General features: G+C 38.2%; 41 protein-coding genes (1 of these 41 cut by a window edge). 30 read left to right on the top strand and 11 right to left on the bottom strand.

The window, feature by feature from the left end:
• The 3 genes from Q0983_RS12700 to Q0983_RS12690 all read left to right on the top strand — a co-directional run.
• A partial coding sequence (locus tag Q0983_RS12700) for a hypothetical protein (protein ID WP_299553779.1) occupies positions 1–514 on the top strand: 514 nt, incomplete at its 5' end.
• 21 nt (positions 515–535) lie between these two features.
• A complete protein-coding gene (locus Q0983_RS12695; protein WP_299553776.1) occupies positions 536–2,896 on the top strand; it encodes a TonB-dependent receptor in 2,361 nt (786 codons plus the stop codon).
• A gap of 17 nt (positions 2,897–2,913) precedes the next feature.
• A complete protein-coding gene (locus Q0983_RS12690) occupies positions 2,914–4,083 on the top strand; it encodes an FAD-dependent oxidoreductase (RefSeq protein WP_299553773.1) in 1,170 nt (389 codons plus the stop codon).
• A 5-nt stretch (positions 4,084–4,088) separates the two neighbouring features.
• On the opposite strand, the gene dnaE is transcribed toward Q0983_RS12690, so the two are convergent.
• On the bottom strand, positions 4,089–8,474 hold the full coding sequence (dnaE, locus tag Q0983_RS12685) for a DNA polymerase III subunit alpha (RefSeq protein ID WP_299553770.1): 4,386 nt from the start codon (positions 8,472–8,474) through the stop codon (positions 4,089–4,091).
• 160 nt (positions 8,475–8,634) lie between these two features.
• Between dnaE and Q0983_RS12680 the strand changes: the two genes are divergently transcribed.
• From Q0983_RS12680 to rimM, 11 genes are all read left to right on the top strand, one after another.
• Positions 8,635–9,702, top strand: a complete 1,068-nt coding sequence (locus Q0983_RS12680) for a lactonase family protein (RefSeq protein WP_299553767.1) — start codon at positions 8,635–8,637, stop codon at positions 9,700–9,702.
• A gap of 267 nt (positions 9,703–9,969) precedes the next feature.
• Positions 9,970–11,013, top strand: a complete 1,044-nt coding sequence (locus tag Q0983_RS12675) for a hypothetical protein (protein WP_299553764.1) — start codon at positions 9,970–9,972, stop codon at positions 11,011–11,013.
• A 140-nt stretch (positions 11,014–11,153) separates the two neighbouring features.
• The gene (locus Q0983_RS12670) at positions 11,154–11,519 is read left to right on the top strand and encodes a hypothetical protein (RefSeq protein WP_299553761.1); all 366 of its coding nucleotides are present in this window, start codon (positions 11,154–11,156) and stop codon (positions 11,517–11,519) included.
• 10 nt (positions 11,520–11,529) lie between these two features.
• On the top strand, positions 11,530–12,393 hold the full coding sequence (locus Q0983_RS12665; RefSeq protein ID WP_299553759.1) for a DUF5777 family beta-barrel protein: 864 nt from the start codon (positions 11,530–11,532) through the stop codon (positions 12,391–12,393).
• Positions 12,394–12,517: 124 nt separating this feature from the next.
• Entirely contained in the window at positions 12,518–13,498 is a 981-nt protein-coding gene (locus Q0983_RS12660; protein ID WP_299553756.1) for a 4Fe-4S dicluster domain-containing protein, read from the top strand.
• 16 nt (positions 13,499–13,514) lie between these two features.
• Entirely contained in the window at positions 13,515–14,858 is a 1,344-nt protein-coding gene (gene nrfD / locus Q0983_RS12655; RefSeq protein WP_299553753.1) for an NrfD/PsrC family molybdoenzyme membrane anchor subunit, read from the top strand.
• Positions 14,855–15,769: a hypothetical protein gene (locus tag Q0983_RS12650; RefSeq protein WP_299553750.1), complete on the top strand. Its 915-nt coding sequence runs from the start codon at positions 14,855–14,857 to the stop codon at positions 15,767–15,769. The genes nrfD and Q0983_RS12650 overlap by 4 nt, the downstream gene beginning before the upstream one ends.
• A gap of 159 nt (positions 15,770–15,928) precedes the next feature.
• Positions 15,929–16,324, top strand: a complete 396-nt coding sequence (locus Q0983_RS12645) for a cytochrome c (protein WP_299553747.1) — start codon at positions 15,929–15,931, stop codon at positions 16,322–16,324.
• A 70-nt stretch (positions 16,325–16,394) separates the two neighbouring features.
• On the top strand, positions 16,395–17,609 hold the full coding sequence (locus Q0983_RS12640) for a hypothetical protein (protein ID WP_299553744.1): 1,215 nt from the start codon (positions 16,395–16,397) through the stop codon (positions 17,607–17,609).
• A gap of 102 nt (positions 17,610–17,711) precedes the next feature.
• Positions 17,712–18,230, top strand: a complete 519-nt coding sequence (locus tag Q0983_RS12635) for a 30S ribosomal protein S16 (RefSeq protein ID WP_299553742.1) — start codon at positions 17,712–17,714, stop codon at positions 18,228–18,230.
• 200 nt (positions 18,231–18,430) lie between these two features.
• The gene (gene rimM, locus Q0983_RS12630; protein ID WP_299553739.1) at positions 18,431–18,955 is read left to right on the top strand and encodes a ribosome maturation factor RimM; all 525 of its coding nucleotides are present in this window, start codon (positions 18,431–18,433) and stop codon (positions 18,953–18,955) included.
• A gap of 24 nt (positions 18,956–18,979) precedes the next feature.
• On the opposite strand, the gene Q0983_RS12625 is transcribed toward rimM, so the two are convergent.
• Positions 18,980–19,429: a DUF2383 domain-containing protein gene (locus Q0983_RS12625; protein WP_299553736.1), complete on the bottom strand. Its 450-nt coding sequence runs from the start codon at positions 19,427–19,429 to the stop codon at positions 18,980–18,982.
• A 136-nt stretch (positions 19,430–19,565) separates the two neighbouring features.
• Between Q0983_RS12625 and Q0983_RS12620 the strand changes: the two genes are divergently transcribed.
• The gene (locus tag Q0983_RS12620) at positions 19,566–20,282 is read left to right on the top strand and encodes a methyltransferase (protein WP_299553733.1); all 717 of its coding nucleotides are present in this window, start codon (positions 19,566–19,568) and stop codon (positions 20,280–20,282) included.
• A gap of 699 nt (positions 20,283–20,981) precedes the next feature.
• On the opposite strand, the gene Q0983_RS12615 is transcribed toward Q0983_RS12620, so the two are convergent.
• Both Q0983_RS12615 and Q0983_RS12610 read right to left on the bottom strand, forming a co-directional pair.
• Entirely contained in the window at positions 20,982–22,454 is a 1,473-nt protein-coding gene (locus tag Q0983_RS12615; protein WP_299553730.1) for a DUF1501 domain-containing protein, read from the bottom strand.
• A 5-nt stretch (positions 22,455–22,459) separates the two neighbouring features.
• Complete coding sequence (locus tag Q0983_RS12610; protein ID WP_299553728.1) at positions 22,460–25,147, bottom strand: PSD1 and planctomycete cytochrome C domain-containing protein; 2,688 nt, start codon at positions 25,145–25,147, stop codon at positions 22,460–22,462.
• Positions 25,148–25,343: 196 nt separating this feature from the next.
• Between Q0983_RS12610 and Q0983_RS12605 the strand changes: the two genes are divergently transcribed.
• The 15 genes from Q0983_RS12605 (at position 25,344) to Q0983_RS12535 (ending at position 42,321) form a co-directional block, all read left to right on the top strand.
• Positions 25,344–26,522: an acyl-CoA dehydrogenase family protein gene (locus tag Q0983_RS12605; RefSeq protein ID WP_299553725.1), complete on the top strand. Its 1,179-nt coding sequence runs from the start codon at positions 25,344–25,346 to the stop codon at positions 26,520–26,522.
• A gap of 148 nt (positions 26,523–26,670) precedes the next feature.
• Positions 26,671–30,171 (top strand): hypothetical protein, encoded by a 3,501-nt coding sequence (locus tag Q0983_RS12600; RefSeq protein WP_299553722.1) that lies wholly within the window; start codon positions 26,671–26,673, stop codon positions 30,169–30,171.
• 164 nt (positions 30,172–30,335) lie between these two features.
• Positions 30,336–30,707 carry a hypothetical protein gene (locus tag Q0983_RS12595; protein WP_299553719.1) on the top strand — a complete coding sequence of 124 codons (372 nt, stop codon included), beginning with the start codon at positions 30,336–30,338 and terminating at the stop codon, positions 30,705–30,707.
• Between the two features lie 178 nt (positions 30,708–30,885).
• The gene (locus tag Q0983_RS12590) at positions 30,886–31,944 is read left to right on the top strand and encodes a transporter (RefSeq protein WP_299553716.1); all 1,059 of its coding nucleotides are present in this window, start codon (positions 30,886–30,888) and stop codon (positions 31,942–31,944) included.
• A 172-nt stretch (positions 31,945–32,116) separates the two neighbouring features.
• Positions 32,117–32,689, top strand: coding sequence for a Crp/Fnr family transcriptional regulator (locus tag Q0983_RS12585; protein ID WP_299553713.1), 573 nt, complete (start codon positions 32,117–32,119; stop codon positions 32,687–32,689).
• A 90-nt stretch (positions 32,690–32,779) separates the two neighbouring features.
• Positions 32,780–33,268, top strand: coding sequence for a heme-binding protein (locus Q0983_RS12580; RefSeq protein ID WP_299553710.1), 489 nt, complete (start codon positions 32,780–32,782; stop codon positions 33,266–33,268).
• Positions 33,269–33,301: 33 nt separating this feature from the next.
• Positions 33,302–34,822: a Dabb family protein gene (locus Q0983_RS12575; protein ID WP_299553707.1), complete on the top strand. Its 1,521-nt coding sequence runs from the start codon at positions 33,302–33,304 to the stop codon at positions 34,820–34,822.
• Between the two features lie 99 nt (positions 34,823–34,921).
• Positions 34,922–35,641 carry a 3-ketoacyl-ACP reductase gene (locus Q0983_RS12570; RefSeq protein ID WP_299553705.1) on the top strand — a complete coding sequence of 240 codons (720 nt, stop codon included), beginning with the start codon at positions 34,922–34,924 and terminating at the stop codon, positions 35,639–35,641.
• A 99-nt stretch (positions 35,642–35,740) separates the two neighbouring features.
• Positions 35,741–36,487 (top strand): SGNH/GDSL hydrolase family protein, encoded by a 747-nt coding sequence (locus Q0983_RS12565; RefSeq protein WP_299553702.1) that lies wholly within the window; start codon positions 35,741–35,743, stop codon positions 36,485–36,487.
• A gap of 35 nt (positions 36,488–36,522) precedes the next feature.
• A complete protein-coding gene (locus Q0983_RS12560; RefSeq protein WP_299553699.1) occupies positions 36,523–37,422 on the top strand; it encodes a metallophosphoesterase family protein in 900 nt (299 codons plus the stop codon).
• 29 nt (positions 37,423–37,451) lie between these two features.
• Entirely contained in the window at positions 37,452–38,246 is a 795-nt protein-coding gene (locus tag Q0983_RS12555; RefSeq protein WP_299553696.1) for a DUF1853 family protein, read from the top strand.
• A gap of 106 nt (positions 38,247–38,352) precedes the next feature.
• Positions 38,353–38,670, top strand: a complete 318-nt coding sequence (locus Q0983_RS12550; RefSeq protein WP_299553693.1) for a hypothetical protein — start codon at positions 38,353–38,355, stop codon at positions 38,668–38,670.
• A 100-nt stretch (positions 38,671–38,770) separates the two neighbouring features.
• Positions 38,771–39,472 carry an ABC transporter ATP-binding protein gene (locus Q0983_RS12545; protein WP_299553690.1) on the top strand — a complete coding sequence of 234 codons (702 nt, stop codon included), beginning with the start codon at positions 38,771–38,773 and terminating at the stop codon, positions 39,470–39,472.
• 10 nt (positions 39,473–39,482) lie between these two features.
• A complete protein-coding gene (locus Q0983_RS12540) occupies positions 39,483–40,889 on the top strand; it encodes a DUF3526 domain-containing protein (protein WP_299553687.1) in 1,407 nt (468 codons plus the stop codon).
• Position 40,890: 1 nt separating this feature from the next.
• Positions 40,891–42,321 carry an ABC transporter permease subunit gene (locus tag Q0983_RS12535; RefSeq protein ID WP_299553684.1) on the top strand — a complete coding sequence of 477 codons (1,431 nt, stop codon included), beginning with the start codon at positions 40,891–40,893 and terminating at the stop codon, positions 42,319–42,321.
• Between the two features lie 177 nt (positions 42,322–42,498).
• Here Q0983_RS12535 and Q0983_RS12530 read toward each other — a convergent pair whose 3' ends face one another.
• The 7 genes from Q0983_RS12530 to nuoL all read right to left on the bottom strand — a co-directional run.
• Entirely contained in the window at positions 42,499–43,008 is a 510-nt protein-coding gene (locus Q0983_RS12530) for a ferritin (RefSeq protein ID WP_299553681.1), read from the bottom strand.
• A gap of 90 nt (positions 43,009–43,098) precedes the next feature.
• Complete coding sequence (locus Q0983_RS12525; RefSeq protein WP_299553678.1) at positions 43,099–43,401, bottom strand: hypothetical protein; 303 nt, start codon at positions 43,399–43,401, stop codon at positions 43,099–43,101.
• 200 nt (positions 43,402–43,601) lie between these two features.
• Positions 43,602–43,931: a 2Fe-2S iron-sulfur cluster-binding protein gene (locus tag Q0983_RS12520; protein ID WP_299553674.1), complete on the bottom strand. Its 330-nt coding sequence runs from the start codon at positions 43,929–43,931 to the stop codon at positions 43,602–43,604.
• Positions 43,932–44,135: 204 nt separating this feature from the next.
• Positions 44,136–44,480, bottom strand: coding sequence for a hypothetical protein (locus Q0983_RS12515; protein ID WP_299553671.1), 345 nt, complete (start codon positions 44,478–44,480; stop codon positions 44,136–44,138).
• 6 nt (positions 44,481–44,486) lie between these two features.
• Positions 44,487–45,890, bottom strand: coding sequence for an NADH-quinone oxidoreductase subunit N (locus Q0983_RS12510; protein ID WP_299553668.1), 1,404 nt, complete (start codon positions 45,888–45,890; stop codon positions 44,487–44,489).
• Positions 45,891–45,932: 42 nt separating this feature from the next.
• Positions 45,933–47,420 carry an NADH-quinone oxidoreductase subunit M gene (locus Q0983_RS12505; protein WP_299553665.1) on the bottom strand — a complete coding sequence of 496 codons (1,488 nt, stop codon included), beginning with the start codon at positions 47,418–47,420 and terminating at the stop codon, positions 45,933–45,935.
• 6 nt (positions 47,421–47,426) lie between these two features.
• Positions 47,427–48,936, bottom strand: partial view of an NADH-quinone oxidoreductase subunit L gene (gene nuoL / locus Q0983_RS12500; RefSeq protein WP_299553662.1) — the 3' portion only. The gene runs 410 nt beyond the window's last position; the window shows 1,510 of its 1,920 coding nt (coding positions 411–1,920); the start codon falls outside the window, past its right edge; it ends in the stop codon at positions 47,427–47,429.

The raw sequence follows: 48,936 nt of genomic DNA, 5'->3' as shown, positions 1-48,936 counted from the left end.
TATAAAGGCAAGTTCTTTGTTAGCCGGACCTTATGATTATTTCACATTTGTTTCGGATATTCTAATAAACAAGGAAACAAGCTGGGATAATATGGATATTTACAACTGGAGTATTTATGCCTTGAATAAATTCACACCATCCTTAAGCCTTTCAAAGGAGACTATCTGGTCATACGCTGTTGAAAACCAAATACAAGCATTATCCATACCCTCTAATAAACCTAAAAAAATTTATCAGTCAGAAATTTTAGATCCGTTTAATCCCAGATATATAAAACTAATGCAATTAGTTGAAAACAATTCATTAATAAAGGGCTGGCAACCAACCGGACACCTGTTTTTTCATTCGGGAACGGACGATGCCATCGTACCCCACTATAATTCAACCAATGCGCACAAACAGTTTCAATTGGTTGGAGCCAATTCAAAACTTTATGAATATCTTGGAGGTGACCACTATACGCCACTTTATGAATACGTGACAACCACTTTAAACGACTTTAATAATTTATAATAAGAATCCCATTTCAAACCTATGAAGTATTTCAATAGCAACCATAAAATTATTATCATTCATTTGCTGATAAGTTTCTGGTGCTGCCCAACTTTATTCGCCCAAAATAATGTAAGTTTTAATCAGACTATCAGGGGAACCATCGTTGATGAGGACACACAGGCGCCCATTGTTGGTGCTAATGTTTTTATTAAAGATTCCAGCCCCATTTTGGGCACCATTTCCAATTTTGACGGGGACTTTAAAATTGGGAAGGTCCCTGTGGGCAGGCATACCATTGTGGTGTCTTATTTGGGATATGAAACCAAAGTACTTCCCAATCAGTTGGTAGGTTCGGGCAAGGAACTAATCCTTAACATCGGACTTGTTGAAGCTGTCACACAAATGGATGCCGTTATTATTTCCTCGGGCGGTAAAACAAAAGCAACCAATGAAATGGCCATTGTTAGTACCCAATCGTTTTCGGTGGAAGAGACCAAGCGGTTTGCGGCAGGTATTAGTGACCCAGCCCGTCTTGTGACTGCCTATGCAGCAGTTTCGGGAAATGGCGGAGACGATCAAAATGCTATTATCATACGAGGTAACTCACCACGAGGTCTTTTATGGCGATTAGAGGGTATGGAAATCCCTAATCCCAATCATTTTGCTTCCGAAGGCGCTTCGAGCGGCGGCGTAAGCATCCTTAGTGCCAACACTCTCTCAAAGTCCGATTTTTATACCGGGGCTTTCCCGGCACAATTAGGAAACGCCCTCTCGGGGGCCTTCGATTTAAAACTACGAAATGGGAACGACGAAAAAAGGGAATATACGTTTCAAGCCAGTTTATTGGGGGTAGAAGCGGCTATTGAGGGGCCTTTTAAAAAAAACTCAAACGCCTCTTACCTGGTAAATTATAGATATTCAACTTTATCCTTGTTCAATGACATTGGAATCAACATTGTAAGTGAGGAAAACGAGACCACCTACCAGGACGCTTCTTTTAAATTTATGCTGCCAACAAAAAAGACCGGCACCTTTTCTTTATATGGTATTGGTGGTTTGAGCGAAGATAAGTTTAAGCCAGAAAACAGCTCCTATTCAGAAACGCAAACCTCTAATATGGGGGTAATCGGGTTAAACCATGTTTATAATTTAACCCCTAAAAGCCTTTTAAAAAGCTCCGTTTCCTTATCGGGAACCTCCGTTGGTAATAAGGCCATTGAAACAGCTTCCAATTATCAATTTACAGAAGACAAAAAACGAAGTTTTCTTCGGATTGGTTCTGGGCTTAGATATAAGTTCAGTGCACGCCATATCCTAGAATCGGGACTTATTTATACGCACATGGGCTATAATTTTGTTGAAAGGGAAATGGATCCAGACAATAATCCGCCTTTGGATAATTTCGAGTTACTAAATGAAAAGGGGCATGCTGGAAGCTTACAGGGCTATAGTAGTTGGAAGTATCGAATAACCGATAAACTTTCTTTAGTGACCGGTTTACATGCCCTGTACTTTTCATTGAGCAAAAAACTGAATATTGAGCCCAGGTTTGCCCTAAAATGGCAATTTTCTCCAGAGGAGTCCATAGGCGTTGGATTCGGAATACACAGCCGTATTGAATCCTTAGAATTTTATCTGGGTAGATATACGGACGATACAGGTGTGATTTCGCAACCCAATAGGGCCTTGGATTTTACCAAGGCATGGCATTATGTATTAAGCTATGATAATGTTTTGAATGACAATTGGTATTTTAAAGCTGAAACGTATTTTCAACAACTCTACAATGTTCCTATTGGGACTAGTACAGACGATATTTTTTCTACGCTTCTTTTGGAGGACGACTATGTAATCCGCCCTCTGGTAAATAGCGGAACGGGAACAAATTATGGGCTAGAGTTAACCCTACAGCGGTTTTTTAACAAGGGTTTTTATCTGCTGGCAACGGGTTCTCTGTACGAAGCAAAATACAAGGCACGAGACAACCTAGAAAGAAATACGCCATTTGCTAGTAATTTTGCCACGAGCTTATTGTCGGGAAAAGAGTTTGCCATAGGCAAATCAAAACAGAACCTTTTAGGATTTAATTTTAGGGGTACATGGGGCGGAAATAGGCGGTTTATCCCTGTTGATTTGACAGCATCACAGAATGCGAATGCTGAAATCTTTGATTTAACCAGGGCCTATGAATCGCGTTTACCAGACTTTTGGAAACTAGATTTTCAAATAAGCTATCGCATCAACAAACCTGAAATCACGCATGAAATCAGAGTGGATATTTTAAATTTTACAAATCGTGAGAATATTGCATCACGAAGCTATAATGTGTTTACACAAAATATTGAATCAGACAGGCAAACCGGAATCATTCCAGCAATTGGCTATCGAATAGAATTTTAATTTTTTAATTTGAAGAGATGACGCGAAAAGAATTTGTTAAAATATGTGGTATCCTTGGTATTGGCTTACCACTGCAGTCTACAATGGGCTCCTGTAGCGATACTACCGATAGTGGTGGCGCTAACAATATAAAAAAGGTAATTATAATTGGTGCCGGACCGGCAGGTCTTACGTCCGCTTACCTCTTAAATCAACGCGGTATAGACGTTCAGGTTCTGGAGGCAAACGCCTATTACGGCGGGCGCACAAAACGGAACAAAACCTTTGCCGACTTCCCTATCCCTTTGGGTGCGGAATGGCTGCATGTGGAGCGCGGTATTTTAGATGAAATTGTGAACGATTCCAGTATCCGGGTAGAAACCAAGACCACACCCTATGACCACAGTACTGATTTTGGTCTATTTGAAGGTATGCAAGTTAGTCCGCGAGACGTTGGTTTTACCATTGATCAAAAATTTATCAATGGGTCTTGGCTAGATTTCTTTGAGCAGTATGTAGTGCCATCTATTGAAACAAAAATTGCCTATAATAAGGTGGTACAATCTGTAGATTATTCAGGTAACCAAGTGACCGTAAGTACGGCTACCGAAACCTTTCGGGCCGATAAGGTTATTGTCACCGTTCCCGTTAAAATGCTTCAGAATGGGGCCATAACCTTCACACCAGAATTACCCAGTGCTAAATTGGATGCTATAAAAAATGTGACTGTTTGGGATGGCTGCAAGGCATTTATTGCCTTTAAAGAAAAATTCTATCCTACCTTTATTGCCTATGACATTAGTCCGGCCTCGGCTGGACAGAAATTGTATTATGACGCTGCCTATGGGCAAAATACCATAGAACATATTTTGGGGTTATTTGCAGTGGGTACAGGCACACTGCCCTATGTGAATCTTTCGGATAGCCAGCTCATTGATTATATGCTAACAGAATTAGATGCCATTTTTGATGGGAAGGCCTCTGCCAATTACATAAAACATACGTTCCAAAACTGGAATAAAGAGCCGTACGCCAATGGTGCCTATGTACACGACGAAGAGAACTGGCGACTGTTCCGAAGCTTAGGCGAGTCTGTAGGCAACACCTTATACTTTGCCGGCGATGCCTATACCACAGGAGAAGACTGGAGCAGCGTTCATGCAGCGGCCCGATCTGCCAAAAGAGCGGTAAGTGAATTACTGGGATAGCGGTATCAATTCAGTTTGTAATGAATGTGCTGTTCTTCCAGTTCATTCAGTAATTCCTGGCACACTTTTACCTTTTGCTTTCTACTGGGCATATTGAGTTTTAGTTTCTCTTTTGTGTCGTAAACCACAAAATTCAAGGCCTGATTTCCGGGATGCATTCTTAGTAAATCCTGAATTTGTAGAATTTTGTCCTCTTTTAGATCGTTTATATCCAATTGCAGCGATAACTTCTTGGCGTATTGCTCCATAACATCGTGTAACAACTGAAAACTATTGAACTGCAATCGCGGATCACTTTTCTTGCCGGTATCTTTATTTACCCAGCCTTCGCGCACAAAAGTCTTTACAAACACAAAATTGTTGACCATTAAAAAGTGCCTGAATTTTAAATACTCCTCACCAAAGATCCTGAATTCATAACTATCAGTATAATCTTCAACAGTAAATAAGCCCCAACCTTTTCCCTGTTTACTGACTCTGTGCTGCACATCGGTCACAACCCCTCCAAAAACCAGTTCCCTGTTTACATAAGGTTCTAAAGTATTAAACATGCCTAAGTTAGCATTGCAGAAGGTATTCATTTCGGTTTTAAAATCATCTAACGGGTGTCCTGAAATGTAAATCCCTACGACTTCCCTTTCCTTAGCAAGTTTCTCCATGGTTCCCCATTCCTCACAAGGCGGTATATTAGGCTCTGCTATTTGAACATCACTGGATTCTCCAAACAAACTTACCTGGGCAGAATTTTCATTCTCCTTATGCTTTTGAGCATATTTAATAACCATTTCCAAAAAAGTCAGATCACTTTCCTTGTGAAAATATTGTGCCCGGTGTGTACTTTTAAAACAATCAAATCCTCCTGCCAGGGCTAAATTCTCAAAGGCTTTTTTGTTGGCTGCTCTCAGGTCTATACGTTTTGCCAGGTCAAAAATAGACTTATATGTCCCGTCCTTTTTCCGGTTCTCAACAATGGTCATAACCGCACCATGCCCTACACCTTTTATGGCTCCCATTCCAAAACGTACCGCGTTGTCTTTATTTACCGAGAATTTGTAATAACTTTCATTAACATCTGGGCCCAGTACATTTAATTTCATACGCTTACATTCTTCCATAAAGAAGGTAACCTGCTTAATATCGTTCATGTTATTAGACAGAACTGCCGCCATATATTCCGCCGGGTAATGCGCTTTTAAATAGGCCGTTTGGTAGGCTATCCAGGCATAGCAGGTAGAGTGTGATTTGTTGAACGCATAACTTGCAAAGGCTTCCCAGTCTTTCCAAACTTTTTCCAGAACTTTGGTATCGTGTCCATTGGAACTGGCCTGTTCAATAAATTTAGGCTTCATTTTTGCCAGAACCGCAATTTGTTTTTTACCCATAGCTTTACGCAGTACATCGGCTTCACCCTTGGTAAAATCCGCTAACTTTTGAGACAGCAACATCACCTGCTCCTGGTATACCGTAATACCGTAAGTTTCCTGGAGGTATTCTTCCATAGCCGGTAAATCGTACTCTATGTCTTCATCACCATGTTTACGCCTGACGAAACTTGGGATATATTCCATGGGGCCGGGACGGTACAAGGCATTCATGGCGATCAGGTCTTCAAATACTGTTGGTTTCAGATCCCGGAGGTGTTTTTGCATCCCGGGAGATTCGTATTGGAACACTCCAACGGTTTCTCCTCTCTGAAATAAGGCATAAGTTTCTTCATCATCCAACGGAAAATTTTCCGGATCTAACTGAATACCATGTTTGGCTTTTACGATCTTAACCGTGTCCTTTATAAGTGTCAGGGTTTTTAGTCCCAAGAAATCCATTTTAAGGAGGCCTGCGGATTCTACCACCGAGTTGTCAAACTGCGTGACATATAAATCGGAATCCTTAGCAGTTGATACCGGAACGAACTTGGTAATATCATCCGGGGTAATAATTACGCCACAAGCGTGTATTCCGGTATTACGAACCGATCCCTCAAGAGTTCTGGCCGTATTAACCGTTTCGGCTTCCAGGTCATCCCCTTCGGAAATGTTTAATAACTGATTGACCTTTTCTAATTCCTCAGCCCTGAATTTACCGGCCAAAGCTTTTTCGTCTAACCCGAATATCTTATTAAGTTTAGACATATTGGGTATTAACTTGGCTATTCTATCGGCATCAAATAATGGTAAATCAAGCACGCGGGCCGTATCGCGAATAGACGATTTAGCTGCCATGGTACCATAGGTAATAATTTGCGCCACCTGGTTAGCACCGTATTTTTCAATCACATAATCCATGACCCTGCTTCGGCCTTCGTCATCAAAATCGATATCAATATCGGGCATACTAATACGATCCGGATTCAAAAAACGCTCAAAAAGCAGATCGTACTTCATCGGGTCTATATTGGTAATCCACAGACAGTAGGCTACTACCGAACCGGCAGCTGAACCCCGACCGGGACCAACCGACACATCCATATTTCGGGCTTCGCGAATAAAGTCTTCAACAATTAAAAAGTATCCGGGATAACCTGTATTTTCAATAACGTTCAACTCAAAATCCAGGCGTTCCGTAATTTCCTCTGTTAAAGGTTCTCCATAACGTTTTTTAGCGCCTTCATAAGTTAAATGCCGTAAATAAGCATTTTCACCACGCTTACCACCATCGACCAGATCTTCATCATGCTTAAATTCATCCGGAATATCAAAAGCCGGTAACAAGACATCACGGGCCAGCTGAAACCCTTCAATTTTATCAACCAATTCCTGAATATTCAAGATGGCTTCCGGAACATCCCGAAACAACTGTTTCATTTCTTCAGAAGACTTAAAATAGTATTCCTGATTTGGTAGCCCATAGCGATAGCCTCGTCCCCGCCCAATAGGAGTAGCCTGTTTTTCTCCGTCTTTTACACACAGTAAAATATCATGTGCATTGGCGTCACTCTGCTTTTGATAATAAGTATTGTTAGTAGCTACTAATTTAACATCGTGCTTTCTCGCCAGTTTTATTAAAGTGGCATTGACCCGATTTTCATCTTCCTGGTTATGACGCATCAACTCGATGTACAGATCATCTCCAAACTCCTGCTTCCACCATAGCAAGGCTTCTTCGGCCTGATTTTCACCTATATTTAAAACCTTACTCGGCACCTCCCCATATAAATTTCCCGTTAAAACAATGATATCTTCCTTATACTGTTGAATGAGCTTTTTATCAATACGCGGCACATAATAAAACCCATCTACAAACGCATGCGACGATAATTTGGCTAAATTGTGATAACCATTTTTATTTTTCGCCAGCAATACAATTTGATATCCGTTATCTTTTCTGGAACGGTCCTGGTGGTTTTCACACACAAAAAACTCACAGCCTATAATGGGTTTTATAAGTTGCTTTTCTGAAGTTTCTCCGTTTGCTTCGGCTTCTTCAATACCGGCTTTTATATTACTGTTTTCTCTGTTAACAGCATTGATAAAATGAAAAGCCCCCATCATATTACCATGATCGGTAAGGGCCACAGCCGGCATGTTATGAGATGCGGCGGCGGCAACAATATCACTTATGCTCATAGTAGATTGCAATACCGAAAACTGGGAGTGGTTATGCAGGTGTACAAAATCAACATCAGCCAGATCAGAGACATTCTGTTCTATAGTATCTGCAGAAACAGCTTCTGTTTCTATCTTTTGGAGGCGTTCCCTGATCCTGGCACTTTCCCGTTTCAGGTTAATATGCTTTAAGCCTATCAGCTGAAAAGTAGCGGGGTTCTCTTCGGCAAACTTTTCAAAATAATCCTGGTCTACATCAAGTTGTTCTTTGGTGTATTCGCCCAAACGAACCAGCTCCAAAAAACAACGGGTGGTGGCTTCCACATCGGCTGTTGCATTATGAGCTTCAGCAAAAGGCACATTGAACAAATGTTGGTGTAACTCGGTAAGCGTTGGTAACTTGAATCGGCCACCCCGTCCCCCGGGAATCTGACATAAATTCGCGGTATGCTCAGTACAGGTATCCAAAACCGGAAGCTCTTGTAAAGGGTTTGCTATATCTCCCCGAACAAATTCGGCACCCATAATGTTGAGATCGAACTTGACATTCTGTCCAACTACAAACCTGGTCCTGCTAAGCGCCTCATTAAATTTTTCCAATACCTCAACCAAAGGCACCCCCTGTTCCTGAGCTAACTCTGTGGAAATACCATGGACTTTTTCAGCATCATACGGAATGTTAAACCCTTCCGGTTGCACCAGGTAATCCTGATGATCGATACAATGCCCCATAGCATCATGCAGCTGCCAAGCAATTTGAATGCATCGCGGCCAGTTATCAACATCGGTGATGGGCGCATCCCAGCGTTTTGGTAATCCGGTAGTTTCGGTATCAAAAATTAAATACATGAATGTGTTTAGATGTTTGTCGTAAAGACGTTTGAGAATTACAATCTATAGTTTATAAAAATACAAACAATAGTTTGTTTTAAGAATGAAACTTATAAACAGTTGTGAATAAAAAAATCCGTTGAAAAGCTTTATTTTTGAAATTAATCAAAATCATCATATGAAAATTAAATTACTTTTTTCCGGATTCATTTTTAGCATACTCAACTTTAGTTGCACCGCGCAAACCGTTCCATTATATATTGGCACCTATACCCAAGGCGATAGTGAAGGTATTTATAAACTCGATTTTAATACCAAAACCGGAGCATTAAGTAATTTAACTTTAGCCTTAAAAATTGATAATCCGTCATTTCTGAGTTATACGCCCGATAAAAAGACTATTTACGCCGTTGGTGAAGGTGCTGTTAGTGCTGTTAGTGCCCTGAAGGTTAATCAGGATGGTTCCTTAAAATTATTAAACACAGTTAGCAGCAACGGCAAAGGGCCCTGCCATGTTTCAGTAAATGAATCCGGTAATAAGGCCGTAGTTTCCAATTATGGTGGTGGTAATGTTTCTGTTTACAACCTTAATAATGATGGCAGTTTGAATGACGCTCAGCAAGTATTTGACCATAATACCGAAACTGAAAAAGCCAGAGCACATTCCGCCCAATTTTATAAAGACGATCTGTTTGTATCCGATTTAGGAAGAAATGCCATATATCAATATAAATTAGAAGATGCTACTTACAGTTTAAAATCCGAAGCAATTGTTAAAATGAAAGGTAACCCGGGGCCACGTCATTTTGCATTGACCAAAGACGGGCAATTCATTTATATTATTAACGAATATGGTGGTTCTGTTACTTCAGTTAAAAGAATCGGTAACGGATTCCAAACCATAGATGAAGATTCTACTCTAGATGAAAACTATACCGGCAACAACTCGTGTGCCGATATTCATTTATCTAAAGACGAACACTTTTTATACGGTTCCAACCGCGGCGAAAACTCTATTGCTGTTTTTAAGCGTAACACTAAAACCGGTACCCTTGATAAAATTCAAAACATAAGTGTTCATGGAAATTGGCCCAGGAACTTTACTTTAGACCCAACTGGAAAGTTCCTGCTTGTAGCCAACCAAAAAAGTCATAACATATCTGTTTTTAAAATCAACGTTGAGAGTGGCAAACTATCTTATTTACATGCCATAGAAGTACCTTCTCCGGTTTGTTTATTATTTTAATATTATTTTCTAACGAAAACGATTCTTTTTTAGCACAAAATTCAGCCAAAATAAACTCCTAATTATCCTCTTAATAGCTACCTGATTTTCCGGAAACATCAGTAACAAAAGGCTGTCCCAAATTAAGACATAAATATCCTATTTAACTCTCTGACCTACAACCTTTAAGAAGTGCATTTACATGATTTAAATCATGTTTTAAACAGGGGAATTTCCATACTTTCATTTATTATTTAAAACATTTTTTGAAATTTTAATATAGTAATTATGAAAACCTTTAAATTAATACGATACTTGATGGTAGTAGCATTAAGTATAACGTTAGCAAATTGTACGAGTGAGTATACCCCAATTCCAGGACAAGACGGGGTTGACGGGGTCGATGGAATTGACGGTATTGATGGAGAGGATGCTGCCACTGTAGCATGTATAGAATGCCATTCGAACACATATAGAGCACCTATAAATAGTTCGTATGACTTTTCAGGTCACCAAAATGGTTTTGCATGGACCTTTGCAAGTGTTAGAGGTGGCGACGACCCAACCAACCGATGCGCTCAATGTCATGGAGAACAGGGCTATTTAGATTACATTACACTAGGAGAATCGCATATAGACGGCTATGCAAATGCTTCTCCAATATCATGTACCACCTGTCATGATAAACACAGTTCCTTCGATTTTGAAAACGATGGGCACGACTTTGCCCTCAGAACTTTCGACCCTGTGACATTAGTTATTGACGGGACTACCACTCTGGATTTTGGAGGCACCAGTAATAATTGTATTACTTGTCACCAACCTAGAAGCAGTTACGATATTCCGGGATCAACAGGAGATTACGAAATTACAAGTAAACGGTTCGGACCTCACCATGGCCCGCAATCAACCATGCTTGAGGGTATCATGGGAGCCCATATTTCAGGTACCGAAGCTTATCCGGGTGTTGCATCTTCAACACATAGAACAGGAGCCTCCTGTGTATCTTGTCATATGGGACCATCTGAGGATCACTCACAAGGGCTGCACTCTTGGGTTCCAACAGAAAATGCGTGTACATCCTGTCATCAAAACGGTGTTCCTACCGAAATTGAAGGCTGGTCTACAGACATGGCAAGATTAGAAGCTTTGCTGGCAGCAAACAATATGTTTGATGTCGATGGTTATTATGTACCGGGTGTATACTCTGCCGAACTTGCGCAGGCCGCATGGAATTATAGAACGCTTTTAGAAGATAATAGTAGAGGTATCCACAACCCTGCTTACACCAGAGCATTACTTAAAAACTCCATTGAAGCATTAGAAAATTAATTACTAGATATTTTTAAAGTCCGGGAATTTTTCCCGGGCTTTAATCACCAATCTGGATAGTCAATTCTATTAAAACCTAATCCATATAACCTATAAGGATTATTTAAAAAATCCGGCGGTTATAATTAAAAAATAAAAAAATGAAAAAACTATTTAAAATTGTTCTAACGGGCAGTTTAGCATTGTTATGTTTTTCATGTTATTATGATGAATTTCTAGAGGAGGAAGAAATTATTATAGACCCTACCGAAACGGTTTCGTTTGCAGATGATATCATCCCTATATTTTTATCAGACAATTGCGCACAATGCCATAATGCTACTTTAGATCCCGATTTAAGGGCAGGCAATGAATATAGTGCTCTGGTTCCGGATTATGTTACCGCCAATAATGCCAATGGCAGTAAACTTTACACCAAACTGGCTCAGGACAACCACAGAGACCTTAATGCCACTTCGTTGGCGTTGATTAAAGAATGGATAAACAGAGGAGCTGAAAACAATTAATACATAAGACATGAAACATTATAAAATCATACTTTTTACTTTTCTGTTACTACCCTTAATGGTCCTGGCACAGGAAAAGAAAAAAGATTCCATAATAGACAAACCTGAAAGGCCGGCATTTGAGAGTGCCACGCTTATTGATAATGCCACCAATGTATTATTTAATAAAAATACTTTGGAAGTTATGATGCAACACAGGTTTGGTGAAATTAATGGAGGCGAGAATGACTTAGCAGGTTTTTGGGGAGCATCAAACATTAGAATAGCACTCTCTTATGCCATATTAGACAGATTAACTGTTGGTTTTGGAACCACTAAAGAAGGACGCCTTCAGGACTTTAACTGGAAAGCAGGTTTATTAAGTCAAACACGCTCAGACAGAATACCTGTTAGTGTAACATACTACGGTAACTACACCATTGATGCCAGAAAAAAAGACAAGTTTGCTGTAACACAACATCGCTATTCTTATTTTAATCAATTAATAATAGCCAGAAGATTTAGCCCTAATTTTTCTTTACAAATCGCACCAAGTGTATCACACTTTAACGGCGTAGATTCGTTTATGGAAAATGACCGATTCGCAATCGCATTAGGTGGTAGAGCTAAAGTCAGCTCACAAACGGCCATTTTATTCGACTACAGTCAACCTATAACCAGTTTTGGAACAGACCCGGATTTCCCGGATTTGAGTTACGATAATCCCGGGATAAGTTTAGGTGTTGAATTTGGAACTTCATCACACACGTTCCAAATATTTTTAACCAACTTAAGAGGTATTGTTCCTCAACAGAATTACATGAAGAATACTAACGATTTCTTTGATGGTGATTTCTTAATTGGATTTAATATTACTAGAAACTATAATTTTTAAAACAACAAGACTTTATACATAAACAGGCTATTGTAATTAGAAAATTACCTGTATAAAAATCATCAAAGGCTGAGGTTAATTTTCAACTAAATTAAATATTGAAATTTATTTAACTGGGTGTATTATGAAAAATAGTGAAGAGAACAAAGCAGGAACAAACAGGCGTAACTTTCTAAAATTAGGATTACTATCCGGAGTATCGGCCGTAGCCGGCCTATCGATAGCTTCTAATTCCGGACAGGAAGAAACTGCTTCTTCCGGTGAAAAAGTCAGGGTTCTTACACCGGATGGCAAAATGGTGGAGGTGGACGCTGAAAGCCTAAACAAATATCCTGAGGCTCATATTACCCCCGCTGAATCCAGAAAGGGTATTCCTAACAGGAAGTTTGTTATGGTCATTGATTTGGCCAAATGTAAAAATGCCAGAAATTGTGTTGAAAGCTGCCAAAAAGCTCACAAGCTTGATTACAACGAAGAGTTTATAAAAGTACAGCTTATTCAGGATAATGAAGAAGGCTCGCCCTATTGGTTCCCAAAACCATGCTTTCATTGTGACGAACCACCGTGTGTAACGGTTTGCCCAACAGGAGCCACTTTTAAGCGTGATGACGGTATTGTTTTAATTGATAACGACCGATGTATTGGCTGCAAATTCTGTATAACAAGTTGTCCGTATTCGGCACGCCAGTTTAATTGGGGCCATAAAGAAAAATTTGATGACAAATCACAACCATACTCGCCAGAAACAAGTGTGCCTGCCGCTGAGGGCACTGTTATGAAATGCGATTTTTGTCCTGATATGTTAAGGCAGGGAAAATTACCTCATTGCGCGCAATCCTGCCCCATGGGTGTTATTTATTTTGGCGATAAGAATGAAGATATTGTTACCAACGGAGAAGAAACTGTTCGCTTTTCAGATTTAATTAAAGACAGAGGTGGCTACAGACATTTAGAACATTTAGGCACCAAACCAAATGTGTACTACTTGCCTGCAGTAGACAGACAATTCCCGTTAGAACGCGGATTTAATGTTGATGAAGACATCATTGAACGCTACAAAGACGTTCCTTACGTTCAGGAATTAAAAAAGAAAGGTGACATTTAACTTAAAGGGCTTCATTATGGATTTAGAAATTAGAAAAAGAGAATTAGTCAAAGAGTTTTCTCCCTTGCTAAAAAAGTCAACCAAAACATCAAAAATTTGGATTGGTTTCTTAATAGCTGTGATTTTAGTGGGATTGGCCGCCTTTATAATTCAGGCTGTAAAAGGCCATGAAGTTACCGGAATGAGAGACAATGTGGTTTGGGGAATTTACATCATCAATTTTATTTTCTTTGTTTGCCTAAGTTATTCCGGTGCCTTTATTTCAGGCATTTTACATTTTTTTAAAACGCCCTGGAAAAATTCGGTCATGCGAATTGTTGAAATTATAACAGTACTTTCATTAATTATTGGTCCTATTTTTATTTTGCTCTGTATTGGCCGGTTAGATAGACTTCATTATTTATTCATTTACCCAAGGATTCAATCACCTATTACCTGGGACATTATAGCTATTATAACCGATTTAATAGGATGCTTCATCTACCTATACCTAACGTTCATACCCGATTTTGCAATCCTTAGAGATAATAGCAAAAAAGCTCCGGCCTGGCGGCAAAAGCTCTATAGGAAATTAGCCATAGGCTATTATGACACGCCAACACAACGTGAAAAACTGCATAAAATAACAAGAACCATGTCGGCCATGATCATTGCCCTGGCAATCATTGCCTACTCTGTTTTAGCCTGGATCTTCAGCTTAACCCTTCAACCCGGTTGGAACAGCTCTATATTTGCACCGTATTTTATTGTTGCGGGTTTATACTCAGGCGTTGGGGTTATTATTATTGCCATGTATCTTATTCGTAAATTCTACCATTTAGAGCATTATATCAGAAAAATACACTTTGTAGGAGCCGGGGTTATTTTATTGGTAATCTCTTTGCTATTCGGGTATTTTACATTCAGCGAATATTTTTCTAGGTGGTTTAGTCATAAGACTCACGACATCAATTTACTGGATACTCTTTTCAACAGGTATTTCTGGATGTTTATTTTTGCCAACTACATCGGTGTTTTAGTGCCTATTGTTATTCTATTCTTTAAAAAGCTCAGAACCATAAAATCTATAACATTTGCGGCTCTGATTGCTGTTTTAGGATTATGGTTTAACAGATACCTTATTGTGGTTCCTACTTTAGAAACCCCTTATTTACCCATACAGGACTCAAGACCCGAATTCATTCACTATTCTGCTACATGGATTGAATGGGCGCTTAGTTTTGCTGGCGTAGCCGCCTTTATATTGTTCTTTATTTTATTGATGCGATTGGTTCCTATCATTCCTATGTCAGGCATTATTGACCATGAAAGAGAACAACAGAAAAACCCAAAAAGTTTAACTCAAAATCAGAAACAATGAAAACCACTTTTTATAAATATTCTGTATTTGCTTTAATCATTGGGTTATTGTTAAGCACAAGGAGTTTTTCACAGGAGGCCACAGTTGACGATTATAGAATGTTGTTTTATTTCAGCACTATCAAACAATCGGATAATTCCAGGACACTTGAAGCGCGTTTTATAGCCAGAAATAAAAAGGACCGAAAGGACAAGATCCCTGTATTTGGTGCCGAAATAAAATTCTATAATGTTTTTAATGACCAGGAATTACTTTTAGGCAAATCAAAAACCAATAATGAAGGGACTGCGCGAATAACACTCCCTGAAAATCAAGAGTATTTGACCGATGAAGAAGGTTACATCAACTTAAAAGCTTATTTTGCAGGAACTGATGCTATAGATGAACAGGAAGAAATTATAAGTGTTAAAAATTTACATCTGGAATTAGACCTGAAAGAAATTGACAGTATAAAAACAGTGCTTGTTAATGCTTTTGTCATGGATAGTTTAGGCACTAAACTAAATATAGAAGAATCTGATATTATAATATCTGTAAACGGAATGCTTTCAAAAATGCCAATAGAAGAAGGCTCTATTGAAGACGGCACGTTTGAATTTGAAATGCCAACAGATATTCCGGGTGATGTTAATGGTAATCTTACTGTTTATGCCATTATTGAAGACCATGATGAATTTGGAAATGTGATCACGGAAAAAATGGTGAATTGGGGCGTTTTCAACAAACAGGACGAAGTAAAAAGTAATACGCTTTGGTCCGAAGCAGCACCCATCTGGATGTATATTGTATTAACTGTGTTGTTGGTTGGTGTTTGGGCAAATTATGCCTATACCATTAAAAATTTATTCTCTATTAAAAAAGAGGGCAAATTATTGGAAACAAGCACCGAAGAACAACAAGCAACTATATAAACGCGGTATAATTTTTGAAATTACCTTAATATATAAACTAAAAAAGAATCGAAACATGAAACCGACATGTTTAAATTAATTATTAAAAACACAACGAAATGATTATTTTAAACATCCAAGGTTACATCTGATCATTGAAAAACATTAAAAATTAAAAAGATGAAAACAATTAAAGCACTAGTAGTTATAGGACTCATTTCTTTTGCGTTTTACGCTTTCACTCCTGTTCAAGACGTATGGAAAGTGCCTGCCAAGTACGAGAAAATGAAAAACCCAACTGATCCTTCAGTAGATCTTGCCATAGGCAAAACACTTTACAACAAGCATTGTAAATCTTGTCATGGAAAAACCGGATTAGGCGATGGCCCCAAAGCCGATGAAGTTGACGGAGATCTTGGAGATTTCTCAACGGCAGAATTCCAAAGTCAATCCGATGGCGCTGTTTTTTATAAAAGCTACATAGGAAGAGATGATATGCCCAATTACGAAAAGAAAATTCCGGATGAAGAAGACGTATGGTTAATAGTGAATTACATTAGAACTATGGGCGAATAATTATATACAATATTTTTAAAAGAACACCATAGTTTGGGATATCTTCATATTTAAACTATAAGTATTTGTTATGCAAATGTCACTGAAACATATAAGCATTTCACATGAAACCGCTTCAATTGTTCAAAGAGAAAATTTTCATGTGTCTGACGAGGAAAAAAGCACCCTGGTAAATTCTGTTTGTGACCGGTTTGACGATATAAAAGGATTGCTAATATTATCAACCTGTAACAGAACTGAGATTTATTTTGAATCCGGCAAAACATCTGCTGCAATGATCCGGGACTTTTTCATTAAATACAAAGCTCAGTGCATCAGGCATAACAAGGCGCTTTTTAATTATAGCAACAATACAAAACATACCGTAAGACATCTTTTAACCGTATCTTCCGGATTAAGGTCTTTAGTGTTAGGTGATGCCGAAATAATTCATCAAATAAAGAAAGCATATCAATTTTCAATGAAAATTAAAATGCAAGGTTCGTTATTGGAGCGCGCTTTACAATCGGCGTTTAAAATTCACAAGCGCATTAGTAACGAAACTAATTTTAGAGACGGCACTACTTCAGTGGCCTATAAAACTCTAAATTTCATTAAAAACACTAATGGTGACAGGGCCTTTATTAGATCAAAAAAGATATTACTAATCGGTGCCGGTGCTATTATTCATCAAATTTTTAAATACAATACCAAGTTCAAATTCTCTAATCTTTACATTAGTAACAGAACTGAAAAAAAAGCTGTGGCTATGGCCCGCCAATATCAATGTGAATTATATCCCTGGAAAAAGGTAATTGCAAATGATTTTCAGGATTTCGACATTATCATCAGCGCAGCCAATAATTGCCACCATCTTATTACGAGTATCAACGCAAATAAAGAAAGGCTTTTGATTGATTTAGCCATACCGAGCAACATTGATAAAGCACTTTCAAATAGTAAGCATATTACGCATCTGGATTTAGATACTATTTCTATTGAATTGGAAAACACCAGAAAAAGGCGCCTTACATCCATAAATCAGGTTAAAAATATCACGGCTCAGGAGTTTTCAATATTTGTTGAATGGTATAAAAAAATACCTTCAAGGTTACTGTTATCCGAATACAAATCCACTGTTATAGCCAAAGTCAGAAGGCATTTTAAAAACACTTCGGAAGCTACCAATAATGATAAAGTTCTAGCAATAGCCAACCAAATTATGAGGAAATTTGCAGCGGATAAAAATTCAGAAAAATCATTAACTGGCTTAAATAAGATGATTTCCAGGGAAATGGCCTGTTAGTTCTCCAATATTTATCTATCATTTACTTTAAATTAATCAAAAAATAGTATATTTGCGCCCTCATTAATAACCGAGGTCGGGAACCTCAAATAATTAATTATTATGCCAGTAAAGATCAGATTACAAAGACACGGTAAAAAAGGAAAACCTTTTTACTGGATTGTTGCCGCAGATTCGCGTGCAAAAAGAGATGGTAGATACTTAGAAAAATTAGGTGTTTACAATCCAAATACCAACCCTGCAACTGTTGACTTAAATGTTGACGGTGCTGTAAAGTGGTTACAAAATGGTGCACAACCTACTGATACTGCCAAAGCATTATTATCTTACAAGGGTGCTTTATTAAAGAATCATTTAGCAGGTGGTGTTAAAAAAGGTGCTTTAACTGAAGAGCAGGCTGAAGGGAAATTCAATGCCTGGTTAGAAGAAAAAGCTGCTAAAATTCAAGCTAAAGCCGACGGATTATCTAAAGCGGATGCTAAAGCTAAAGCGGATGCGCTTGCTGCTGAAAAAGCTGTTAACGAAGCAAGAGTTGCTGCTGCAGCTCCTGTAGTTGAAGAAGCTGAAGAGGCTACTGAAGAAGTTGCTGCTGAAGCCGAAGCTACAAACGAAGAAGAATAAAAAAATTAATTTTTTATACTTTTAAACTCCGATAGTTACTATCGGAGTTTTTTATGCAAAAAGGTTACTTTTTGTGTCATGCTGAATTTATTTCAGCATCTCATAACATATCTTAACTATTGTGAGATCCTGAAACCAGTTCAGGATGACAAACAAAATAGATTCCCGCCTTCGCGGGAATGACAAAAATGACGCTCTCAATGAAAAAAGACGATTGTTTTTACCTAGGCAAGATTGTAAAAAAGTACAGTTTTAAAGGGGAAGTTCTGGCAAAACTCGACACCGATCAACCGGAGCTTTACGAACATTTGGATGCTATTTTTATAGACCTGAGAAACAACCTGATCCCCTTTTTTGTTGAACGTTCCCAATTACATAAATCGGATTTACTTCGCATTAAATTTGAAGATGTGGATAGCGAGCATGATGCTGACAGCCTTATAAAAACCGATCTGTATCTACCTTTGGAATTACTACCTAAATTAGAAGGCAACAAATTCTATTTTCACGAGGTTATCGGGTTTTCTATTGAAGATAAAAACTATGGTAAAGTAGGTACTATAACGGCCATCAATGATTCAACAGCGCAAGCTTTATTTGAAATTGACAAAAACGGCACGGAAATACTCATCCCAATGAACGATGCTTTTATTGTTAAAGTTGACAGGGCTAATAAAACAATTTTGGTTGAAACACCTGAGGGTTTGATCGATCTGTATTTGTAGCAAGTTTAAATTGTGAATACAGGGCTAAGGAATCACAATTTCATTTTCTCTTTCCATGACGTATAGCCTTGCCTGAATATTGTCGCGCTGTTTAAGTAACAATCTGCATAGCTTTAAGGGCAAATTCATTTGCGTCAATAACTCGTCATATTTGTTAAGGCTTAACAATTCCATGTCATATACCTTTCTGAGAAACTCGGTATCGTTTTCAATTTTGAGAAAGTTCCTGAAATTTAATCTCACCACATGGGCCCTTCTTTTTTCAGCAAGATTTCCGCCTTTTGCTTCCAGCTTATTTAATTCACCTTTTAACAACCTAACAAACTCAGCACGTTCTTGGCTTCTTTCATTAGAAAAGGTTTTGTAATTTGTATTTGTTACCTTATTACTTGCTTTATTATAAGCATTCTCAACTTCTTCGTTTAATATCAGCAAGTCATTTAACTTCTCAAGAATATATTCAATTTGTTTCACAACCCTACCAGTTTTTTCGTAAACAATATACGTTATTATAACGCCTTTAGGGCTCTTAAAAATACAAAGTTTTAACAAAATTTTGTTAACAAGTAGAATTAATTGCTTACTATTGCCCTGCTCTTAAAACAGATACATGTCTCAAAAACCTTTCCTTTTCAAGCAATTCGCCGTTAATCAGGATCGAAGTGCCATGAAAATTGGAACAGATGGTGTTTTAATAGGTGCCTGGGCTTCCATTGAAAGGAATCCGTTCTCTGTTTTAGATATTGGTGCAGGCACCGGTATTATTGCTTTAATGCTGGCACAACGCAGTCGCACGGAACTTATTGATGCCATAGAAATTGATGCTAATGCCTATGAGCAATGTGTGGATAACTTTGAGCAATCGCCCTGGGGGGATCGTCTTTTTTGTTACCATGCGTCGCTGGAAGAATTTGCAGAGGAGATTGATGATACCTACGATTTGATCATTTCCAATCCGCCGTTTTATTCCGAAACTTATAAGACCGATAATAACTCCAGGGACCTAGCCAGGTTTCAGGACGCCATGCCTTTTGATCATTTGATAGAAAGTACTGCTAAATTACTTTCAAAAGAGGGCTGTTTTTGTGTTGTGATCCCATTTAAAGAAGAAACGGCTTTTATAGAATTGGCTGTTAAATTCAACCTTCATCCCAATAAAATACTGCGCATAAAAGGCACCCCTGCTTCAGGCATTAAACGAAGCCTTGTAGAATTATCTTTCCGCAAAAGCGAAATCCAAATGGATACATTAATTATTGAAACGGAAAGACATCAGTATACACAAGACTACATTAATCTTACCAAGGATTTTTATCTAAAAATGTAACCCGGAAAATTCCAAAATCCAAATTCCAACTGGTTTCTCACAAAGGCGCAAAGACACCAAGCTGTCATAAATCCCAAATTCTAAATCTCGACTTCCGCCTTCGGTCTTCGGTCTTCCGTCAGGACTCTTGATTCCATACACTTTATTCTGTCCTTTTAAATCATAGCTATAAGCTGTTGATAATATGCTTCGATACTTCGACTAAACTCAGCACAGGCAGGCTCAGCATGACACAGAAAAGTAAATTTTAAATTTCAAAACGTAGAGTTGTAACTGCTTACTGAATACTTCGACTGCCTATTGAATTCTCTCGCAAAGGCGCAAAGACACCAAGCTGTCATAAATACCAAATTCCAAATCTCAACTTCCGTCTTCGGTCTTCGGTCTTGATTCTTGATTCTATGCACTTTGTTCTGTCCTTTTAAATATAAGCTATTGCCTGTTGATGTTATGCTTCGATAAGCTCAGCATGACACAGAAAAGTAAATTTTAAATTTCAAAACGTAGAGTTGTACCTGCTTACTGAATACTGCAACTGCCTACTGAATTCCCTCGCAAAGGCGCAAAGACTCCAAACTATCATAAATACCAAATTCTAAAAAGAAAGGCCTAAATCCCAACCGCATCTTCCGTCTTTGGTCTTTGGTCTTCCGTCTTGGCTCTTTGTTCTTTGTTCTTTACTCTTACTCCTAAATTCCATTAAATTAACAGGTCTTTTACCACATGACCATGAACATCCGTTAACCTAAAGTCCCTGCCTTGAAAACCAAAAGTAAATTTCTCGTGATCAATGCCCAATTGATTTAAAATAGTAGCCTGAAGATCATGAACATGGACTCTATTTCTAATACCGTAATACCCGATCTCATCAGTTTCACCATAGGTAAAACCCTTTTTTATCCCGGCACCGGCCATCCAAACGGTATAGGCTTCGGTATGATGATCCCTGCCGCTAAACTTATTTTCAAAGCCTCCCCTGTTTTCTTTCATAGGGGTACGTCCAAACTCACTACCCCAGATGACCAATGTATCTTCCAATAGCCCACGTTGGTCCAGATCTTTGATTAAAGCGGTCATGGGTTTATCAATCTGTTTACATTTATCCACCAGTCCATGATTTAAAGAGGTTTCCGTATTGGTACCGTGCATGTCCCAGCCCCAATCATATAATTGCACAAAACGTACGCCTTGTTCCACCAATCTACGGGCCAATAAGCAGTTATTGGCAAACGATGAAACACCAGGCTTAGCACCGTACATCTCCTTAATATAATCCGATTCCCTGGAAACGTCCATAACGTCCGGCACAGACATTTGCATTTTAAAGGCCATTTCATACTGTGAAATTCTGGATAAGGTTTCATCATCATTAAACTCCTTATACTGCTTCTCGTTAATAGCTTTGATAGCATCTAAGGACATTTTTCTAATGTTTCTGCTCATGCCATTGGGATTAGAGACATACATGATGGGATCTCCCGAATTCCTGCACTGCACACCTTGATACTCTGATGGTAAAAATCCACTGCCCCAGGCATTTTTTCCGGAACTGGGGCTTTTTCCTCCTGATAGTAAAACCATATATCCCGGCAGGTTTTCATTTTCCGAACCCAATCCGTATGTGACCCAGGCTCCTATGCTGGGGCGCCCCGCAAGCGGACTCCCCGTTTGCACCAACAATTGCGCCGGGGCATGGTTGAATTGATCCGTATGCATGGTTTTAATAATCGTCACATCATCTACTACCTCTCTAAAATGTGGTAATAAATCAGAAATATAAGTTCCCGATTCGCCATATCTATTAAATCTATACTGAGGCCCTAACATCTTTGGAGTCCCTTGAATGAAGGCAAACTTTTTACCCTCCAACAGTGATTGCGGACAATCCAATCCATTAAGCTTCTCCAAATCCGGTTTATAATCAAACATCTCCAATTGGGATGGTGCTCCGGCCATATGCATATAAATAATCCGTTTAGCCTTTGCCGGAAAATGAGGTAGGTTATTAGGATTAAAACCCGAATTAACGGTATCATTCCCGCTAAAAACATATTGTGGCCCCATTAAAGATGCCAACATCATGCCTCCCAAACCCGTACTACATTGCTTCAGAAAGTGTCTTCTGGTGGTGTACTCAAGGTCCCGTTTACGTGCTTCGTTGAATAAATCCATAGTACTTAATTTTTTACAAGAAAGGCATCCATGTTCATCATGGCATTGGTCATAATAGTAAGCGTAGCCAATTCTATATTATCCGAGCCAACAAGCTGACGCGCTTCTTTTTTATTGGACGTATAATAAGCTTCGGTTTCTGAAAGCAGATCAGAAAAGACCTCAATATCTTTTTCTGCAATGGGTTTCCCCATAATTCTTTGGAATGCCTTACTTATTCTTTCCCCACTTTCCGTCTCCTGTTTTTGGATATCCCTGGCAATATTCACAGCCGCTTCAAAATACACAGGGTCGTTTAAGGTAACCAAGGCCTGAAGTGGTGTATTGGTATTTATTCTTCTGGACAAACAGACATTTCTGTTAGAGGCATCAAAACTAACAAAGGAAGGATACGGACTTGTACGCCTTAAATACGTATACAAACCACGCCTGTAAGCATCTGCTCCCTTACTGGTTTCCCAGGTATCATTACTATAAATAACGGACCATACGCCATCAGGCTGATAAGGCATCACACTGGGGCCATACATCTTATCACTTAATAAACCTGATACCAATAAGGCTTGATCCCGAATTTGTTCGGCGGAGAGCCGCTCCCTGGAACTTCTTCCCAACCATTGATTATAAGGGTCTTTTTGCTTAGCATCTTCGGTTATACGGGAACTTTGTTTATAGGTGGATGACAGCACAATATGCTTTAATAATGTTTTCACACTCCAATTCCAATCCTCGGTAAAACGAATAGCCAACCAATCCAGAAGCTCCGGATGGGTAGGTTTATTGCCCAAAGCTCCAAAATCTTCAGAAGTAAGTACAATGCCCTTACCAAATAATTTGGCCCAGAACCTGTTTACCGTTACACGCCCTGTTAGGTGATTGTCCTCGCCAACCAGCCATTGTGCAAAATCCAGGCGGTTACTGAGAGCTATATTTTTTATATTAAACTGTTTTGGAACATCAGGAGATACGGTATCTGTTGGCACCAATCTATTGCCCCTGTCAAACACTTGGGTCGTCCTACTAAGCGGATCTGGTTTTGGAAACATAATCGGTGTTGTGCGCTCGGGTTCCTCTCCTAAAACCGCATCAATCTTATTATATATCTCAGTATATTTTTCGTCTTTCGTCCCAGGCAGTTTATAACCTATCAGTATGCCATTGAGTAAAAACCGATATTTTTCATCGTCACTTTGAAATTCAAAATAGAGATGGGCATTTTTAGATTCAGAGGCAATTGCCACAGGGATATTAACAAAATTCCAACTTTTGCCCAGCGTGGCTTCTCCCAGAATGGTCCCACTGGCATCGTTTTCTTTAATGACCACTTTTCCGGCAACAGGCCCTCGCTGACTGTAGTCCAGATACACCCGGTCTATAGTACTTAAGTCTAAATCTGTGATTTTAAAATGAGCCTTGTCATAGACGATCATAAAATCCTGATCCTGAGTATTTCTATGAGTGGCTTTGTATATTTCTTTATAATCTTCAGGCCTGATCATAGGCTCCTGAATACGTATAAAATGTTCCCATTTATTGGCTTCTTCTGCATTAGAAACCTGCGCCACCCATGCTTTAACCGCTTCTATTTTTTTCTGATTGATAGCATCATAATCTCTGTATAGCGGTTCATCAAGTGGGCCGTCCCAATCTAAAGTATTATTAAAAAACGCTAATGAGGTATAATAGTCTTTATGAACAATAGGGTCGTAGGGATGGCTATGACATTGCACGCAGCTCATGGTGGTAGACTGCCAAACTTCCCAGGTAGTATTCACCCGATCCATTAAAGCGGCTATTCTGAATTCTTCATTTTCCGTGCCGCCTTCACTATTTTCCATAGTGTTCCTGTGGAAGGCCGTAGCTATATATTGATCCTTGCTTGGATCAGGAAGCAAGTCTCCAGCGAGTTGTTCAATGGTGAAGGTATCAAACGGCATATCCTTATTAAAGGCCTTTATAACCCAATCCCTGTATTGCCAAATTTTCCTTTTCCGATCCTTTTCATAGCCTCTGGAATCGGCAAATCGCGCCAAATCCAACCACATACTGGCCCAATGTTCTCCGAACCTGGGTGATGCGAGGAGCGAATCGACCATATTCACATATTTGTCTTCAGAATTGTCCTGTATAAACGCCTCAACTTGTTCTGTGGTTGGCGGCAAACCGATGAGATCCAGATAGACTCTTCTTACCAGATCGTATGGGTTAGCTTCCTCGTTCGGGCTAAGGCCATGCATCTTCAGTTTATCAAAAATAAAAGCATCAATACCGTTGCTTCCCCAATCGGTTTTGGAAACAGGTAACGGCTGTTCTTTGGGTTCTAAATAAGCCCAATGTTCCTCCCATTCGGCACCCTGTTCTACCCATTTGGTAAGGATTTCGATCTCCTCCTGGGTTAAAGGCGCTTCTTCCGGAGGCATTCTCAGTTCAGGATCAGCATGAGTAATCCTTTTGATCATCTCACTTTTTCCGGGCCTTCCGGGAACAATACCCTTTTTACCGCTTTTGGTTTCACCCAGCGCATTGTCCCTAAAAACCAAACCAAAGCCACCGGATTGCTTAACACCGCCATGGCAACTAATACATTTTTTATTAAGTATAGGGCGCACGTGTTCATTGAACCCTATGTTCTCTTCATGGCAAGAGTACAAGGCCAGTATAATAAAAGCCCATAAAAATTTATGTGATTTCATGTTTAGTTGATTCCTGCCAGTTGCGTTTAAACACCGTACAAGCCCCTATAAAGTTACTATTTCTTTGTACATATATTAGGGTAAGCAAAGTTTGCATGGAAAATGCATATGTTAAATTAAATAATTCTCAAAAAACACTGTTTTCAATTAATTATTTTCAATAAATTTGCCATAAACATGAATAATCTTAAAACCTATGAAGCCAGATTTATTCGAAGCACCAGACTATTACAACTTAGACGAACTCCTTTCTGACGAACATAAATTAGTCCGCGACGCCAGCCGCGAATGGGTAAAGCGTGAGGTATCGCCCATCATTGAAGACTATGCTCAAAAAGCGGAGTTCCCCACCCAGATCATAAAGGGTTTAGCTGAGATTGGGGCGTTTGGTCCTTATATCCCGGCGGAATATGGTGGTGCCGGTTTAGACCAGATCTCATATGGTTTGATCATGCAGGAAATAGAACGCGGCGATTCGGGCATTCGTTCTACTGCTTCGGTACAATCCTCCCTGGTCATGTATCCTATTTGGAAATATGGCACGGAGGAACAACGCCAAAAGTACCTGCCAAAATTAGCTTCCGGCGAATGGATGGGATGCTTCGGTTTAACAGAACCGGATCATGGCAGTAACCCCGGTGGTATGGTAACCAACTTTAAAGATATGGGGGATCATTACCTGTTAAACGGTGCTAAAATGTGGATTAGCAATGCCCCTTTTGCACAGGTTGCTATTGTTTGGGCAAAAAATGAGGAGGACAGAATTCATGGCCTCATTGTGGAACGCGGTATGGAAGGGTTTACAACGCCTGAAACACATAATAAGTGGTCGTTGCGAGCCTCCGCTACCGGAGAACTTATTTTTGACAATGTCAAAGTGCCTAAAGAAAACCTCTTACCTAATAAGTCCGGGTTAGGGGCACCGTTGGGTTGTTTAGACTCGGCGCGTTACGGCATTGCCTGGGGAGCTATCGGTGCTGCTATGGATTGCTACGATACGGCCCTTCGATATAGTAAAGAGCGTATTCAATTTGACAAGCCTATTGGCCAGTTTCAATTGCAGCAAAAAAAATTGGCTGAAATGATCACAGAGATCACCAAAGCACAACTCTTAACCTGGCGCTTGGGCGTCCTGCGAAATGACGGTAAAGCCACCTCAGCACAGATCTCTATGGCCAAACGCAATAATGTGGATATGGCTTTAAACATTGCCCGGGAAGCGCGCCAGATTTTAGGCGGTATGGGCATTACAGGTGAGTACAGTATCATGCGCCATATGATGAACCTGGAAAGTGTGATCACCTACGAAGGGACACATGACATTCATTTACTCATTACCGGATTAGATATTACGGGATTGAATGCTTTTAAGTAAACGTTTTTAACTTTACTTTTTACGCAAACGTTTTCTTAAAAAATATACTGGTAACATGACTTTTGACAGGTTTTTTAAGAGATTCTGGTGCTAACTTTGTCCTATTATTTCATAAAAGGATATGAGCAACCATCAAAGCTAGAGAATCATGAAAACATCAAGAAAAGACACCATCCAGTTCATTAACATGCAATTAGCATCTATTGGACAACCTATCTTCAAAGACAAAGAAGACAGCACGGAAAAATTTTGTGACCCCAAATTTGAAGAATTAACCAATGGGTTAATCAGGAACATTCAGGAGAAATCAAGGCTTTTAGCCGATCATCTTTCACCTGCAGATACCAGGATTCAAAATTTCATCAACAACTATTTAAAAGATGTTCCCTTTGACAAATCCTATACCCTTCCAAATAACACCCTTGTCCTTTCTAAAAAAGGTCAGGCCCGGGAAGCCAGTTTACCACCGGACGGAAATTCATTCCAAAGTGATCTGGTAAACTCTAAACGCCTTAAACAAGGGATCTTAAATAATCCGTTACATGACAAAAGAACCACCAAAGGAACGTTTCATATTGTAGAAGGTGATTTACCGGTACCGCTAGATAAAAAAGAAGTGCCTAAAATTGTATTAGCACATTTTATCAATGCCGCTTTTAATGCCCCGGACGATTTAAAAGTGTTACCATTTACCGCCAACCAGGAAGACAAGGCCAAAGTCATGGTATCCATGTTATTAAGGCCAACCGTTTGTCCGGAAGTAAAAGGTGTTGTTAAAAAGAAATCTTTGGAAGTTCGCTTTTTTGCCCCCGGAAACTTGGTAAGTAACTTAGACTTTGTTGAAAATATCTTTGGAAATGCCGGCAACCCATATTTAGCTGAAAACGATGCTGCTTTAGATACGGAGCATTGGACAGGGCATTCAGGATGTATTATATTGGCTCCTCACCTTAAGACTTTCAAGAAGAAAGATTTAGGCTTACCGCATTATGATGACGCTACAGAACGTCAAAGAAAAGACGGTATGTGCTGGAAGGATAAAAATGAACTTTATAATGACGGTGGCGCTTTTAAATTAACTTGTAGAGATGAAAGTGGTGTGGTAGTGACATTAATTGCTGATAACTACTACGGATATTCTAAAAAAGAGATCAAAACCCAAATAAGTTATTCCGCTAACTTATATGGTGGACTGGAAGAAGAACATGCCGGTGGTGCCATTGCCTATGCCAGACGTATCATGGGTGATACCGTAAATGGCCAGGATTATGCCGATAGCTACGGGTTAGACCATACTTTTGAAGATGTTAAAACCTTATTAGCAGATAGAATAGACGTATTCCCTGAAAACTATGCGGTAGATAAAAAATATCCGAACATAGTTTATGTACCGGAAACGGCCTATTTCAATATTAATAAAAACAATATTAGCTGGAAGTATAATGGCAAAAAACAAAAATTAACCTTGTCGCCATTTAAAACCTATGTGCATCCTACAGGTAATAAGTTAAGATTGGAAAAACACCCAACTATTAACCTGTGGCGTATGGTTGAAACTTACCCGGAAGGTATCTTCTGCCATAAACCATGTACGGTTTCCGGTGGTGGTAAGTCAGAGATTTCAAAGTCCATGCAAAATGCCATTACCTATAGTACATTCAACATTCACAATATAGAAGAGGATTTCAAAAAAGCCGATGAGATCATTGAATTTGATTACTCTACAAGATGGAAAGTAAAAGATCCTAACAGACCTAAGTCCAGATCCTTCTTAAGTGAAAAAAGAACTTTAGGTTCTGTTGTAAAATTACTGACGCCATCTGATGAAAACTCAGATGAATTCAATGAGTGGTTAGAAAACATTCCGGTTCATATCCGCTCCCTGGTACTATTTGTAAAACGTTTATTCAGACAAGCGCATGGTGCCGACCTTAACTGGAAAGATATGATGTCTGTAGAGATCATTAACGGTGTAAAAGGAACCAAGTTGATTTACAATAACAACCCGGTAGTTGGTAGTTACGTTCGTATCGGATTTAACCAGCAAGGCACCTGGATGCTTAATAAGTTACGTTCGGACTTTTCCGCAAGTGAAAAAATCCAGACCGAAGACGATATTTCAGCATCTATAACATTGCCCAGAGCAGAGCTTAAGGATTTAAATCCGGAGTATACTAATCCTAGTGTAAAAGTATTGATTAACTGTGAGGCGCACTTGTTCCAAAGACCGGATGAAGCCATCGTAAGAGGTTATGATAAGGGCGCTGAGTTAGATATTATTTCAGATGGCAGATTCCTGACCAACTACGAAATGTTGACCAAACAAGATGCCATTGCTATCTACGAAGACACTATTAATTTTGATAAGTACACGCAACCGGTTAAAGATTTCATCCTGGACATTATTAATAATGAAGATGACGATATTCAGTTTGTATTACCATCGCACCCAAGAATCATTGAAGATGGTTTACCAACTAAAAACCCACGTTATCTGGAACCAAATAGATTCTATAATGAAAACGAAGCGTCTTATACATCTGATATAGGCGTACGTTTACATAGAAAAATTAAACCTGAAGACCCTGTAATTCACGTAGTGAATGCTGTGCTTCCCGGTAGAAGAAACAACCCTGTAGACAGAGTAAATGGTATTAGACCATTAGCGGTTTACAACCCGATTCACTACCAGGAAACTCCAGAGTTGTTTATGGACTTTGTTTGTAGTTTAACGGGTAAGTCTCCTTCTACAACCGGAGCCGGTTCTGAAGGAGCGCTTACCAAGGCACCATTTAATATGTTAACGCCTACTACAGACTTAAACAATGCCTTATTATCTCATATCCTTACGGAATCCAACGGATTTAGTACGGCAGCCGGATATGTGGGCGCAGAAAACAAGATAGATCATGACGTAAGTTTATTGATTCCGGAGATCTGGGCCAGAATGACACCTGAAGACAGAGATCCTAAAAACTTAATAGCTAATGGTTCTTTAGAAAAGCTGGAAGACTTTGAATATGAAGGACAAAAAGTATTGGCAAGTAGATTAGGTTACAGGATTACCAGAAGATTCGATCTGCTTTGTCTGAACCGTATCTTTGATGAGCCTACAGCGGTGTTTAGTGAACGTATGCTAAAACCTGAACTTCAGGGAATGGAAGATTATGTAGACGGTATCAACAATATAGTGGAAGCACAACAAAAAGTAGCCATTAATTATTTCAAAGATGGCAGTGTTGAAGCGGCTATTCCACCATTAAAAATATTGTTACATATTATGGCATATGGTGCGTACGAAGGTAAGGACATTAGCGATCCTGAATTACGTAAATATTTTGATAGAGACTATGTATTAAATAGTGATTGGTACAAAGAAAGGCTGGCCTTAAAGCAACAAAAGGACATTCGTTTCTACGAATCTCAAATGGCTTACCTGGAAGCTTATATTGCAGATTCCAACAACGGTGCTATAGTTGCCGAAATGGATCTTAACAACAGATTAGAAGCTGTTAAAGCGCTCCACGAAAAGGCGCAGACTAAAGCTTACTTAGACAGTTTAGTTGGAACGATTGGAGCCGACCCACTATTTAAAAAAACAACAAAATCTGAAAAGAATAGTAGTTTAGAGGAATTTCAATTGAACTAAAAGATCATGCTTTAGAATCATTGAAACTTCATAGCCGGTTTGAATTTAATAAGATTCTTACCGGCTATGTTGTATATTTCAAATGCTGTTTACAATCAAAAAGTAAATCATAAGTCATATAAAAATTTACATCTAATTTATATATTTGCCAAAATTTCTATTTTTTGCATAGAACCGCAGCCATATTCTTTGTGTTTTTGTACTTGACGGCCATGTTAAGACCTATTCAGCCTTGTCTTGAATATGTCTTAAATCAAGACTATATTGCCGAGTTTTTATGTATCAACAAAGACAAACCGGAACTGCAATGTCATGGTAAGTGCCACCTTGTAAAGGAAATTGAAAAACAACAAGAACAGGAGCCCATATCAGCTTTATCAGTGAATATGGAAAATTACCCTATCGGCTTTGTTGATATTATTCAATTGAAAATCCAAAAAAACTTCAGTCATTTAGATAGTCCCCACGATTCATATAGTCAATTGTACCATTTTGATTATTATCAAGACAAACTGCAACCACCTGAATTAATGTAATTATTTCCCATTTATATTTTATTTCTTCGGAAGCATTTCCGATAAGAAACCTTATTAATTACATCAAATTCAGAACACAATGAAACCGACATGTTTAAAATAATCATTAAGCATACAACAATGATTATTTTAAATATCAAAGGTTACATCTGAACATTCAAAACAATAAAACAAACAGATGAAAACTAAAATATTCATTGCAATGCTATGCGTTGCAACCACATTTACCTTTGCTCAACACGAGCACCACGAGCACCACAAGAATCACGACCATGGAAACGCAACAGATGATTCCTGGTCTTCAAGTCGTCCTGACGGCCACGCTCCTATTTCGGTTATGGGAGACCATGTACACCATAAAGGCGGCATTATGTTCTCTTACCGTTACATGACTATGGACATGAGACAACTAAGACAAGGCACTGATGATGTTACAAATGCTGCAGCCCATGCCAATTATATGGTGGCGCCTCAAGACATGATCATGAACATGCACATGTTAGGTGCCATGTACGCGCCATCGGACAAAATCACTTTGATGGTCATGGCAAACTACCTGGAAAACGACATGAACCTACAAATGCGCAGCGGGATGCGTTTTGCAACAAACACCAGTGGTTTAGGAGACATCACTGTAGGTGCATTGTACAGCTTATTCAATAAAAACAGACAAGCCATGCATGCCCAGGTAGCAGCAATCATTCCAACAGGAAGTATCGAAGCAAAAGATGTCACGCCCATGTCAATGGGTAATGCCGTACAGCTACCATACCCTATGCAATTGGGGACAGGCTCTTTTGGTGCTAAATTAGGATTGACCTATTTAGGACAATGTGATAAATTTTCCTGGGGACACCAGTTAACCGGTAATATCAACGTTAATGATAATGACCAGGATTATAAATTTGGCAATCAATACAAATTAAATAACTGGGTAGCTGCTAAGGCCGGAGATAATTTGAGCGTTTCAGTGAGGCTGGAAGGTGTTTTGATTGATGAAATTAACGGTACCAGTGATCTGCTGAATCCTATGATGGTCACTACTGCTGATATAGCAAATTCTGGTGGAACTTTTATTAATTCCGGATTCGGGTTAAACTATATTATTAACAACGGAAGTTTAAAAGGCTTACGCTTTGCTGCAGAATGCAGCACGCCTCTTTACCAGGATTTAAATGGTATTCAGTTAAAACAGAATTATAACTTAACTTTTGGATTGCAATATGCTTTGCACTAGGATGTAACTCATCAGATATTAATAAGGCTGCCTAAAAAGAACGAAGTACTGTCATTCTGAATTCATTTCAGGTTGACAAAACCCTATTTTTTAGGCAGCTTTTTTTTAAAATCATAGTTTCACATAACAAAACTATTATTTATACCTACTTTTGATTTATATCTAAATCCACATGCCTCACGATTCATTAAAGCAACATATCAAATCCATTATAGAAATCCCTTCACAGGATTTAGAGACTATAACCAGCTATTTTAAACCCACGGTTATCAGGAAAAAAGATTTTCTGCTTACCCAGGGAAGTATCTATAAATACGAAGGTTTTGTCATAGATGGTTGCTTTAGAATTTTTACCGTTGACAAAAAGGGTAACGAAAACACCCTCTATTTTGCAGCCAGGGATTGGTGGTTGATGGATATAGACAGCTTTATGAATCAAACGCCATCCCATTTAAATATTCAGGCTTTAGAGGACAGCGAAGTACTTTTAATAAGCAAAACCGATAAGTTAGCGCTTTATGAATCCCTTCCCATAGTGGAGAAACTTTTCAGAGTGATGTCACAAAAAGCGCTGGTCGCATGGCAACGCCGATTGATTAGAAATCATTGTCTCACTGCCAAAGAACGTTATCATTATTTTGCAAATACCTATCCCAATATTGCTTCAAAACTTACCGACAAACAAATTGCCAGCTATTTGGGCATTACGCATGAGTTTTTGAGTAAAATCAAAAAACAGTCTTAAATTCAGTTAATTTTTTATTGAGTTGAACTTGTTCAACTGTTTTTTCAGAATGGTTTGTAATTTTTGCATTGTAAAACAAAAAATGGAATTATGAACTTACTCAAACAAGTAAAAATTTGTGGCCTATTCGTAATGCTAACCGCATTATCAAATGTGGTGCAGGCCCAAATAGCTAACGACATCACCCAGGAAGAAGCATTAAAAGCCCTGTTGGCTGCCAAGGAAAATGCCGAAGCCTCTAATATATTGGTAAACATTGCCGTGGTTGATGCCGGAGCTAACCTAAAAGCGTTTATAAGAATGGACGAATCCTATTTAGGAAGCATTGATGTAGCCATTAAAAAAGCCAAAACAGCACGTTATTTTAATATTGACACGGGAAAATTGGGGGAATTAACACAACCGGGCGGTATTATATATAATATTGAATTAACCAATAATGGATTGGTGTCCTTTCCCGGGGGGTTACCCATAAAGAATAAGGAAGGTAAAATCATTGGAGCCATTGGCGTCAGTGGTGGTACCATAGATCAAGACCGAGCTATTGCTACAGTGGGCGCTCAATCCATTCTAGATTAATTAAATTTGATGAAGACTAAAACTATTAAGGACATGAAAAAAGGAATTTTCATTTTGGCATTATTATTATCGCAAATTGGCTTGGCCCAGGTGAATGATGATTTAATGCTTTACAGACAAGACTTTAAAAATATAGCTGGCAAAAACACAGTGTCTATTACAAGTTATGAAAAAGGTGGCTCCCACCTTGTATTTGTTGGTGGTGCCGGAAATGTAGATGTGTTCAGCCTGGACAAAAAAGGCATCCTGACTCCCATTAGTAATCATGAATTATATAAAGAGAAAGGACCTGCACGAGGTATGGTAGCTGATAATATTGGAGGCACCGACTTTCTTTTTGTAGCCAACAAATTCGGAAATGTTATTGAGACTTTTAAAATCCTGGACAATGGTTCTTTAGAACGCGCTGCTTTAATTGAGGACACAGAAGATATGCACCTTGCCGTGGGTATTACACTGCAGGTAATTCATATGAAAAAAGCATCATACCTTTTTGTTGGAGGGCTTGAAAGAGAAACTCCCGGATTAAGCAGTTTTAAAATTAATAATGACGGAAGCCTGACGCATGTACAGTCCATGAAAGATGATGACACCATACATACCGATGGTATCATAGGCATGTTTGTTCATAAAATTAAAGGAAAAACCTATTTATACACCAGCGGTTTTCAAGACAACGGCGTTAGTAGTTTTAGAGTTTATGAAAACGGCAAATTCAAAAACGTAAACAATATTAGTGATAACACCACAGATAGATATTTAACGGGCGCGTATCCTGTTACTGGTGTAACATTAGGAGGCAACCATTATGTTGTTGTAGGTCATAGACATCACAAATATTATAGTTATGCCCCAAAATTCATCAAAAGGAAAGACTTTGTTTATCATGGTGACGGCGTAAGCGTTTTTAAGGTAAACAACAGGGGAGCCCTGGTACCGCACTTTGTTTTAAAAGACGACGAGCATAATAAATTAAAGGGGCAAACAAGAATAGAAATTGTTTCAAATGACGGAAAGGAAGCCATCCTGGCAGTAGGTACCAGGGACGATGCTGCCATTCAGCTTTGTAAATTGAATGAAGACGGTATTTTGAGCCCAATAAACTACCTGGAAACAGGTTTTTCAATTTACTACGGATTAAGATCTCATAAAATTGGCGATGATAATTTCCTGATTGCAGGGTCTAACAGATTTGATTTTGGAAAAGTAGCCGCTTACAAAGTGGCTCCAAAGATCGATAGAGAAGGCAAGATTTTAAGACATATTGTAAACCTAAAATATAAGGAGGAAGCTACGCAGGCCCAAATAGATGAAGCCGTTGAAACGTTTTTAAACCTTAAAAATGAAATACCGGAAATAGCCAATATAGAATGGGGCGTTAATGACAGTACTGAAGGTCATAGTGACGGATTCACGCATTGTTTCACCTTAACATTCAATGATGAACACGCCAGGGAAATATACCTTTTCCATAAAGCCCACTTAGAACTGGTAAGCAAGGTAGGGCCCATTATTGGAGGCGTTTTGGTAATGGATTATTGGACAAAAAAATAATTAACCGGTTTAATCTTCCTGCAAAGTCTCTTTGGACCCTGTAGGTATAAATCACTAAAACTGAAATCCTGCAAGGTTAGGATTTAAAAAGAAAAAACAATGAGCAATTTAAAACATAAAAAGGCCATCATCACCGGTGGTGGCAGAGGGCTTGGAAAGGCCACAGCCATAGCATTTGCCAAAGAAGGCATTGATGTAGCCATAACCGGCAGAAACGAAACCGTTTTAAAAGCAACTGCAGCGGAATTAGAAGCCCTTGGAGTAAAAGCTATTTATTCGGTATTCGATGTGGGTCATTATGAACAGGTGAAATCAAGCATTAAAGATATTATAGACACTTTAGGAGGTGTTGATATCCTGGTCAATAATGCGGGCATTGCAGCCATTGGTTCTTTCAACGACATGCCGGTGGAACAATGGAGCGAAATGATTCAAACCAATGTTATGGGCATGTATTATGTCACCAAGGAAGTGTTGCCACATTTAATCGATCAGAATGGAGGCGATATCTTTAACGTGTCCTCTACAGCAGGGTTAAACGGAAATCCGAACATATCTGCCTATTGCGCTTCAAAATTCGCAGTTATAGGCATGTCCGAATCCTTAATGAAGGAAGTCCGTAAAAACAATATCAGAGTGATCACACTAACACCAAGCACTATTGAATCTGATATGACCATTGAATTAGGCATTGCAAAAGAAGGCTCTCATGAAAATGTGTTGCAACCGGAAGATTTTGCCGAATTAATAGTTTCAGGTTTAAAACTTCCAAGAAGGGCCATGATGAAAAGTGCCGCGTTGTGGTCCACAAACCCCTAACAAAATGTCATTCTAAAAATTGTAAAAGCGCTTCACTTGGAGGCGCTTTTTTGTTGCATTTTATGTTCCCCTACTAAAGTCGTATCTTTAAAAGAAAAAATGAAATTGAAAATCCGCTCATTTTGTGTGGCAATAACCTATTTTGTATTAGTTAGCTGCGCCTCAGATCAGCAACCTGATGCTTCAAGTCCGGATGACGACAATAGTATTCCTGAAGAAGCTTCAGGACCACCTTCCGATATAAAAATCCTCTCACTCGGTGATAGCTATACCATAGGCCAAAGCGTTTGTGAAACCTGCAGATTTCCGGAGCAACTCAAAGATAGTCTCCAAAGAATAGCAAGTATTAAGGAGGTTGACCTAAAAGTGATTGCAACAACAGGTTGGACAACTACCAGCTTGTTAAACGCAATAAACAATGAAAACCTTGATGAAGATTATGATTTATCTACCTTGTTAATCGGTGTAAATAACCAATTTCAACATAAGCCTTTCACTTTGTTTGAAGAAGAATTTCCCAAACTCGTTTCCGAAGCCATAAAATATTCAAAGGGCAAAAAAGAAAACCTTATCGTGGTATCCATTCCGGATTATGCCTTTACGCCTTTTGGGGGTGGTGAATCGTCCATATCAACAGATTTAGACAAATACAATGCGTTTATAGAAAACTACTGCCTGCAATATAGTATCACTTACATATATATAACAGACATTACAAGGAAGGGGTTTGAAAACCCGGATCTTGTAGCCAGCGATGGTCTGCACCCCTCTACTTTGGCATACAGCGAATTTGTAAGCCGAATGCTTCCTGAAGCCCTCAAAAAAATTGGTTATGTGACTGATTAATATTGTCTATATTAGCTTAAAGTAGACCACCAAACATGTTTTCATCAAAAAAGAGATTAGATCATGCCTATAAGCATGCCAAAGTCGTAGAATTTAATGACAACAGTAAGTTCATTTTATTTAGTGATTGTCACCGGGGTGATAACAGTTTCGCCGATGATTTTGCCAATAACCGCAACATCTACTTTCATGCTTTAAAGCATTATTATCAAGAAGGTTTTCAGTATTGTGAATTGGGTGACGGTGATGAACTTTGGGAAAACATATCGTTCACCTCCATTTTGCACGCTCATAAAAATGTGTTTATGCTCATGCGTGAATTTCACAAAGAACGTAAATTGCATATGATCTGGGGGAATCACGATATGGTATATCGAAACCCTAATTATGTAAAAAAACATTTGTCTACTTATTTTGATGCCAAAATTGGTGAAGAGGTGACCCTTTTTGGAGATATCACCTATAACGAAGCCATTATTTTAAAACACGCTGATTCCGGACAAGAACTATTTTTAACACATGGACACCAAGCCGATTGGTGGAACTTTTTGTTTTGGAAATGGAGTCGGTTTTTAGTTCGGATCTTATGGAAACCCCTAAACGTTATGGGCATTGCAGACCCTACCAGTCCGGCAAAGAATTACAAAGAGCTTATTAAGGTGGAACGACGCGCCAAAAAATGGATCGCCGATAACAATAACCTATTGACCATTTTTGGTCATACGCATCGGCCTCGTTTTCCGGAACCGGGCGATATTGCTTTTTTTAATGACGGAAGCTGTGTACACCCAAGAAGTATTACCGGTTTGGAAATTGAAAACGGATCTATTTCATTAATCAAATGGCATATTGCCACCAAGGATGATGGGACCTTGCAAATTGTCAGAACTTTATTGGAAGGGCCTCAAAAGTTGATGAATTATAGAACCGAATAACTAAAACTTCACGTTTACAAAGCAAAAACATGCTCCAAAAAAGATACGAAGGCTTTTTAAAAACACCCTGTTTATGGCAAAATGATGTAGTTTATAACTTGAAGCCATTTGAAATTGAATCGTATGCTTCTAAAATTGATATGCATACTGATGATAACCTGCGATTGGGAAAATACATAGAACGGTTTGTCTCTTTTGAACTTAGTAAAAATGATACTGTTTCTGTTATAGCTGAGAACATTCAAATTCAGGAGAAACAAATTACTTTAGGCGAACTGGATTGCTTGTTATTAAAAGATAACAAGCCAGTTCATTTAGAAATCGTCTATAAATTTTATGTATACGATGCCACCGTTGGCACTTCTGAAATAGGCCATTTCATTGGCCCCAACAGAAAAGATTCTTTAATCGAAAAATTAGTAAAACTTAAAGAAAAACAGTTGCCGCTGCTTTATTCTAATGCCTGCGAGCCTTACTTGGAAAAGTTTGATCTAAAAGCCGAAAACATTTCCCAGCAAGTTTATTTTAAAGCCCAATTATTTCTGCCATACGGTAACCAAAATATTCAACTTAAAACATTGAATAGCGATTGTATTGTTGGTTTTTATATTCCCAAAAATGAACTAAAAGCATTCGCGGATTGTAAATTCCATATACCTGTTAAAAAAGACTGGTTAGTAGTTCCGCATGCTAATGTGAATTGGCTAAACTTTAATGATTTTAGGGTCATAGCTAAAAACTTCCTGGGTCAAAAATTTTCGCCCTTATGTTGGGTAAAATTTAAAAACGGCGACATAAAAAAAATGTTCCTGGTTTGGTGGTAGTAACCTTTATTGAGTTTTTAATAAGGGTAAAGTGTTTTATTTACGTCTATACTAATAGAGACCATCAATCAAATCAAAACACCTAAAAAAACAATACTTTTGTACTGTGAATCACAAACTTAAAAATAGCTTTTATGCATCTGTGTTGGGTATTACATTCCTAGCCAATGTTGTAAATTTTCACTTCTTTATACATCTTTTTGAAGGAGATGAGCATGCTTTTGTAGAATGTGATTACTGTGCGCATATTGTTCAGCAAAAAGACCAGCTTAATTTTACGTTACCACCTTTTTACGCTGAACTAAAAAATATCATAGAACATACTACAGACAGACGGTATAACCCTATACTTGAAAGAGTTAAAAAAACAATCATAACCGATTATTTTTTTAACAAACCGCCTCCTGCTCCGTTGAGCATCTAGAAATTTTCAAAAAACACTTTATAAATAATGCCTCATTACTTGTTTAATGGAGGTATAGACTTATTTATAAACTTTTATCAATATTCATAATTTATTAGCTATGATTACAACAACTAATCTTACAAAAAAATATGGTGATTTTACCGCTTTAAACAACTTGAACCTTGATATAAAACCTGGAGAAATATATTGCTTATTAGGTGCTAATGGCGCAGGAAAAAGTACCACCATTAATTTGTTGCTCAATTTTATACAGCCCACTTCCGGAACCGCTTTAATAAATAATATAGATGTTACCAGGCAACCATTAGAAACTAAAAAGTACTTAGCTTACATACCGGAGAACCTTATGTTATACCCTTCATTAACTGCGCTGGAAAACCTTGATTATTTTTCAGGAATTGCCGGTAAAAGCCTGAATAAAAATACTATGGAAAGCTTTTTGGAAGAAGCCGGGCTACAAAAAGAAGCTTTTAATAAAAAAATTAAGGCTTTCTCTAAAGGCATGCGTCAAAAAGTGGGTATTGCCATTGCACTGGCCAAAGATGCGAAGCTGTTATTGCTGGACGAACCCACTTCTGGCCTGGACCCTAAAGCCGGTAATGAATTTGGAATGCTCTTAAAAAATTTAAAGCTAAAAGGTGTGGCTATATTAATGGCTACCCACGATATTTTTAGAGCCAAAGAAATTGCTACACATATAGGCATTATGAAACATGGTGTTTTAAAGCATCAGTTTAAAGCAAATGATCTATCACTTGCTGAATTAGAAAAACACTATCTGGAAACTATGAACTACTAAACCTGTTTTTATGATACGAAAAACGATTATAAAAGAACTAAAAGAAATCTTTAGGGATGGCAGGTTTAAGTTTTCTGCTCTTTTGGTTATTATTCTTATTGCTGTAGCTATTGTAATTGGAAGTAATCAATATAAAAATACTAATAAGCAATACGAGATATCTCAAAACTCAGAACGCAATGTTTGGGAAAATCAGGGAGCAAAAAACCCGCATTCTGCTGCCCATTTTGGCACTTATGTTTTTAAACCTAAAAATGCACTGGCCTTATTAGACCAGGGTGTTGACAAATATGAAGGTATTTCTATTTTTCTGGAAGCACACTCCAGAAATGAAGCACAATACTCTGCAGCAGGAGACCAAACGGAACTATCCAGATTTGGAGAATTAACCTCTGACTTTATTTTACTTTATGTCATTCCCTTACTAATTATAATTATTGGCTACAATAGCTTTACTAAAGAAAAAGAAGGAGGCACATATGTATTACTAAAAAGTCAGGGTATTTCTAACTTAAAACTTGCCATTGCCAAATTAATTGCTGTTTATATTCCTGTATTTATAATTTGTAGTGTTCTGTTTTTAACGGCAGGTATTGTTTTATCGTCGTTGTCAAATTACAGTGCTTTTAGTTGGGATAAACTGCTATCACTTTACCTAACTTATTTACTATACTATTTAGTTTTTGCTCAAATAGTTCTATTAATTTCCACCTCAACGAAACGTTCCGGTATATCGCTTGTTAGTGCGTTGTCATTTTGGATCCTAAGCTGTTTTATAGCACCTAAAATTGCTGCAAATATGGCTGAAATAAAATATCCATACCCGACAAAACAAGAATTTATAACCAGTTTAGAGGAAGCTAAAAAAGGCGGACTCAGCGGACACAATCCGTGGAGTAAAGAAGCTAAAAAATTAGAGGCTAAACTATTAAAGGAATATAACGTAAGGCATGTTTCTGAACTGCCTTTTAATTTTAGCGGATACATCATGCAAAAAGGAGAAGAGCATGAAGCCGAAGTATATTTTAAAGCCTATGGAAAGTTAAAAGAACAATTTTCAAATCAGGCAAATACCTATAAGTCCATAGCGTTTATTTCCCCTTTTCTTCCCACCAGGTTTTTATCTATGGGAATTGCAGGTACAGATTATGAAAGCCATATGAGTTTTGCAGAAGCTGCCGAAGATTATAGAATTCAAACCCAGAAGTTTTTGAATGACAACAATATGAACAATTCTAAATATGGTGAAAGAGGGTATAAAGCTGATGCCAGTTTCTGGAAGACCCTTCCCAAATTTAATTATACAGCCCCCACGTTGGATGTTATTTTAAAACAACAAAATACAAACATGGCTGTATTAGTTTTGTGGGTCTTCATATCAGGTTTACTTCTATTTATTTCAACTAAAAAAATATAACATGTTTTCATATAATTTCACTTACGAACTAAAATTACTTGTTAGAAATAAGTGGTTACCAATGCTCTCTTTGCTGCTACTTATATCATTTACCTTTGCAACATATAACGGTAATTACAGAACACAAAAACGTGTTGAACAAATTGCATCGATTGAATCTAAAGTATTAGAAAAGGATGCCAATATGCTTAAACTTCTGGACTCTGTGGAAAAGGGTATGGAAGTTAAAACCAGCTTTAGAAGGATTCCAAATACACCAATGGCTATTGGGTATCAACATCCCAGAGCTGTAACCATGTCTCCAAATAGTATGAGCGCCATAGCTATTGGTCAAAGTGATATTTTTAGTGATGCTATTATGCCTATAACAGTTGATGATGATTTTAGCATTGATTTTACGGAAATGACAAGTTCGGTACAATTATTATTTGGAAGTTTTGATTTAACATTCGTCATCATCTATTTGTTACCGTTATTAATTATTGCTTTTTCTTATAATATCCTTTCTGCCGAAAAAGAACGAGGCGCCCTTCGTTTATTGGCATCACAACCCATTTCCATTTATAAATGGATATTTCAAAAAATGATACTTCGTTTCTTTTGGTTAGGCATTATCATGATCATTGCCTTAGTCATCTCTTTTTTAATAAGCGGTATTAATTTATTTCAAATTCAATTCATTTCGTTAACCGGACTCATATTAGTGTATATGTTATTTTGGTTTTCATTGTCCTTTTTTATCAATCTTGTAGGCGGTTCTTCTGCTAAAAATGCAGCTTATTTAATTGGGTTATGGGTATTTTTTGTGTTACTGGTGCCTTCTTCCATAAATCAAATTGCCAATAGCACTTACCCAACACCCTCAAGGAACAATCTGGTGAATACTATGAGAACTTTAAAAGTAGCTGTTTCTAAAAAACAAGATACAGTACTTGACCACTTTTTAAGGCATCATCCTGAATTAGTCGCCAAAAGAGGTAGTGAAGACTATGGTTTTTGGCATAAATATATGGCCAGTATGGATATGGTTGCCGTAGAGATAGACTCTTTGTTTTCTTTATATGATGAACAACTTAAAGGGCAACAAGATTATGTTAATAAATGGATATGGTTATCGCCGTCTTTAGTTATCAATAAAGAAATGAATCGTATTTCCGGAAACTCTACGGCCGACTATCAGAATTTCAAAAATCAGGCATTATCGTTTTCCAGACATTGGAGAAATCATTTAATCTTTATGCTATACAGCCAACTCCCTTTTACTACTAAGGATTATGATACTTTGCCTAAATTTACTTATAAACCATTAGAATTAAAAGGCATTGGTATGCGGATTGCAATACAGTTTATACTTTGTATACTGATTGGATTGCTAGGTATTTACATGTTTAAAAAGCGATTAAAAAAAGGACATGCTATTTTAAATAATTAGTTTATAAAATAAATTGATTGTTAAAATTCCTTCCCTTTTCAAGGGAAGGTGTCACGAAGTGACGGAAGGGTTGTAATCTCTTCGAATTTTGATTTTCAAAACAAAAATCCACCTATTGAGATGGTCTAATCTCAATAGGTGGATTTATAAAATTTTATGCCCTTACGGAATCAGAAGTTATTCCTTCGGAAGTCTTTCGTCAATCATCTTAAGCGGCATTCCCTCCATTAAATCAAAGAGATCAAGTATACTTCTAAAAGTATCTTCTTCCTCAGATTGCTCAGTGATGAACCACTGCAAAAAAACTTCTGTGATATAATCACTTTCCTTTCTTGAAGCTTTAAATATCTTAAAGATGGATTCGGTAACCGCAATCTCCTGCTCAAGTCCGGTTTCATAAACTGATCTTAAGCTTTCAAAATCATTATTAACGTCAATAACATCAGGCGATACAGCTCCCCCGCCGTTATCGTTAATAAATGTAAATATTTTCATGGCATGCTCCCTTTCTTCTTCAGCCTGTTTATAGAAAAAAGCTTTACTATTCAGTAATTCACGTTGGTCGCACCAGGATGCCATGGCCAAATAAGAAGCAGACGCTTTCATTTCCATGGCAATTTGATTATTCAGTAAATCCATCACTTCCGGATGAATAGACATTTGTTTTCTTATTGCGGTAGTATTCATAACTTTCTTGTTTTTACCAAAGTTACGATAAAAAGAAAAGGGTAATCGAACCCAAAGAAAATTTAAAAAAAGTCTAAATAAATATAACGTTTAGACCAAAACCGGGTTAAAGTCAAGAAAGAACAATTCAATTTCTTTTTTCAGCTTCAATAATTGAGGAATGTCCAAATAAATTAAATGTTGTCTGTCAGCTACAAAGAGCAAAACAAAATTTTCATTATTTATAATGTCGTTGAGGGCTTGGAAAGTGGTTAATCCGTTGATCTTACGTCTTAGCTCCAACATTTGAGGAAAATTCAATTCCACCTCTTTATTAGGCGTTATCAAAACATATTTACAAAACGTAGATTGTTTGATCCGGTAGCTATTTTCTATGTCGCTTTCGAAATTCACGGAGCAAATATAACTTTTATTTAGAATAAATAAAAATAAAGCTAAACCTTGGACTAATAAAAAATGGAACAAGTACCTTCTCTTTTCAAGGGAAGGTGTCGCATAGCGACGGAAGGGTTGAAACCACCTCGAATTCTGACTGGAACCAGAATTCACTCCTCCTTAAAAAGGAGGAGCATTTAATTTGTTAAATTTTATTTTTAGCTTTCAGGAGCCAACTCAACCTCAAGACCTTCCATTTCAGGAGTCACCTGGATTTGACATCCTAAACGTGAGTTTTCCTTAACATCAAAGGCTTCCGATAACATAGCTTCTTCATCATCGGTCATAGGAGGTAACTCAACATTGCTATTCACGTAGCACTGGCAGGATGCACACATGGCCATACCACCACAAACACCAATAGTCCCCTCGGGAGCCAGTTCATACGAACGCACTACTTCCATTAAATTCATGGCCATATCCGTAGGGGCCAGAATTTCGTGTTTTATACCTTCTCTATCCGTTATTTTTATCGTTACGTCAACCATGACAATGCTAATGTTTTTTAGTGTTTTATTAAATTTAGCAGTCAAAAATAAATTTAATTTTACCAAAACCTAAGTTTTTTAAATCGATTATCTCTATCGATTTAATAGGATTAATTTATGACACATCATAAGCCATTATAATTCTGTTATTTACAACTAAAAAAATGAGTGAAAAAAATATGGAATAAGGCCTACAGCACCTATTTAATCTTGATTATCAAAATTGCTGCCGTTATTCCAGTATTGCGGTTTGGTATCTTCCGTTTCCTGATTCCAATACCCCTGGGTAACCTTTTGACCATCAAAGGTTTCTAATTTGCGTTGAAAAATCCAGATGGTTGGATTAAATACCATATCGGTGACCCCAATGGTGTATAGTTGCGGATCCTCTTCAGTTTTCTTTTTATCTTCCTGAACAAGGACTTCAAAGCCATTATATTCTAAAAGTTGCTTTAAAAAGTCTTTTCTATCTGCACTGATCCCTTTTTCAACAAAGGTCACCCTTGTTTCCTCAATACTTCCAAACATATGTTTTCCTGTTAACGCCATAATCTTCTAAAAAATACTGTTACTTAACTCATGAATAAAATCGTATAGCGGACTATACAACCCAAGCACTAAGATCCCCAAAGCGGTAATCAGCAAACCTAATTTCATATATATTTTACTTTTAAAATACGGAATAGCCGTCTCACTTTGTCTTAAAAACATAGCTCTGACCACCAACAAATAATAATACAGGGAGATAGTCACATTAACAACTGCTAAAAATACCAGCAAATAATACCCTTTACTGGCGGCTGCCGTAAATAAAAAGAACTTCCCAAAAAAACCGGCTACAGGAGGTATTCCGGCAAGCGAAAATAATGCCAACATCATAACCAAGCTTAAATTAGGGTTGGTCCTGTACAGCCCTTCATAGTCCTTCATCTGCTCTTTTCCGGTGTGTAATGAAATGGCCTGCACCACACCAAAAGCTGCCAGGTTTGAAAACACATAGATCAATACAAAGTAAACGACCGTTGCTGTTCCCAAGGCATTCCCCGGTATAAGTCCCAGCAAAATAAATCCTGCCTGGGCAATGGACGAAAAAGCCAAAAAGCGTTTCATGTTCTGCTGCCTAAGGGCAAACAGATTTCCAATAAACATGGTTATAACAGCCAGTATATAAACCATGTTTTCCCATATAAACATTAATGGTTTTAAGACGGTAAAGAGTAAGATCATTAAAATAAAAACCGCAGCCCCTTTAGATATTACCGATAAATATGAAGCAATACTTATTGGAGCGCCTTCATACACGTCAGCCGTCCACAAATGAAACGGTACTAATGAAATTTTAAATCCTAAACCGGCAAAAAACAACACGAAGCCTAAAATGGTCAAATTATCTGAAGAAATGGCTTCGACAATATCGGCAAAATAAATAGAGCCGGATGTAGCATAAAGCATAGACACTCCAAACAGGGTTACACCAGATGCCAGTGCAGCAGAAAGAATGAGCTTAATACCGGATTCGCTGGATATACGTTTTGTAGTTTCATAAGCTGCCAGGGCCGCTACCGGAAGCATAGACAATTCCAATCCTAAATAGAACATAAGAAAATCGCCCGCAGAGATCATAAAATACATCCCAAGCAAGGATGAAAAAAGAAGCATGAAAAATTCCGTCCCTCTTTGTTGCTGGATGATCTTTTCCTCTATCCAATCGGCCGATTGTAAAAGCAAAATCAATACACCGATATTCAACACATTCTTAAAAAAATGTATCAGTGCATTTGTATGGAACATGCCCCCGAAAAGACTTCCGTAATCCGGTTTAAAGAACCCTGCAATGGTATGTATCCCAAACAAAAAGATCGCTAAATGAACCACACTACTCTTTTTATTACTGGATATGGACACTTCGGCCACCACCAACAATAAGATGACTGCCAATAGTATTATTTCGTGCCTCATTAATAAAAAACTACTAAAATCCATTATTTGGTTCTTTAACTTTTATAATAATCCTTTTATAAACGGATCTAAACTTTCCAATATCATATCACTTAGCCAAAGTGGTGCTACCCCAATACCCACTATTGGAATTAATAACAATAGAATGCCGAATTTTTCATACCATGTTACTTTCTCCAATTTCAAATACGACTCATTTTTAACGGGCCCCATCAACATAATACCCACCACTCTCAATATGTAAACCGCTGTTATAACTATAACTGAAATCGATAAAACAGTCGCCACCCTCATAAACATATCTTCCTGCTGAAAGGCTCCGACAAAAATGTTCATCTCGGCCACAAACCCACTAAATCCGGGCAAGCCTAAGGATGCTAAACCAGCTATAACATATATTACGGAAATAAAGGGAATCACTTTTAATAAACCTCCTAACCTGGTAATATCCCGTGTATGCGTTCTCTCGTAGATCATCCCAATCAGCGCAAAGAATAAGGCCGTCATAAACCCATGTGACAAGGACTGTAATATGGCACCGTTCCAGGCAGTTTTATTCAGCATTAGCAAGGCAAATAAGACCAGCCCCAAATGGCTCACTGAGGAGTAGGCGTTGATATATTTTAAGTCGGTTTGTTTAATCGCGCTAAAGGCCCCGTAAATCACTCCTACCACGGAAAGAATGATAAAAATCCACGACCAGTCCACAGCACCCTCCGGCAATAAATACATAGCTACTCTAAATACCCCGTAACCTCCCAACTTCATTAACACACCGGCATGTAACATGGATACAGCCGTGGGGGCAGACGCATGACCATCAGGCGACCAGGTATGAAACGGGAATAAGGCTCCTATGACTGCAAAACCGATGAAAGTCAATGGGAAAAATAATTTTTGTACTTCAACAGGAATATTGACTTGTGCTATTTCCAGGATGTTAAAGGTTAGTGCGCCACCATCCACATCAGAGTTAAAATAAATCCCTAAAATACCCACCAATAGAATCGCCGAGGCTCCCATAAGCATCAGGGTTAATTTCATAGCGGAATATTCCCTGGGTCCGGAACCCCAAATCCCAATTAAAAGATACATGGGAATAACGGCAATTTCAAAGAACACAAACATGGTGAACAGGTCTATGGAAATGAAAAAACCATATACTCCAATGGATAATACAATAAGCGATATAAAGAATTCCTTAGGCAGATCGTACATTTTCCAGGAGATAAAAACACCTGCCAGTACTACGATAGCTGTTAAAAGTAATAAGGCCACTGAAATACCATCTACCCCAATATTATAATGAATATTAAAGGGTTCAAACCAAACCACATCTTTGGTAAAAACCATAATACTATCATTAACCGTACGCTCTTTCAGGTAGGCGAACACCAGATTTATGGCCATCCCCAGTTGAACCAAACTCCCAACCATGGCAACCATTCTAGCCTGTTTCAGACTTTTTGCGAAGACCAAAAACAGAATGGTAACTACTGGAACGATTATGAAGAGTGATAAAATATCCATATTACTTTAGTTTGACCATAAATAAATAAACACCAGGGCTATAACAACTACACCCGCAACAAATACAAAAGCATAGTCCTGTACTTTACCGGACTGCACGCCTTTTATCTTTTGGGATATCAAAACGGTCTTGTTTCCAATACCATTCATAGTGCCATCAACTACTTTTCTATCGAACTTTGCTATAGGTGCAGATACCCTTTTAAACAGGATCTTTTTAGTGATAAACATATAGATCTCATCGAAGTAAAATTTATCACTTGCCCATTTGTATAGCGGTCCAAAAGCTTTGGCGTACCTATCTGATAAATTATTTTCTTTTTTATAGAATATCCATGCCAACCCAATACCAATAATTCCAACGGTGGTGGCAATAGCTGCTAAAGGATAATTTAAATGTGCTTCAAAGCCAACTTTATCTGCTGTCACAAATTCACTAAACGGGATCAAGCCGCCTACCACACTCAACACTGCTAAAACCAGTAATGGAAAGGTCATGGATAATGGCGATTCTTTAGGTTTGTGGTCATAGGTTCTGTCTTTCCCCCAGAAAATGCCAAAGTAAAGCCTAAACATGTAGAAGGCGGTCAAACCGGCTACAAAAACACCAACGTAATAGATTAGTTTATTATGCTCAAAAGCAGCCACTAAGATCTCATCCTTACTCCAGAACCCGGCTAAAGGGGGCACCCCTGCAATGGCTAAAGCTGCAATTAAAAAGGTGATATTAGTTATGGGCATATACTTTCTTAAACTACCCATATCTTTTAAATAGTTACTATGTACAGCATGAATAACCGAGCCTGCTCCTAAAAACAGCAAAGCCTTAAACATGGCATGTGTAAACAAATGGAACATGGAGGCCATATAACCAACACCTTCATGGCCTTCATATCCTGAAACACCAAGCCCCAGCATCATATATCCCAATTGGGACATGGTTGAAAAGGCTAAAACCCGCTTTATATCGGTTTGCGTTATGGCTATAACAGCCGCAAATAATGCTGAAAATGCTCCAACGTAGGCTACAATATTCAAGGCAAACCCATCCTCTACAAAGTAAAACATAGGAAATAATCGGGCTACTAAAAAGACGCCTGCTACCACCATAGTTGCTGCGTGAATTAAAGCTGAAACCGGTGTTGGTCCTTCCATAGCATCAGGCAACCAAATATGTAATGGGAACATGGCTGATTTTCCGGCACCTCCGATAAAAATGAATAGCAATGCCCAGGTAATGACTGATAAGCCCATAAACGAGGTTGCTGCCCAGTTCAATATGGCGCTACCTTCAGGATTATTTAGGGTTTCAAAGTCGAATGTTCCTGTATAGAACCCTATGATCATGATACCTATTAAGAATCCGAAGTCCGCAAAACGCGTCACGATAAATGCTTTTTTTGCGGCGGCAATAGCGGATGTTTTAGTATAATAATAACCGATCAGTAAATAAGACGACACCCCAACCAATTCCCAGAAAATATAGATCTGGAATAAATTAGTGGCTAAAACCAAA

Origin of the sequence: Seonamhaeicola sp. (assembly GCF_028281565.1) — a bacterium.
GTDB lineage: Bacteria > Bacteroidota > Bacteroidia > Flavobacteriales > Flavobacteriaceae > Seonamhaeicola.
Note: the sequence above shows the minus strand (reverse complement) of the source record. Positions and strands in the feature narration are given on the sequence as shown.

Bases quoted from the DNA above. Each gene is read 5' to 3' on its own strand.
- Q0983_RS12695 (WP_299553776.1), top strand. From the start codon at position 536: ATGAAGTATTTCAATAGCAACCATAAAATTATTATCATTCATTTGCTG.
- Q0983_RS12690 (WP_299553773.1), top strand. From the start codon at position 2,914: ATGACGCGAAAAGAATTTGTTAAAATATGTGGTATCCTTGGTATTGGC.
- dnaE (WP_299553770.1), bottom strand. From the start codon at position 8,474: ATGTATTTAATTTTTGATACCGAAACTACCGGATTACCAAAACGCTGG.
- Q0983_RS12680 (WP_299553767.1), top strand. From the start codon at position 8,635: ATGAAAATTAAATTACTTTTTTCCGGATTCATTTTTAGCATACTCAAC.
- Q0983_RS12675 (WP_299553764.1), top strand. From the start codon at position 9,970: ATGAAAACCTTTAAATTAATACGATACTTGATGGTAGTAGCATTAAGT.
- Q0983_RS12670 (WP_299553761.1), top strand. From the start codon at position 11,154: ATGAAAAAACTATTTAAAATTGTTCTAACGGGCAGTTTAGCATTGTTA.
- Q0983_RS12665 (WP_299553759.1), top strand. From the start codon at position 11,530: ATGAAACATTATAAAATCATACTTTTTACTTTTCTGTTACTACCCTTA.
- Q0983_RS12660 (WP_299553756.1), top strand. From the start codon at position 12,518: ATGAAAAATAGTGAAGAGAACAAAGCAGGAACAAACAGGCGTAACTTT.
- nrfD (WP_299553753.1), top strand. From the start codon at position 13,515: ATGGATTTAGAAATTAGAAAAAGAGAATTAGTCAAAGAGTTTTCTCCC.
- Q0983_RS12650 (WP_299553750.1), top strand. From the start codon at position 14,855: ATGAAAACCACTTTTTATAAATATTCTGTATTTGCTTTAATCATTGGG.
- Q0983_RS12645 (WP_299553747.1), top strand. From the start codon at position 15,929: ATGAAAACAATTAAAGCACTAGTAGTTATAGGACTCATTTCTTTTGCG.
- Q0983_RS12640 (WP_299553744.1), top strand. From the start codon at position 16,395: ATGCAAATGTCACTGAAACATATAAGCATTTCACATGAAACCGCTTCA.
- Q0983_RS12635 (WP_299553742.1), top strand. From the start codon at position 17,712: ATGCCAGTAAAGATCAGATTACAAAGACACGGTAAAAAAGGAAAACCT.
- rimM (WP_299553739.1), top strand. From the start codon at position 18,431: ATGAAAAAAGACGATTGTTTTTACCTAGGCAAGATTGTAAAAAAGTAC.
- Q0983_RS12620 (WP_299553733.1), top strand. From the start codon at position 19,566: ATGTCTCAAAAACCTTTCCTTTTCAAGCAATTCGCCGTTAATCAGGAT.
- Q0983_RS12615 (WP_299553730.1), bottom strand. From the start codon at position 22,454: ATGGATTTATTCAACGAAGCACGTAAACGGGACCTTGAGTACACCACC.
- Q0983_RS12610 (WP_299553728.1), bottom strand. From the start codon at position 25,147: ATGAAATCACATAAATTTTTATGGGCTTTTATTATACTGGCCTTGTAC.
- Q0983_RS12605 (WP_299553725.1), top strand. From the start codon at position 25,344: ATGAAGCCAGATTTATTCGAAGCACCAGACTATTACAACTTAGACGAA.
- Q0983_RS12600 (WP_299553722.1), top strand. From the start codon at position 26,671: ATGAAAACATCAAGAAAAGACACCATCCAGTTCATTAACATGCAATTA.
- Q0983_RS12590 (WP_299553716.1), top strand. From the start codon at position 30,886: ATGAAAACTAAAATATTCATTGCAATGCTATGCGTTGCAACCACATTT.
- Q0983_RS12585 (WP_299553713.1), top strand. From the start codon at position 32,117: ATGCCTCACGATTCATTAAAGCAACATATCAAATCCATTATAGAAATC.
- Q0983_RS12580 (WP_299553710.1), top strand. From the start codon at position 32,780: ATGAACTTACTCAAACAAGTAAAAATTTGTGGCCTATTCGTAATGCTA.
- Q0983_RS12575 (WP_299553707.1), top strand. From the start codon at position 33,302: ATGAAAAAAGGAATTTTCATTTTGGCATTATTATTATCGCAAATTGGC.
- Q0983_RS12570 (WP_299553705.1), top strand. From the start codon at position 34,922: ATGAGCAATTTAAAACATAAAAAGGCCATCATCACCGGTGGTGGCAGA.
- Q0983_RS12565 (WP_299553702.1), top strand. From the start codon at position 35,741: ATGAAATTGAAAATCCGCTCATTTTGTGTGGCAATAACCTATTTTGTA.
- Q0983_RS12560 (WP_299553699.1), top strand. From the start codon at position 36,523: ATGTTTTCATCAAAAAAGAGATTAGATCATGCCTATAAGCATGCCAAA.
- Q0983_RS12555 (WP_299553696.1), top strand. From the start codon at position 37,452: ATGCTCCAAAAAAGATACGAAGGCTTTTTAAAAACACCCTGTTTATGG.
- Q0983_RS12545 (WP_299553690.1), top strand. From the start codon at position 38,771: ATGATTACAACAACTAATCTTACAAAAAAATATGGTGATTTTACCGCT.
- Q0983_RS12540 (WP_299553687.1), top strand. From the start codon at position 39,483: ATGATACGAAAAACGATTATAAAAGAACTAAAAGAAATCTTTAGGGAT.
- Q0983_RS12535 (WP_299553684.1), top strand. From the start codon at position 40,891: ATGTTTTCATATAATTTCACTTACGAACTAAAATTACTTGTTAGAAAT.
- Q0983_RS12530 (WP_299553681.1), bottom strand. From the start codon at position 43,008: ATGAATACTACCGCAATAAGAAAACAAATGTCTATTCATCCGGAAGTG.
- Q0983_RS12520 (WP_299553674.1), bottom strand. From the start codon at position 43,931: ATGGTTGACGTAACGATAAAAATAACGGATAGAGAAGGTATAAAACAC.
- Q0983_RS12515 (WP_299553671.1), bottom strand. From the start codon at position 44,480: ATGGCGTTAACAGGAAAACATATGTTTGGAAGTATTGAGGAAACAAGG.
- Q0983_RS12510 (WP_299553668.1), bottom strand. From the start codon at position 45,890: ATGAGGCACGAAATAATACTATTGGCAGTCATCTTATTGTTGGTGGTG.
- Q0983_RS12505 (WP_299553665.1), bottom strand. From the start codon at position 47,420: ATGGATATTTTATCACTCTTCATAATCGTTCCAGTAGTTACCATTCTG.